This window comes from Daejeonella oryzae DSM 19973 (assembly GCF_000422945.1).
GTDB classification, from domain to species: Bacteria; Bacteroidota; Bacteroidia; order Sphingobacteriales; family Sphingobacteriaceae; genus Daejeonella; species Daejeonella oryzae.
On sequence record NZ_AUHA01000003.1, the window covers coordinates 634,388 to 692,058 of the forward strand.

53 protein-coding genes (2 of these 53 running past the window's edge) are annotated in these 57,671 nt (G+C 36.6%); 20 read left to right on the forward strand and 33 right to left on the reverse strand.

Features of this window, described 5'->3' with window-relative positions; genetic code table 11:
- Together G521_RS0110365 and G521_RS0110370 are read right to left on the reverse strand one after the other, a co-directional pair.
- A protein-coding gene (locus G521_RS0110365) for a response regulator transcription factor (protein WP_026898484.1) crosses the window boundary here: on the reverse strand, positions 1 to 116 show its beginning. It extends 574 nt beyond the left edge of the window; the window shows 116 of its 690 coding nt (coding positions 1-116); the start codon lies at positions 114 to 116; its stop codon lies beyond the left edge, outside the window.
- Between the two features lie 89 nt (positions 117 to 205).
- Entirely contained in the window at positions 206 to 1,303 is a 1,098-nt protein-coding gene (locus G521_RS0110370) for a TlpA disulfide reductase family protein (protein WP_026898485.1), read from the reverse strand.
- Positions 1,304 to 1,475: 172 nt separating this feature from the next.
- Here G521_RS0110370 and G521_RS16950 point away from each other — a divergent pair, with 172 nt between their 5' ends.
- Positions 1,476 to 2,033, forward strand: coding sequence for a hypothetical protein (locus G521_RS16950; protein WP_081675064.1), 558 nt, complete (start codon positions 1,476 to 1,478; stop codon positions 2,031 to 2,033).
- A gap of 72 nt (positions 2,034 to 2,105) precedes the next feature.
- Here G521_RS16950 and alaS read toward each other — a convergent pair whose 3' ends face one another.
- Complete coding sequence (gene alaS / locus G521_RS0110380) at positions 2,106 to 4,724, reverse strand: alanine--tRNA ligase (protein ID WP_026898486.1); 2,619 nt, start codon at positions 4,722 to 4,724, stop codon at positions 2,106 to 2,108.
- 211 nt (positions 4,725 to 4,935) lie between these two features.
- On the opposite strand from alaS, the gene G521_RS0110385 reads away from it, so the two are divergent.
- Entirely contained in the window at positions 4,936 to 5,271 is a 336-nt protein-coding gene (locus G521_RS0110385; protein WP_026898487.1) for a MerR family transcriptional regulator, read from the forward strand.
- A gap of 59 nt (positions 5,272 to 5,330) precedes the next feature.
- A complete protein-coding gene (locus G521_RS0110390) occupies positions 5,331 to 6,209 on the forward strand; it encodes a diacylglycerol/lipid kinase family protein (RefSeq protein WP_026898488.1) in 879 nt (292 codons plus the stop codon).
- Here G521_RS0110390 and G521_RS0110395 read toward each other — a convergent pair.
- The 12 genes from G521_RS0110395 to G521_RS0110450 form a co-directional block, all read right to left on the reverse strand.
- Positions 6,206 to 7,246, reverse strand: coding sequence for a metallophosphoesterase (locus G521_RS0110395; RefSeq protein ID WP_026898489.1), 1,041 nt, complete (start codon positions 7,244 to 7,246; stop codon positions 6,206 to 6,208). The two genes, G521_RS0110390 and G521_RS0110395, sit on opposite strands and share 4 nt — an antisense overlap.
- A gap of 52 nt (positions 7,247 to 7,298) precedes the next feature.
- Positions 7,299 to 8,072, reverse strand: a complete 774-nt coding sequence (locus G521_RS0110400) for an enoyl-CoA hydratase/isomerase family protein (RefSeq protein ID WP_026898490.1) — start codon at positions 8,070 to 8,072, stop codon at positions 7,299 to 7,301.
- A gap of 125 nt (positions 8,073 to 8,197) precedes the next feature.
- Complete coding sequence (locus tag G521_RS0110405) at positions 8,198 to 8,881, reverse strand: GDSL-type esterase/lipase family protein (RefSeq protein WP_026898491.1); 684 nt, start codon at positions 8,879 to 8,881, stop codon at positions 8,198 to 8,200.
- Between the two features lie 14 nt (positions 8,882 to 8,895).
- Positions 8,896 to 10,254 (reverse strand): glycerol-3-phosphate transporter, encoded by a 1,359-nt coding sequence (gene glpT / locus G521_RS0110410; protein ID WP_026898492.1) that lies wholly within the window; start codon positions 10,252 to 10,254, stop codon positions 8,896 to 8,898.
- A gap of 56 nt (positions 10,255 to 10,310) precedes the next feature.
- A complete protein-coding gene (locus tag G521_RS0110415; RefSeq protein ID WP_036678865.1) occupies positions 10,311 to 11,216 on the reverse strand; it encodes a glycerophosphodiester phosphodiesterase family protein in 906 nt (301 codons plus the stop codon).
- A 68-nt stretch (positions 11,217 to 11,284) separates the two neighbouring features.
- Complete coding sequence (locus tag G521_RS0110420; protein WP_026898494.1) at positions 11,285 to 12,703, reverse strand: calcineurin-like phosphoesterase C-terminal domain-containing protein; 1,419 nt, start codon at positions 12,701 to 12,703, stop codon at positions 11,285 to 11,287.
- Positions 12,704 to 12,769: 66 nt separating this feature from the next.
- Positions 12,770 to 14,056, reverse strand: coding sequence for a DUF5689 domain-containing protein (locus tag G521_RS0110425; protein WP_155975745.1), 1,287 nt, complete (start codon positions 14,054 to 14,056; stop codon positions 12,770 to 12,772).
- Between the two features lie 49 nt (positions 14,057 to 14,105).
- Entirely contained in the window at positions 14,106 to 15,596 is a 1,491-nt protein-coding gene (locus G521_RS0110430) for a SusD/RagB family nutrient-binding outer membrane lipoprotein (RefSeq protein ID WP_026898496.1), read from the reverse strand.
- Between the two features lie 21 nt (positions 15,597 to 15,617).
- The gene (locus G521_RS16955; RefSeq protein ID WP_051189663.1) at positions 15,618 to 18,950 is read right to left on the reverse strand and encodes a SusC/RagA family TonB-linked outer membrane protein; all 3,333 of its coding nucleotides are present in this window, start codon (positions 18,948 to 18,950) and stop codon (positions 15,618 to 15,620) included.
- Positions 18,951 to 19,088: 138 nt separating this feature from the next.
- Positions 19,089 to 19,820 (reverse strand): MIP/aquaporin family protein, encoded by a 732-nt coding sequence (locus tag G521_RS0110440; RefSeq protein WP_026898497.1) that lies wholly within the window; start codon positions 19,818 to 19,820, stop codon positions 19,089 to 19,091.
- Between the two features lie 34 nt (positions 19,821 to 19,854).
- Positions 19,855 to 21,351 carry a glycerol kinase GlpK gene (gene glpK, locus G521_RS0110445; protein ID WP_026898498.1) on the reverse strand — a complete coding sequence of 499 codons (1,497 nt, stop codon included), beginning with the start codon at positions 21,349 to 21,351 and terminating at the stop codon, positions 19,855 to 19,857.
- Positions 21,352 to 21,361: 10 nt separating this feature from the next.
- Entirely contained in the window at positions 21,362 to 22,987 is a 1,626-nt protein-coding gene (locus G521_RS0110450) for a glycerol-3-phosphate dehydrogenase/oxidase (protein ID WP_026898499.1), read from the reverse strand.
- Positions 22,988 to 23,158: 171 nt separating this feature from the next.
- Between G521_RS0110450 and G521_RS0110455 the strand changes: the two genes are divergently transcribed.
- Positions 23,159 to 23,923: a DeoR/GlpR family DNA-binding transcription regulator gene (locus G521_RS0110455; RefSeq protein WP_026898500.1), complete on the forward strand. Its 765-nt coding sequence runs from the start codon at positions 23,159 to 23,161 to the stop codon at positions 23,921 to 23,923.
- Positions 23,924 to 23,962: 39 nt separating this feature from the next.
- On the opposite strand, the gene G521_RS0110460 is transcribed toward G521_RS0110455, so the two are convergent.
- The 3 genes from G521_RS0110460 to G521_RS0110470 are packed head-to-tail and all read right to left on the reverse strand — an operon-like array spanning position 23,963 to position 28,902.
- Positions 23,963 to 26,053: a ComEC/Rec2 family competence protein gene (locus G521_RS0110460; protein ID WP_026898501.1), complete on the reverse strand. Its 2,091-nt coding sequence runs from the start codon at positions 26,051 to 26,053 to the stop codon at positions 23,963 to 23,965.
- Position 26,054: 1 nt separating this feature from the next.
- Entirely contained in the window at positions 26,055 to 28,061 is a 2,007-nt protein-coding gene (locus G521_RS0110465) for a helix-hairpin-helix domain-containing protein (protein WP_245580856.1), read from the reverse strand.
- 46 nt (positions 28,062 to 28,107) lie between these two features.
- Positions 28,108 to 28,902, reverse strand: coding sequence for a PorV/PorQ family protein (locus G521_RS0110470; protein WP_155975747.1), 795 nt, complete (start codon positions 28,900 to 28,902; stop codon positions 28,108 to 28,110).
- 175 nt (positions 28,903 to 29,077) lie between these two features.
- On the opposite strand from G521_RS0110470, the gene G521_RS0110475 reads away from it, so the two are divergent.
- A complete protein-coding gene (locus tag G521_RS0110475; protein WP_155975749.1) occupies positions 29,078 to 29,740 on the forward strand; it encodes a hypothetical protein in 663 nt (220 codons plus the stop codon).
- A gap of 108 nt (positions 29,741 to 29,848) precedes the next feature.
- On the forward strand, positions 29,849 to 31,711 hold the full coding sequence (locus G521_RS0110480; protein WP_026898505.1) for an LTA synthase family protein: 1,863 nt from the start codon (positions 29,849 to 29,851) through the stop codon (positions 31,709 to 31,711).
- 14 nt (positions 31,712 to 31,725) lie between these two features.
- On the opposite strand, the gene G521_RS0110485 is transcribed toward G521_RS0110480, so the two are convergent.
- Together G521_RS0110485 and G521_RS0110490 are read right to left on the reverse strand one after the other, a co-directional pair.
- Positions 31,726 to 32,184, reverse strand: a complete 459-nt coding sequence (locus G521_RS0110485) for an NUDIX domain-containing protein (protein WP_026898506.1) — start codon at positions 32,182 to 32,184, stop codon at positions 31,726 to 31,728.
- A complete protein-coding gene (locus G521_RS0110490) occupies positions 32,185 to 33,159 on the reverse strand; it encodes a cation diffusion facilitator family transporter (RefSeq protein ID WP_026898507.1) in 975 nt (324 codons plus the stop codon).
- Between the two features lie 137 nt (positions 33,160 to 33,296).
- On the opposite strand from G521_RS0110490, the gene G521_RS0110495 reads away from it, so the two are divergent.
- Positions 33,297 to 34,490, forward strand: coding sequence for a pyridoxal phosphate-dependent aminotransferase (locus G521_RS0110495; protein ID WP_026898508.1), 1,194 nt, complete (start codon positions 33,297 to 33,299; stop codon positions 34,488 to 34,490).
- 39 nt (positions 34,491 to 34,529) lie between these two features.
- Complete coding sequence (locus G521_RS0110500) at positions 34,530 to 35,510, forward strand: bifunctional heptose 7-phosphate kinase/heptose 1-phosphate adenyltransferase (RefSeq protein WP_026898509.1); 981 nt, start codon at positions 34,530 to 34,532, stop codon at positions 35,508 to 35,510.
- A 35-nt stretch (positions 35,511 to 35,545) separates the two neighbouring features.
- Here the strand turns inward: G521_RS0110500 and G521_RS0110505 are convergent, their stop codons facing one another.
- Positions 35,546 to 36,793, reverse strand: coding sequence for an ABC transporter permease (locus G521_RS0110505; RefSeq protein ID WP_026898510.1), 1,248 nt, complete (start codon positions 36,791 to 36,793; stop codon positions 35,546 to 35,548).
- Positions 36,794 to 36,957: 164 nt separating this feature from the next.
- On the opposite strand from G521_RS0110505, the gene queA reads away from it, so the two are divergent.
- Positions 36,958 to 38,007, forward strand: a complete 1,050-nt coding sequence (gene queA, locus G521_RS0110510; RefSeq protein ID WP_026898511.1) for a tRNA preQ1(34) S-adenosylmethionine ribosyltransferase-isomerase QueA — start codon at positions 36,958 to 36,960, stop codon at positions 38,005 to 38,007.
- A gap of 80 nt (positions 38,008 to 38,087) precedes the next feature.
- Positions 38,088 to 38,753 (forward strand): 2-C-methyl-D-erythritol 4-phosphate cytidylyltransferase, encoded by a 666-nt coding sequence (locus G521_RS0110515; RefSeq protein WP_026898512.1) that lies wholly within the window; start codon positions 38,088 to 38,090, stop codon positions 38,751 to 38,753.
- A 51-nt stretch (positions 38,754 to 38,804) separates the two neighbouring features.
- Here G521_RS0110515 and G521_RS18140 read toward each other — a convergent pair whose 3' ends face one another.
- The 5 genes from G521_RS18140 to G521_RS16965 form a co-directional block, all read right to left on the reverse strand.
- Positions 38,805 to 38,960, reverse strand: coding sequence for a lmo0937 family membrane protein (locus G521_RS18140; RefSeq protein ID WP_155975751.1), 156 nt, complete (start codon positions 38,958 to 38,960; stop codon positions 38,805 to 38,807).
- 151 nt (positions 38,961 to 39,111) lie between these two features.
- Entirely contained in the window at positions 39,112 to 39,333 is a 222-nt protein-coding gene (locus G521_RS0110525; protein ID WP_002996718.1) for a DUF2795 domain-containing protein, read from the reverse strand.
- A gap of 80 nt (positions 39,334 to 39,413) precedes the next feature.
- Positions 39,414 to 39,965, reverse strand: coding sequence for a cob(I)yrinic acid a,c-diamide adenosyltransferase (locus G521_RS0110530; RefSeq protein WP_026898513.1), 552 nt, complete (start codon positions 39,963 to 39,965; stop codon positions 39,414 to 39,416).
- Positions 39,966 to 40,107: 142 nt separating this feature from the next.
- A complete protein-coding gene (locus G521_RS16960) occupies positions 40,108 to 40,878 on the reverse strand; it encodes an ABC transporter ATP-binding protein (RefSeq protein ID WP_051189665.1) in 771 nt (256 codons plus the stop codon).
- 67 nt (positions 40,879 to 40,945) lie between these two features.
- Positions 40,946 to 41,746 (reverse strand): lysophospholipid acyltransferase family protein, encoded by an 801-nt coding sequence (locus G521_RS16965; protein ID WP_051189699.1) that lies wholly within the window; start codon positions 41,744 to 41,746, stop codon positions 40,946 to 40,948.
- A gap of 128 nt (positions 41,747 to 41,874) precedes the next feature.
- Here G521_RS16965 and trpS point away from each other — a divergent pair, with 128 nt between their 5' ends.
- The 4 genes from trpS (at position 41,875) to G521_RS0110570 (ending at position 45,127) form a co-directional block, all read left to right on the forward strand.
- Complete coding sequence (gene trpS, locus G521_RS0110550) at positions 41,875 to 42,870, forward strand: tryptophan--tRNA ligase (RefSeq protein WP_026898514.1); 996 nt, start codon at positions 41,875 to 41,877, stop codon at positions 42,868 to 42,870.
- A 61-nt stretch (positions 42,871 to 42,931) separates the two neighbouring features.
- Positions 42,932 to 43,546, forward strand: a complete 615-nt coding sequence (locus tag G521_RS0110555) for a deoxynucleoside kinase (RefSeq protein WP_026898515.1) — start codon at positions 42,932 to 42,934, stop codon at positions 43,544 to 43,546.
- A 211-nt stretch (positions 43,547 to 43,757) separates the two neighbouring features.
- The gene (kdsB, locus tag G521_RS0110565; protein ID WP_026898516.1) at positions 43,758 to 44,510 is read left to right on the forward strand and encodes a 3-deoxy-manno-octulosonate cytidylyltransferase; all 753 of its coding nucleotides are present in this window, start codon (positions 43,758 to 43,760) and stop codon (positions 44,508 to 44,510) included.
- A 65-nt stretch (positions 44,511 to 44,575) separates the two neighbouring features.
- Complete coding sequence (locus tag G521_RS0110570; RefSeq protein ID WP_026898517.1) at positions 44,576 to 45,127, forward strand: DUF4142 domain-containing protein; 552 nt, start codon at positions 44,576 to 44,578, stop codon at positions 45,125 to 45,127.
- A 21-nt stretch (positions 45,128 to 45,148) separates the two neighbouring features.
- On the opposite strand, the gene G521_RS0110575 is transcribed toward G521_RS0110570, so the two are convergent.
- The gene (locus G521_RS0110575) at positions 45,149 to 46,180 is read right to left on the reverse strand and encodes a hypothetical protein (protein WP_155975753.1); all 1,032 of its coding nucleotides are present in this window, start codon (positions 46,178 to 46,180) and stop codon (positions 45,149 to 45,151) included.
- Between the two features lie 262 nt (positions 46,181 to 46,442).
- Here G521_RS0110575 and G521_RS0110580 point away from each other — a divergent pair, with 262 nt between their 5' ends.
- Complete coding sequence (locus G521_RS0110580) at positions 46,443 to 47,429, forward strand: histidine phosphatase family protein (RefSeq protein WP_026898519.1); 987 nt, start codon at positions 46,443 to 46,445, stop codon at positions 47,427 to 47,429.
- Positions 47,430 to 47,501: 72 nt separating this feature from the next.
- On the opposite strand, the gene G521_RS0110585 is transcribed toward G521_RS0110580, so the two are convergent.
- Positions 47,502 to 47,819, reverse strand: a complete 318-nt coding sequence (locus G521_RS0110585; protein ID WP_026898520.1) for a hypothetical protein — start codon at positions 47,817 to 47,819, stop codon at positions 47,502 to 47,504.
- 203 nt (positions 47,820 to 48,022) lie between these two features.
- Here G521_RS0110585 and G521_RS16975 point away from each other — a divergent pair, with 203 nt between their 5' ends.
- Positions 48,023 to 49,096 (forward strand): oxygenase MpaB family protein, encoded by a 1,074-nt coding sequence (locus G521_RS16975; protein WP_051189667.1) that lies wholly within the window; start codon positions 48,023 to 48,025, stop codon positions 49,094 to 49,096.
- On the opposite strand, the gene G521_RS0110595 is transcribed toward G521_RS16975, so the two are convergent.
- Positions 49,093 to 50,481 (reverse strand): exonuclease domain-containing protein, encoded by a 1,389-nt coding sequence (locus G521_RS0110595; RefSeq protein WP_036678870.1) that lies wholly within the window; start codon positions 50,479 to 50,481, stop codon positions 49,093 to 49,095. The two genes, G521_RS16975 and G521_RS0110595, sit on opposite strands and share 4 nt — an antisense overlap.
- Positions 50,482 to 50,626: 145 nt before the next feature.
- Here G521_RS0110595 and G521_RS0110600 point away from each other — a divergent pair, with 145 nt between their 5' ends.
- Positions 50,627 to 51,247, forward strand: coding sequence for a hypothetical protein (locus G521_RS0110600; protein ID WP_036678871.1), 621 nt, complete (start codon positions 50,627 to 50,629; stop codon positions 51,245 to 51,247).
- Here the strand turns inward: G521_RS0110600 and G521_RS0110605 are convergent, their stop codons facing one another.
- A complete protein-coding gene (locus tag G521_RS0110605) occupies positions 51,248 to 51,457 on the reverse strand; it encodes a DUF3820 family protein (RefSeq protein WP_026898523.1) in 210 nt (69 codons plus the stop codon). It abuts the gene before it with no gap.
- A gap of 131 nt (positions 51,458 to 51,588) precedes the next feature.
- Complete coding sequence (locus tag G521_RS0110610; protein ID WP_026898524.1) at positions 51,589 to 51,936, reverse strand: hypothetical protein; 348 nt, start codon at positions 51,934 to 51,936, stop codon at positions 51,589 to 51,591.
- Positions 51,937 to 52,135: 199 nt separating this feature from the next.
- On the opposite strand from G521_RS0110610, the gene G521_RS0110615 reads away from it, so the two are divergent.
- Positions 52,136 to 52,831 (forward strand): class I SAM-dependent methyltransferase, encoded by a 696-nt coding sequence (locus tag G521_RS0110615; protein ID WP_026898525.1) that lies wholly within the window; start codon positions 52,136 to 52,138, stop codon positions 52,829 to 52,831.
- Positions 52,832 to 52,847: 16 nt separating this feature from the next.
- Here the strand turns inward: G521_RS0110615 and G521_RS0110620 are convergent, their stop codons facing one another.
- Both G521_RS0110620 and G521_RS0110625 read right to left on the reverse strand, forming a co-directional pair.
- Positions 52,848 to 53,717 carry an aldose 1-epimerase family protein gene (locus G521_RS0110620; protein WP_026898526.1) on the reverse strand — a complete coding sequence of 290 codons (870 nt, stop codon included), beginning with the start codon at positions 53,715 to 53,717 and terminating at the stop codon, positions 52,848 to 52,850.
- A gap of 134 nt (positions 53,718 to 53,851) precedes the next feature.
- A complete protein-coding gene (locus tag G521_RS0110625) occupies positions 53,852 to 55,066 on the reverse strand; it encodes a DEAD/DEAH box helicase (protein ID WP_026898527.1) in 1,215 nt (404 codons plus the stop codon).
- A gap of 716 nt (positions 55,067 to 55,782) precedes the next feature.
- Here G521_RS0110625 and G521_RS0110630 point away from each other — a divergent pair.
- Together G521_RS0110630 and yidC are read left to right on the forward strand one after the other, a co-directional pair.
- Positions 55,783 to 57,393, forward strand: a complete 1,611-nt coding sequence (locus tag G521_RS0110630) for a CTP synthase (protein ID WP_026898528.1) — start codon at positions 55,783 to 55,785, stop codon at positions 57,391 to 57,393.
- Positions 57,394 to 57,423: 30 nt separating this feature from the next.
- Positions 57,424 to 57,671, forward strand: partial view of a membrane protein insertase YidC gene (gene yidC, locus G521_RS16980; protein ID WP_051189668.1) — the beginning only. The gene runs 1,609 nt beyond the window's last position; the window shows 248 of its 1,857 coding nt (coding positions 1-248); the start codon lies at positions 57,424 to 57,426; its stop codon lies beyond the right edge, outside the window.

Sequence of the window (57,671 nt, forward strand, 5' to 3'; positions counted from 1 at the left end):
TGTCCATTGGTAGCAGTATAAACCTGATATCCTTCTTTATTCAGATTGTATTCAATCAGTTCAAGGATATCCGGCTCGTCATCAACTATCAGGATCTTATGCTTAGCAATACTCATAATTTTTATTTTAGCGCTAAAGTAGCCAGTTTGTTGTCAATGTATGTTAACTGTTTATTAAGATATTGTTAACATCTACTAATACACCATTAATTTAGGGTTTTCTTTAAAAAATTTTCAAGTTCTGCCCCTCTTAAATTCTTTGCAATAATTTTCCCCTGTGGATCTAATAAAAAAGAAGATGGAATGCTTTCCACCCTGTAAGCAATGGAAACTTTACCATCCCATTCTTTTAATTCAGATACATGAGTCCATGTTAACTTATCATCAGCAATTGCTTTTTCCCATGCACCTTTTCCTTTATCTAAAGAAACGCCCAGTACAGTAAAACCTTTATTTTTAAATGAATTATACTGTTTAACAATATTTGGATTTTCATCCCGGCAAGGTGCACACCAGGAAGCCCAGAAATCCAACAACACATATTTGCCTTTGAGATCTGAAAGTTTAATTATTTTACCTTCCGGAGTTGGCAATTCAAATTGAGGGGCTGGCTGACCTACTGAAACCGGTTTCAACGACATCATTTTATCAGTAAAAGATTGTACCGCTTTGTTTTTAGGAAACTTAGGCTTTACTTCCTCTGCATATTTAATTAACTGAGATTCATATCTGGATTGATCAATAGTTCCAACAGCATAAAATCCGGCTAAATTATCTTTGTTTTCTTCTCCAAACTGTAATGCCTTTTGACTGTAGGCATCCATATTTTGTTGAAATTGAGGCATTAATGATTTAAATATAGAATCCTTAGCGGCAGGATTTTTACTTATCTCCTGAGAATAGGTAGCCTGAATATCCTGATAAATTTTACCGTACTCATTACTTACCTGATTAAATTCACGAATTTTTTCGGAATCTTTTGAACCAGAAATGGAATATGTATTTTTCGAATCTGTAAAATCAGTTTCAAAATCTATCTCATCGCCATTTCTGGCGATAATGAGAAAGTTCTTATCGCCAATTACCATGGTATAAAAATTGGGTTCGGGAGAGATTCTTCTGAATTTAAATTCCTGATCTTCATTTAAAAAAGCAGAATCAATTAATTGATCCATTTCATAAAGCTCAACTTTTTTTATGGATCCGGCATTTTCAACTTTACCGTTAATGTTAAATTCATCATTGTTTTTGCACGATCCCAGTGCTGCTAAACATACTAATCCTACTAAAATTATTCTTTTCAAAATCTTCTCTTTCTAATAAATAAAATCCGGAATTAAATATAATCCGGACTATTAAAGACATTTTTTTCAAATATAAACATTTGAAGCATTATAGCAGGTTATGGAATGTGTACAACTAATTTTGATCATGGCATAGAATTGGATAAATATGTCTCAGATTAAATTATATAAGATGAAAAAGCTATTATTGGCGTTAACTGTTGCATTTGTTGCTTTTACAGCAAATTCTTCACAAGCTCAAATAAGTATAAATTTCAATGTTGGATCTCAGCCTTTATGGGGTCCGGTGGGTTATGATCGTGCAGATTATTACTATTTGCCCGACATACAAACATATTATAGTGTTCCTAAAAGACAATATGTTTACCTGAATGATGGCCGTTGGTTATTTTCCACTAATCTTCCTTCAAGATATAGCGGATATAATCTTTACAACGGATATAAAGTTGTAATGAACTCTCCAAGACCTTATTTATACTTTAATGATCACAAAGTAAAATATGCGAAATATAAAGGGTTAAAGGCAAAACAGAAAAGTATTAAATACAGCAATGACTCAAAATATTATATTGTTAAAGGGCATCCCAAACACGCGAAAAAATCTTACTCTTCCAACAATCAAGTACGCACAATAAAAACCTCTTCGGTTAAAAATGGTAATGTTAAAGCCCATTCAAACAGCAAGAAAAGTTCAGACGGACATGGAAAAGGTAAAGGCAAAAAGCACTAATTTTTTCAGAAAATAAAAAAGCCCCTTTCGGGGCTTTTTTATTTTTAAGTATTTTGTTCAGTTACTAAATTATCAGGACAAGATAAATGCCTTCGCTTTTTCAAGAGCTGAGTCTAAGCCAGCCGGATTTTTACCTCCTGCCGTAGCATAAAATGGCTGGCCACCGCCACCACCCTGAATTTCTTTTGCAAGCTCACGAATAATAACCCCCGCATTCAAATTACGATCCTTAATTAGATTTTCAGAAACCATTACTGTTAAATTCGGCTTTCCTTCGAATTCTGCGGCAAGTATTAAAAACAGATCAGGAACAATTTCTTTAATTCCGAAAGCTAAATTCTTAACAGCATCGGCATTTGGCAGCTCTATCCGTTTTGCAATAAAGTTAATACCGTTTATGTTTTCGGCTTGCTTGGCTAACTCATATTTTAAACCGGCAGATTTTTCAAGAATATTTTTCTCTGATTCTTTTCGCAAACGAGAATTCTCTTCCAGAAGATTTTCAATAGTTTTAACAAGATCAGCGGGAGTTTTTAAAATTTCCTTTAAATCGGAAAGAACTTTTTGCTGATTAACGATATATTCTTCGGCTTTAATTCCGGTTATTGCTTCAATACGGCGCACACCTGCGGCAACTGCACTTTCAGAAATAATTTTAAAATAACCGATCTGACCTGTGGCTTTAACATGCGTCCCGCCGCAAAGTTCTTTTGAAAAATGATCATCAAAAGTTATTACACGAACATAATCGCCATACTTTTCACCAAACAATGCAGTAACCCCAGATTGTAAAGCTTCTTCATACGGAACATTTCGCTGCTCTTTTAAACTGATATTCTGCCGAATCTTTTTGTTCACAATTGATTCAATTTCGGAGATTTCCTGAGCACTTAATTTTGAAAAATGCGAAAAATCAAACCGCAAATAATCACCGTTAACCAATGAACCTTTTTGATTGACATGTGATCCTAAAACCTGTTTCAAAGCCGCATGCATTAAATGCGTTGCCGAATGATTATTCTCTGTAGAAAGGCGTTTTTCTTCATCAACCAATGCCCAGAAAGATCCTTCAAGATCTGCAGGCAATAAATCCAGGTAATGAATAATTAATCCATTTTCTTTTTTGGTATCGGTAACTTCAAACTGAAACAGGCGTGAATGATCTTCCAGCCTTCCGGTATCGCCTATCTGTCCGCCACTTTCGGCATAGAACGGAGTACGATCCAAAACTACCTGAAACTGCTCTTTACCCCTGGCAATTATTTTTCTGTATTTTAATATTTTACACTCTGTTTCCAGTTCCTGATAACCTACAAATTCTACTTCTTCACCTGCATTTACAATTACCCAATCTCCGGTATCAATAGCAGTGGCCGCACGGGAACGTGTTTTTTGCTCTTGAAGTTCTTTATTGAATCCCTCCATATCAACTTCAAGTCCCTTCTCGCGGGCCATTAAATCAGTTAGGTCAATTGGAAACCCAAACGTATCGTAAAGCTCGAAAGCAAAACTTCCTTCAATTTTGCTTGCAGTATTAGCAAATTTTTCAAAACGCTGAATACCGGTAGATAAAGTTCTTAAGAATGAGGTTTCTTCTTCTAAAACCACTTTTTGAACAAATTCTTTCTGAAAGCTTAACTCGGGGAAAACACTTTCAAATTGCCCAGCCAAAACCGGCACAAGCTTATTTAAAAACGGATCTTTGAAATTCAGAAAGGTATAGGCATAACGAACGGCACGGCGCAAAATCCGGCGAATTACATAGCCTGCTTTGTTATTAGAAGGCAGCTGACCATCGGCGATACAGAAACTGATTGCCCTGATATGGTCGGCCATCACACGCATGGCGATATCCAGCTTTTCGTCTTCTCCATAAGTAACCTTAGCTTCTTTGGCTATAAACTGGATTAATGGCTGAAAAACATCGGTATCATAATTGGATGATTTTTGCTGCAGTACTCTCACTAATCTTTCCAAACCCATTCCCGTGTCAACATGTTGTGCGGGTAAAGGCTGTAAAGAACCATCTTTCAGCCGATTATATTGCATAAAAACATTATTCCAGATTTCAATAACCTGCGGATGATCATTGTTAACCAGGATTTTGCCATCTACCTCTTGCTTTTCGGCCGGAGTACGGCAATCCACATGTATTTCAGAACAGGGACCACAGGGGCCGGTTTCACCCATTTCCCAGAAATTATCTTTTTTATTTCCCAACAGAATCCGGTCTTCATCGATGAGCTCTTTCCACAAATTATATGCTTCCTGATCTTTCGGCAAGCCTTCTTTTTCGTCGCCTTCAAAAACGGTAACATACAATTGATCTTTCGGAATCCGGTACACTTCGGTTAACAGTTCCCAGCTCCATGTAATAGCTTCTTTTTTGAAATAATCGCCAAAACTCCAGTTACCAAGCATTTCGAACATGGTATGATGATAGGTATCAATGCCCACTTCTTCGAGGTCATTATGCTTCCCGGAAACCCGCAGACAGCGTTGCGTATCAGCCACACGTGGATATTTAACAGGTGCATCACCAAGAAACAACTCTTTAAACTGATTCATTCCTGCATTGGTGAACATTAAGGTTGGATCGTTTTTAACAACTATTGGTGCAGACGAAACAACCTGGTGCCCTTTACTTGCAAAAAAATCCAAAAATGCCTGCCTTATCTCTATCGTGGTCATCTGTAATTATAAATTTGAGCAAAGTTAATTTTTTGCCTGTAAAATCCGTACCCGGATTGAAATGGAAAAATGGAAATTTATTTAAATCCTTAGCAGGATTATTTTACTGCGATAATTAATTTTTTGTGCTGTATTCTGTAATTTGATAGCTTTACAAAACAATTTGTTGGCTAAAGTGCTTTAGCTTCAGCTTATCTAGTATATATACAAAATGCCTTACAAGGAACGCGAAATCAATAAACTTTACTACACTATGGGCGAAGTAACCCAGATGTTTGATGTAAATGCTTCGCAGATACGCTTTTACGAGAAAGAATTTGATATCCTTCAGCCTAAAAAAAATAAAAAAGGAAATCGACTTTTTACTCCTGAAGATGTTGAAAATTTAAAAATCATCTTTAACCTGGTTAAAGAAAAAGGATTTACTTTACATGGAGCCAAAGATTTTTTAAAGAACAATAAAGGCGAAGTAAAAGAAAACCAAAAAGTAATTGATTCTTTAGAACGTTTGAAACAGTTTCTGCTTGAAGTAAAAGAACAGCTTTAATAACTACATTATAATCAAGATTTAAATACCTGCAATCATTAAATAACTCCCGGAAACATATGAAGGTTTTTTTTGTAATTAACCCCGGATCCGGGACAGAAACCAATAAAATTCTTGATCCGCTGATCGAGGAGATTTCTCAAAAATTACACTTCGATTATGAGGTTTATTCAATTGAGGGTTCTGATGCCGACTCCGTGATTAAAAAGAAAATAGAAGAATTTAAACCAGATATTGTTGCCGCTGCTGGTGGGGATGGGACGGTTAATATGCTGGCCTGTATTCTCGCTTACACGGATATTACGCTTCTAATAATTCCAACGGGTTCTGCAAATGGAATGGCCCGCGAATTACAAATTGCAAATAATCCTGAACAGGCAATTCATTTATTGGAAACCGGAATTACAAAGCCCATAGATCTTATAAAAATTAATGGAAAAATTTGCATTCATCTGGGAGATGTAGGTTTAAATGCACGGATAGTTAAACGTTTTGAGCAGGAAAAGAAAAGAGGAATGATGTCTTACGCCAGGCATCTGATGGCCGAAATATTTCTACTGAAACACTATAAATTCCGCATTAAATACGAAAACAAGGAAATTACGAGGCGGGCCGTGTCGCTTACTTTTGCAAACGCCACAAAATACGGTACCGGAGCAGTAATAAATCCAAACGGCATTATCGACGACGGCAAGTTTGAACTCGTAATTATTAAGCCATTTCCGGATATTAAAATATTATCAATAGCCTGGAAAATGTTCAGGAACACTCTTTTGACTTCAGATTATGTAGAAATAATTTCTTGCAATGAAGCACATATAAAATCAAGCAGAAAAACTACTTTACAAATTGATGGAGAAATAATTAACAGAGTGAAAGAAATTAAGGTAGAAATGATGCATAACGCATTGAAAGTTTTAGTTCCGGCTCAAACTTAATTTAAAGGCTGCTCGTACACCATTTTCCCTTTATTATGACCAGGATCCAATATCCAGGCCGAAGAAACTACTGATCCGTCACTCTCAAACCTGATTTTAAAGAATCCTTTTGCTTTCATTCCAAAGCGCAGATTCTTACCGCCTTTTAAAACATATTTCAGTTTTGATCCGGCCCCGCTGATGATGAAATGATTATGATCTTTGCTAATGTGCTGCAAATTATGCTCATGCCCTGCAGCATAAATTAAACCCGGATATTCTTTGAAAACCTCTTTTAACTTTTTTCTTAAATGCCGGTATCTAGGATGTGCAATATCTTCCTTAGCGCCAAAATATTTTCTGTACAAGGGAAGCAATGACCCAATAAGCGGTAATGGAACATACGCTTTTCTATGGTAAATGGTCATCGGAAATAAATGATGACTGAATTTATAGCGACCGCCATGAATAGCATAACTGTAAACTGGCGCATGTCCGGCCACAATTATCTGTTTACCCTTATTCTTGTCGAGTACCTTTCTTAGGTGAATAAAAAAGTCCTCTTCAGAATTAACGCGGCAACCACACTCCTTTCCGATTGGCCGGTAGCCTGATTGAAGCCACCACTGGGTATTTATAAGAACAATGGTTATGTTATCATTTACATTGATTTCTGAAGGTCCCGGGCATCCGTTTGACGGAAACATTACCTGTGTTCCGAATAATTTATCAAGATATTTTTGCTGACGCAAAACATATTCATATCCATCCGCTCTGCCTTTATTCCAATCATGATTACCGGAGATAAACAATACTTTGCCGTGATAATCTTTTAATGCGTTTTTGTGGGCATTCAACGTATCCTCAGCTTCTTTCCTAAGTAAATGATCCTTTGCCGGTAATCCGCGGGGATAAATATTATCTCCTAAAAATACAATAGCCGACTCCTGATTTACATCACAATGAGCCTTCAACATTTCCAATACCTGATCTGGTTTATTGCGGGAAATACTTCCAGTATCACCAATTAAAAAAATCTCGTACGGCACATTATTCATTTTCAGGTAAGGAATAATTGGTTTATAAAATTATAAATGGCTCATTAGAGATTTACCATTCAAGCTTTTCTTTATTTAAAAAGGCAGAAATTCCTCGTTTGCAATCATCACTTGACCGTGCCTTTGCATTTAGATGAACAGCATTCTCCAGACTTTCCTCTAGACTTAAATTCTGAGCCATGTTAAGCAACTCTTTAGTTAGAGTTACCGATTGCGCTGAAACAGAAGAAATAAATCTTTGAGCATAATGTATTACCTCTCCGCGAATTTTATCAGCCTCGAAAATAAAATTAATGAGTCCATACTCTGCTGCTTTTTCAGCACTTATCAAATCACCGCTAAGCAATAATTCTTTAGTTCTGGCTTCACCTAACTTTCTTACCAAAAAGCAAGCCACCAATGCGGGTATAAAACCAATTTTCACTTCGGTATATCCAAATTTTGCCTCAGGAATACTAAATACCAGGTCGCATACAGACGCAAGGCCGCAGCCACCGGCAATTGCGTGGCCTTCTACCTGTGCAATAACTAATTTGGGGGAAGTATAAATGGTATAAAAAAGCTCTTTTAAACTACCAGAATCACTTACATTCTCTTCATAAGAATTGGATTGAAGTTGTTGTAAATATGCCAAGTCTGCACCGGCACTAAAAACCTCGCCGTTTGCTGATAACACAATCACTTTAACATTTTCATCAGTATTTGCTTTCAGAAAACACGCTGTTAAAAGTTTAACCAGCTCGGGATTTAATGCATTTCTTTTTTCGGGACGGTTTAAGGTTATGAAAGAAACCCTGTTTTTAAGTTCGTAATCAATTAAAGCCATTACTTAATTTGTTCAGATTATATTCAAATCTAAATCAAAAATTAAGCATAACTCTACATGAGCAGGTTTTATTTATGTTATTGGGAATTATTCTATTTCAAGGATGCTGATCTCAGGATTATAAACTACTTTAAATACTTTCCGCTTTCTAATAATTCCTTCCATCGGGCATAGCCCAATAAACTTAAATGTAAGCCGTCAACGGTATACTTTTTATCCATGCGCTTTTCAGCATCCAAAAATGCCGGATACAAGTCTATAAGAGTAATTTTTTCTATTGCAACCAGCTCTTTTAGGGCTTTGTTCAGCCATAAAATGTGCTCCTCTTTATTATAATGATTTTTGAATTTATCATACGTATTATTGGTGGGAAGCATGGTGTGGAAATAGATTTTTGTTCTTGGTGAACCCGATTTAATTCTGCTAACAATCTTCCTGTAATTCTCAAGAATAACCTCATCAGGAATATTCCTTGAAATATCGTTTACACCTATCAGGATAAAAACCTTAGAGGGTTTTCCTTCAATTACTTCGTCGAGACGCTCCAATACACCGAAGGTTATATCACCGGATATGCCCCTGTTCTTAATATTTTTTCGGTTTAATAATTCAGACCATTCTGTACCGGCGGTGATACTGTTTCCCAAAAAAATTATATCCTTACGGGAATTTGGGTAAGATTTAAACTCATTTACCTTATTCTGAAAATTAGACGGCCTGAAGGTGCTGTCCCATTTAGCGGTTTGGGAAAACCCCGGAACAGCCATAAAAATACAGGTGATGACTAACACAAATTTCAAATAATTCATTTTACAGATCATAATTAAGATTTCAAATCAGGTTCAGTTTGCTGACTGGCAAGATGTATTTTTTCTCTTTTCCAGGTTAATAAGGTAAAGAAGATGGAAAGTAAACAGGCTAATATTAGAACAACAAAGCCCCCATCCCATCCCCATAAATCAACAACATAGCCCATGGCGATATTGGCGAATAAAGCACCGCCCATATACCCGAACAAACCCGTTAAACCTGCGGCGGTTCCTGCAGCTTTTTTTGGAACCAGGTCGAGCGCCTGAACGCCAATTAACATTACAGGTCCATAAATTAAAAATCCAATAACAATTAAAGCAATATTATCAATTACAATATTACCCGGAGGATTTTTCCAGTAAACAACAACGGCCAGTAAAACCAATATCATGTATATAACAATAGCTGGTGCACGCCTTCCCTTAAATACTTTATCACTAATCCAGCCGCATAAAAGCGTACCCGGAATACCTGCATATTCATAAGCGAAATAAGCCCAGCCGGTTTCTTTAACTGAAAACCCTTTTGCTTCTTCCAGGTACACAGGTGCCCAGTCTAAAATTCCGTATCGTACCAGGTAAACAAATGCATTAGCAAATGCGATGTACCAGAGTATGCGGTTATTAAAAACGTAATCAAAGAAGATTTGCCGGGCACTCAGCTCTTTTTCATGCTCCTCTGAATAATTATTGGGATAATCGTTTTTATATTTTTCAATGGGAGGCAATCCGCATGATTGAGGCGTATCCCTGATAAATAAATAGGCAATGAAAGCAAAAATAAGGGCAACCATTCCCGGGAAATACAATTTACTTTCCCAGTCTCCAAATATGGCAATGGCTGCAATAGCAACGGGGCCGATCAAACCGCCTCCAACATTATGTGCAACATTCCATATTGACATTTTTGTTCCTCTCTCTTTGGTAGAAAACCAGTGAACCATAACCCTTCCACTTGGTGGCCAACCCATTCCCTGAAACCATCCGTTAACGAATAATAACACAAACATGATTAATATCGAGCTTGTAGCAATTGGCACCAAACCCATAAAAATCATGGTGAATGCGGATAATAATAAACCCGCTGTAAGAAAAGTTCGGGCATTACTTCGGTCAGAGACGTTGCCCATCAAAAATTTGCTTAATCCATAAGCAATGGAAACTCCCGATAAGGCTAAGCCTAATTCTCCCTTAGAATACCCTAAAGCAATCAGATCCGGCATAACCAGAGAGAAGTTTTTCCGAACCAGATAATAACCGGCATATCCCAAAAATATACCCAGAAAGACTTGTAATCTTAAACGTTTGTACTCGGGATCTATACGTTCTAAGGGCAGTTGTTTTGTATGAGGAGCAGGAGGAAAAAATTTCATTCAGGATTGGTTAGGGCTATGAAAATAAAAGGCAACAGCATTTCAAATAAAAAATTTTATTGGTTAAATAAATCCGGATAATCAGAAATAATCCCATCAACCCCAAATGACTTTAAGCGAGTAATTTGCTGCTTGGTGTTTACTGTCCAGGGTATTATTTTTATTCCTTTTTCATGAACCTGTTTAACCAAATCGGAAGTAACCAGTTTTGAATTGGGACTATAAATGGTTGGTGTAAATCCCAATTCCGTAAGATTATTTTTTAAGGAATTACTTTCTACCAAATAGGCGGTTTTTATATTGGGATATTTATCATGAAGTACACGCAATGTTCGCGGATCAAAAGATTGAATAATTACCCATGGAGTGATTTTCTTTTTTTCTAAAACATCCATTAACAGTTTTACAAATTGCTCAGGCTCCGGATGGAAACGCTTGTCACCCTCTGGTTTGGATTTGGTCTCAATATTATAAAACACCTGAGGCTTTCCATTGCTTACCAGATAATTTTGTACCGAATCAATCAGTTGAGTTAAAAGGGGAATATGAACTTTTAACTTTTGCTGTTTTGGAAATTTATCATAAAACTTTGAACCTACATCAAACTTTTTAATTGCATCATAATCCATTTGATAGAATGCAAATTTCTCAGCTTCAGCTTTGGATATTTCTTTACCATCCACACTAAGCGTAAACAATGAATTTATATGATCATCATGAGATAAAATAACCTGATTATCCCGCGATATATGAACATCCATTTCCAAAGTAGTAACTCCAAGTTGTATGGCTTTATACATTGCAGGAATAGTATTTTCCGGCATAAGTCCTCTTGCTCCGCGATGGCCTTCGGTATCAAAAGCGGGCAGAGCAGCCTGTTGAGCAGATTTTTGAATTTTACAGCTTCCTATCATCATGAATACGAATATAGCCGGTATAAATAATTGTTGCTTTAAAGTCATCTGCATTTTAATTGCTTATCTGTAAGTTTTGTATTCTATAGAGAATTGTAACCTTTTTATTTTTTATTTCAGGCATTTATTTTCTGTTCGTATTTGGTGCCAAAACGATCAGTTGCTACTACTTTCACCATTTTAATCTCGGGACTAAAATGAGCCATAAACAAATGGTCAGTTCTTGATGGCTCGGCAAAGGAACGCTTTAGCGGCAATTTATCACCTTTATATAATTTAACGGCCATCGGGTCAAATCCCATCACATTTTCGAGTACACCCATGGGCTTATCATCGGCCCACCATTCCACTTTCCATTCCGGGTCCCAGTTCCATACATTGACCAGCAATCTTTTCTGATGACTAAGCTCTTCTATATCCAGACTGATCTGGTAATTTTTATCCAATCCGGTAGCTTTGTAATACCATTTTAAATCGGTGCCTTCCACTTCATAAACTCCATATCCGCCCGGCGTTCCGTCTCCGCAAACAGGCCCGGTCCACCAAGCACCGCAAACTGTACCATGATTATGCTCATACACTCCGTTTTGAATAACATTCTTATTAAAGTGGGTATGTCCAGACATGATATGTACTTTCTTAAAAGGTTCGAGCAGTGCATATAAATCGGTATTATTATCTACTGAATTATGTACAGGTATATGAACTGAAATAATCAACAGATTATCTTTTGGAACCATTGACAAATCCTGCTTCAGCCAGTTAAGTTGCTGACGAGAAATATATCCATCGTAATTTCTGTCCTTGCCAAGATAACGCACATCATCCAAGACTACATAATGAACTTTACCGCGATTAAAGGAATAGTATGTAGGACCGTAATTTAAACTAAACGTTTGATCTGAAGATTCATCTCCCCCTTTATTATAGTCCATATCATGGTTTCCCAAGACCTGGAAAAAAGGGATTCCCATACCTGCAACTGCCTCATTATATCTTTTAAATAGAGAATGCTCATCCCAAACCAAATCCCCTACTCCTATTCCGTGAAATAGAGCTTCAGATCCACTTTCTTCAATTAACCGGCGAACATCCGGTACAGATTGGCTAAGCATTAATTGAACATCCCGCTCATTTTTAACCTGAGGATCAGCCCATATAATAAAATTATGCTTCGAATCATCCGCTTTTAGAGGCGTTAATTCGAAATTACAGATCTGTTTTTTTTCATCAGTGAGTGTATGATAATGTTTTGCAAGGCCGTTTTGTTGAGGGAAAGCGTATCCGGCAGGAACAGAAATAAAAACAAACCTTGCCAGCTCATGAAAAGGCATTTCATATTTTCCCCTTGAATTTGTTTTAACCACACTAAACCCGTCTGATACAACTACATTGCTGAGTCTTTTACCAAAAGACCTAACGGTTCCTTTTATTTTTTTTCCGGAAGTTCTGACAAAAGCAAATGTTTCATTAGCCGACAGCATAAAGCCGCCGGACAACAGAAACATATTTTGTATAAAAGCTCTTCTTTTCATCAGAATAGATTTGTGATTTGAGATAATTTGTTTGAGATAAAGTAATTGAGCAACGTATCTAAATTTCTAATTAGAATAAATTGCAAAATCTTCAATACTTAACCGCCCATTAAAAATTGTGGTATTATTAGTTGTACCCAAGCCTAATTTATTAACCCTGAAACGTACAGGTCCTGAAATATCCATTAAAAAAGTTGCTGTTTTTGATCCTTCAGGAGCATCAGATATGGTATCTCCAATTTTAGTCCAGGTAATTCCAGCGTCTGTTGAATATTCTAACTGCCAAGTACTTTTAGCATCTGTATAATAGGCTCCATAAGAAACAGTCACTTTTGAAGCCCCGTTTGGAACATCAAAATTCATTTGCACATACGCATCTACTGATAAATTTTGCTGTATTCTAACGGATTGCTTTCCCGCCGGATTAAATCTGTCTCTGCCGGAAGTAGTTCCCAGTATGGCCTGAAATAATTTCCAGCTTCCTGTTTTGCCTGTAATATTATTATCAATGGCAGCCATATTATAACTTGATTTAATTGCGGCATCCGGACTCTCAAAATCTTCTGGAAAATTTGCATACAGAGGACCGCTGGCATTTAATACATCAGCAATACTGCGCATTCTAACCTGCTTAACAATATTCTGAGCGGTGCTTCCGCTTCCGTACATGGGAATGCCGATAAAGGTTGCGTTGGCAGGAACTCTGTTATTTGCAAATGTGGCTGAAGCCTGTGTATGTAAATTAATTACTACTGAATCGGGTACACCGTCATTCAATCTTTTATCACCGCTGTATGTATCTCCGGATACAGGTGCCGGTGTAATGTCAGCTCCAACTATTCTAACCAAAGTGCTTTGGTAACTATCAAAATTCTGATTCAGTTCTCCTAAAGAAACCTGTTTCGCAATTACGGTTGCATTACTGCTGATCTTAACTATGTCAGCAATATTAACTCCTGTTATAGCTAATGTACCTTGGTTTTTAGTAAGCAAACCTGTACTCACATTTACAAGTACAGAATCACCAATCACGTATGGAATATTGGCTGTTTCACCAACATTTAACGTAATGCCTCTGGTACGACCGCGTTTTAATTGCTGCAAAACAATGGTGCCTTTTGGTAAATTTTGAGAGTTTGCATCCGAAATAACTATTCCGCTGATTTTGCTGGCTCCAGATAACATTTCTGTACTTAATGAAACATCAGAACCTTTATACAATCCCTGAACATCTTCTACAGCTATATACGGACTCAATACACCTTCTGAAGGATTTGGATCATCTTTCATACAAGCTGTAAAGACAAACATGCTTGTTAACACAGCTAAAAATGCTAAATATTTATTTTTCATAATTTCTTCTTTTTGATATGTTTTTAGAATCAATATTCACACGCAGGAATTAATTCTTTTGCCACCACATTTTTGTATTTAAATCATCTGAGCCCATTGCTGCAACGGCTGCATTATAGTTGGCTCCGTTTAAAGACTGCAGAAATATTGGGTAGTATAACCGTGAAGGCATTTCTCCGTTATTTCTCAAACCCTCACCTTTTGGCAAGGTCGGCTTACCTGTTCTGCGGTATTCAAACCATTGCTGAAAATCAGTAAAAAACATATCATAATATTTCTGAGTCATGATTTTTTCCATTTTTACGTCTTCAAGTTCGCTATCATTCCATGCGAGTTCAGGATTGATTAAATAATCTGCAGGAACCGCATACCCCCAAAGTGTAATCCCATTAATTACGCCTGAATCATAATATGTTTTCGGACTTCCGGATATATATCCTTTAAGCGCCGCTTCAGCAAGGATAAACTGTAATTCAGGATAGTTCATGATGTTGCCAAGTAAAGCTTCTGTTTTTAAGGCAACCGGATACGTTGATCTGGCTTCCGGAACTTTAGTTTGCTCATAACCGCTTGGAATTCCTTCATACACATTCTGAGATTTTGTAGCCCATCTTTCTATTCTTGGGTCTCCCCATTCTTTCAGGTTATTTACAAAAAATTGCCCTAAAGAAATTGAGCCATTCCAATCATAATCTCTCCATAAATAAAAGGGACTAAACAGAGGTGAAACCCCGGTAAATTTTACAATTGCAGATTCTGAATTATTGGTGAAAATTGGATAATTAGCGCTGTTTGTTTGCGCAATATCCCTGATTTTATCAGCCGGGGTCATTCCATTCGCAACTAATTCATTTTTGGCAGATACCCGCATCAGCAGTCTTAAATACAATGAATTGCCGAATTTTCTCCAGCTCGATGCATACGCGGTAGCCGAAGTTGCATTACCAAACAAAACATCGTTCTTAATCTGGTCTAATGTTAATGTTGTTGTAGGAGTTTTCAGCAAGTTGTTTGCAGAATCCAGTTTGGCGAAAATATCTGTGTAAATATCTTTTTGTGCGTCAAACTTTGGGGTGAGCAAACCTTCTCTACCGCGATTAGCTTCTGAATAAGGAATGTCGCCAAACGTATCGGTAAGTAATGAATAAACCCATGCCTGGCAAATCAAACCAATGGCCATATAGGTTTTGCTACCGGTTGCTTCACCGCTATTATAGATATCTTTAAAATTGGTTAATTTAAGATACCAGTTGTTCCATAAATAATCTGATTCGTTTGGACGGATGACATAACGATGTACTTCATCTCCGTCAATGCGGGTTACATGATCCTGCATCAGATCACCATTTAATCTGTGGCTGCGATTTAAATTAATTGCAAGCGTTTCATATACTGCCGGACCTATCAACTGATCTGGTGTGGCATTGGTACTATTATTAGGGTCGATATTTAATTCTCCCAATTCTTTCGTACACGATGAGATGCTGATCATCCCGGCAAGGGCTACTATAGAAAGAATATATATGTGGATCTTTTTCATGAAATTTTATAATTATGATGATTAAATACCTAAGCTTAAATTAAGTCCCATGCTTCTTGTAGCAGGAAACTGACCTATTTCAAACCCGCTGGTTATACTTCCGTTATTTAATGTACCAAACTCCGGATCGTAAGAAGGCCAGTTACTAATGATGAACAGATCGCGGCCATAAAGACCTAAGGTTGCTTTTTGAAGCTTTAATTTTTTAAGAATATTGGGTTTGAAGCTGTAATCAAAACGAACCTCACGAAGCTTAATATAATCTGTGCTAAACAAATTGGATTCTACATTATCCCTTTTATAGTGTTCAGAATAATATGTCCAAATATTTTCAGCAACCACATCGTTGGGGCGGTAAGAACCGTCAGCATTTTGAATAACACCATTTCCGATTATACCATTATAGCGGCCCGGCAAAGTCTTGGTTAATTTTCCGCCCTCTGCTGCCGCAGAATGCGTGAGTGAATATGCCTTTGCGCCAAACTGGCTGTCGAACAATACATTTAAACGCAATTGCTTGTACCTGAATTCAGTTCCTAAACTCCCTTTCCAATCGGGTGTGGTATTGCCTAAAAGTTGCTGATTCTGATCTAAAATAGGATAACCCTGTTCGTTATAAACAATTTGTCCGTTTGGTGAACGCAAGTATCCAAGGCCATAAATTGCCCCCATGGTACCGCCCGGACGAGCTTCAATAGATCCGCGTCCGCCAGGACCGGTTTGTAAAACCAGTGTTGAAATGCTGTCGGCAATAGTTTCTACCTGGTTTCTGTTAGCTGTAAATGTTCCGTAAATATCCCAGTTAAATCCTGATTTGCTTTTTACCGGAGTTCCTTTAGCTTCGATTTCTATACCTCTGTTTTTAACTAACCCTGAGTTCAGAATAATTGAAGACCAACCCGAAGACCTGTCAATCGGCGTACTAACAATTTGATCGGTTGTATTATTTTGGTATACCGCAATGTCAAAACTCAACCTGTCTTTGAACAATCTCAAATCAGCACCGAACTCTATACTGGTTGTCAGCTCTGATTGCAAATCAGGATTAGCAATGGCCGTCGGATTAGATAATCCGGATGGAAAGCTTGATTCAGGTCGGTATGTATAAGATGTGAAATACGTAAAAGTTCTGGAATTACCCACCTGCGCCCATGAACCTCTTAATTTAACGAAAGAAAATGCCTCCGGTAATTTAAAAGCATCAGAAAGAATAGCGCTTAAATTAACCGATGGATAAAAGAAACCAATTTTTTTATCTACACCCGGAGTTGCCAGCGTACTGCTCCAGTCGTTACGACCAGTTATATCCAGGAAAAGAAAATCATCGTAGCTAAATGAAGCTAATCCATAAAAGCTGTTTACACCAAAATCAGACCGGTATGGGTATGATAAGGGAACATCTTTGCTGTTAGCAAAAGAAAATACTCCAGGGTAATTTAATCGCTCAGCTCTTAATTCATCTTTAAGATATCTGTTACGCATGGTGCTTCCACCTACTGCTACATTTCCCTGAAATTTTTCTGACACTTTTTTACCGTAGCGGATCAGGAAATCACTGTTTAATTCCTGTGAAAAAATGTTTTGAGTGCGAAACATTCCTTCTTTAAACTTCTCGGTACTTTTTGGGCGTTGCTGTGAACGAGCTTCGTAGGAAAAGTCAACTGCAGTACGCATCATCACACTTAAATCCTTCGTAAAATTATAGGTTGCCTGCACATTACCCAACACCTGATTGCGGTTAGATCTGTTTAGCATTTCATTTGCAATGAGGTATGGATTATCAATTAAAGAACTAAATGGGCCAACCTGACTAATGCCTTCCTGACCGGGAACCCAATAATCTTTATACCAGTCTAAACTGGCGTTGGGAACCTGTGCATTGATAAAATACATGATTGTTTGATTGTTGTATCCGGTAGAGGGCAAATTATCACTGAATTTATTTGTATAATTTACTTTCGTGGATATCTGAAGCTTATCAGTCAGTTTATTGCTGATTGAAGCTGCAATTGAATTCCGGCTGTAACCTGTATTTGGTATGATCCAGGTGTTTTGAAGATTTGTGTAAGATACACGAGCATTGGTTTTTTCATTTCCACCATCCACAGTTACTGTATTGGTAAAAGTTTTTCCGGTTTCAAAAAAACCTGAACGGTTATCAGTATACGGAACCCAGGGAGTTCGTACAGTCGACCGGGTTAAGGTTAATGGATCATATTGAAAATATTGTTCATCCGCATTAAATCTTCTTCCCCAGGCAGAACTTGTACTGCGTGTACTTGCTCCGTCTACACCTGCATTGTAAGAGTAATAATTCTCTCCGGTAAGTCCCTGACCATATTCATACTGGTAATCGGGCATCCGCGAAACAGATTCCATAGCCGTATTGGAATTAATAGTAACTCCAATACCTTTTGCTTTAGGCCGGCCTGATTTGGTAGTAATCACAATGGCACCACCTGCGCCACGTGCGCCATAAAGTGCTGTAGCTCCGGGCCCTTTTAAAACAGTTACACTTTCAATATCATCCGGATTTATATCGCTTAATCCTGAACCAAAATCAGCGGGAGACTCTGTACCTAAATAAGCATTGCTTCCCGTGCCGGTGATTCGGCTTCCTCCTCCCATCACAATTCCATCCACAACAATTAATGCTTCATCTGTACCTGTTAAAGAACCTTCACCACGAAGAATTATTCTGTTGGATCCTGAAGGACCGCCACCTGATTTAAGCATATTTAAACCTGCAACTTTTCCCGATAAAGCATTTGTCCAGTTATTTGAAGGTGCTTCTGAAATATCTTCTCCTTTTATAGTCGACTGGGCATAACCCAGAGATTTTTCCTCCCGTTTTATTCCCAGGGCTGTTACTACTACTTCGTTAAGAGCTTTGGTATCATCTTTTAAAACAACATTAATAACATTATTTCCAGCATAAGGAATTTCAACAGTAAGGTATCCCAAACTTCGGAATTCTAATACGTCAGCTGTTGTAAATGCTCTTCCGGCTGAGATTGTATAACGACCTTCTGCATCTGTAAATGCACCTTTAGTAGTTCCTTTAACCGTTACTGTAACACCCGGAACTGTTTGCCCGGCGGCATCTCTTACAATTCCGCTTACCGGTGTTTGAGCCTTAACATTTCCATACAAAAGAAACATAGTAAATACCAGCGCAAGTGCTGGTTTACAAAAAGGCTTTTTGAAAATTACATTTAAACTGTTTGTTAAACTTTCCCAAATCCGGATGGTGCCGAATCTGCTTTTTATATCGGGCATATTGAAAAATGCGGAGTAATATCCGGATAGGTTTTTTTGGTTCCCTTCCCTGATAAAAATGTAGTTTTTGTTCATAATCTGGAAATTATATTAGGTTGTAGCTTTGGTTCAATTTTATTTAGTATCTGGCTTATTGTGATAAATCGATTACTTATATTTTTAAATCATTTTATTCATTTTCCGATAGATCTCGATTGTAATTCTTTGGTTTTATTAAATTCTTAGCCATAAATAAAGCAGCGCTGCCAATGCCGATCCAACTAAAGGACCTGCAACCGGAATCCACGAATAATTCCATTCGCTGCTTCCTTTTCCGTTTATCGGTAACAAGGCATGCATAATTCTCGGTCCCAGATCGCGGGCCGGATTAATGGCATATCCCGTGGTACCTCCCAATGAAAGTCCGATGGCCCAAACCAGAAATGCGACTGGTATTGCCCCAAGAGAACCTAAACCAATAGGCGTTTTGTCATTACCCATTTCGGCATTGGTGAAATAGAAAATCACAAAAATGAGCACGAACGTGCCCAAAACTTCACTGAAAAAATTAGAGGAATTATTTCTGATTGCAGGCGATGTAAAAAATGCCGCAGATTTTAAACCCTTATCGGGAGTTTTTAAAAAGTGATCTTTATAAACCAGCCATACAGCCACAGCACCGAGCATTGCTCCGGTAAATTGAGCCAGGATAAATAAAGGGACTTTTGCCCAACTAAATTTCTGTGCCATTGCCAGAGCAAGAGTTACAGCGGGATTTAAATGAGCTCCGCTAAAAGGTGCGGCAATTACTACTCCAACAAATACGGCCAGAGCCCATCCGGTAGTTATAACTATCCAGCCTCCGTTATTTCCTTTGGTACCGTTTAATACCACATTTGCAACAACTCCATTACCAAGAAGTATTATAAAGAATGTCCCGATCATTTCGGCGGCAAATTGGGTCATATAATATTAATTTAAGATTACGTTTTAATTAAATTTATGATTCAGTCCATGCAATAACGCCCTTTACAGCCTTATGCCAGCCCTTAATTAATTCATCCGTGTTGTAATTTGTATCCGGTTCAAAGCTTTTATTAATCTCCCATTGCTGCTGAATATCCTCTACACTTTTCCAGTATCCTATTCCCAGTCCAGCCAGGTAGGCAGCTCCAATAGCCGTTACCTCAACCATTTGTGGCCTTACGACCCGTGCTTTTAAAACATCAGCCTGAAACTGCATCAGAAGATCATTTGCTGTTGCTCCTCCATCCACCCGAAGTTCCTGAATAGATATCCCTGAATCTGCTTCCATCGCTTTTAGCACTTCCAGAGTTTGAAAAGCAATACTTTCCAAGGCAGCCCTGGCAATATGCGCATCGCTTGTTCCCCTTGTGATTCCGAAAATTGTACCCCTTGCATATTGATTCCAGTGTGGTGCGCCCAAACCCGCAAATGCCGGAACGAGGTAAACTCCCCCGCTATTTTCAACTTTAGCTGCAAGTTTTTCCACTTCGCTGGAGTTGGATATTATTTTGAGTTCGTCCCGCAGCCATTGTACTACGGCTCCGGCTATAAAAATGCTTCCTTCAAGAGCGTACTGAGTATGATCGCCAATTTTCCAGGCGATAGTGGTAATCAGATTATTTTTAGATAGAACTGGCTTGTCGCCGATATTCATCAGCATAAAACAGCCTGTACCATAGGTATTTTTAACCATGCCTGGTTGCGTGCAAAGCTGACCAAATAAAGCAGCCTGCTGATCTCCGGCTACCCCGCTTATCGGTATTTTTATTGCAAACAGATTAGCCGAAGTTTCTCCGAAAACTTCGCTGGATGATTTTACTTCAGGCAGCATACCAGCCGGAATAGAAAATAATTTTAAAAGTTCTTCATCCCATGCAAGTGTGTTGATATTAAATAACAGGGTTCGTGAAGCATTACTCACATCAGTAACATGCACTTTTCCAGAGGTCAGGTTCCATATCAGCCAGGAATCAATAGTTCCAAAAGCCAATTGGCCCGCTTCTGCTTTTTCTTTAGCTCCGGGTACATTATCTAAAATCCATTTTATTTTAGTTGCCGAAAAGTAAGCATCGATAACCAGCCCTGTTTTCTCACGAATCATTTGTTCCAGTCCCTGTGATTTTAGTTCATCACAAAAGGAAGCGGTTCTGCGATCCTGCCAAACAATAGCGTTGTATATTGGTTGCCCGGTTGCCCGATCCCAGACAACGGTTGTTTCCCGCTGATTGGTAATCCCGATAGAGGCTATATCTTTTGCATGTAAATTGGCTTTTAAAATAGCTTCTGCAGCTACTGAAACCTGACTTGACCAGATTTCTCTGGCATCATGCTCTACCCATCCCGACTGAGGATATATCTGTGTAAATTCTTTTTGGGCTACTGATACCAAACCGCCTTTGTGGTTAAATACAATTGCCCTTGAACTTGTAGTTCCCTGATCTAATGCCAGAATGAATTTCTCTTTACTCATTTTAATCTGATCAATTAATAACCGGTTCATCGAAAATCTTCTTATCTGCGGAATAAGGTTCCAGTAGATACTGGCTGGCTAATGTCTCAAAATTTGATATCTGAGATTTTTCCCATTCTAAATCTAATTTTAGCTCTTTAGCCATCAAGGCAGCTACTTTCGGAGCCATTTCTATGGCAGCCCGTGCGTCTAAAAACAGAACCCTTAGTCTTCTGGCAAGAACGTCTTCTATATTGCGGGCCATTTCGTTGCGAACAGCCCATATTACTTCTGCCTGAATGTAGGGCATGCGCTCATGAAGTTTATCTCCTAACTGAGGCTCCACATCAACTAATGCTGTAATATGAATTTTATCACTTCCATAAATTGAAAGTGGGTTTTCATCATTTTGATTCAGAAATCCATGGATTTTTAAATTGGAAGTGTTACAGTCAACAGGATTTAAACCGGCCACCTTAATAATTCTGTCGATGGTATCTTCTGCCATTTTTCGGTACGTGGTCCATTTCCCGCCGGTAATGGTTAGTAATCCGGATTCGGATACTATTATTTTATGGCTGCGTGAAATTTCTTTGGTGCTATCAGAATCGTTATCTGTGGCAGCCAAAGGCCGCAAGCCGGCGAATACACTTAACACATCTTTGCGGGAAGGAGCCGGAACCAGGTACTTGCTTACTGTTTCCAGAATAAATTCAATTTCCTCTTCCAGAGCGACAGGCTCGAGGCTATGATTCTGCAATGGCGTATCCGTAGTTCCAAGCAAAATATGATCATGCCATGGAACGGCAAATAATACTCTTCCATCTGGCGTTTTTGGAATCATCAATGCTTTTTGGCCATTAAGAAAAGATTTATTCAATACCAGATGTACACCCTGACTTGGTTTAACCAACGGCTTTCGGGCGGGAGTATCCATATCAAGAATTTCATCCACAAAAACCCCTGTAGCATTTATTACGGATTTTGAATTCAGTTTATATTCCCTGTTATTTTCAAGATCATACGCTGTAACCCCGATTATTTTTCCATTTGGTCCTTTAAGTAATCCCTTAACCTGAACATAATTTAAAAGAACCCCTCCTTTTTCTGCACAGGTCTGAGCCAGATTAACAGCCAGCCTTGCATCATCAAACTGCCCATCATAATATTCTATTCCGCCCTTTAATCCCTTGCCGTTTATACCCGGCAATAATTGCAGTACTTTTTCTTTACCCAGATAATTTGAAGTTCCAAAGCGGAATCTGGCAGCCATCCAGTCGTATAATTTTAATCCTACAAGATATTTTAATTCTGAAAACCAATCGTAGCAGGGAATTATAAAAGCTTGCTTTTTTACAATATGAGGGGCATTATTTAATAAACGACCACGCTCTTTCAGTGCTTCGTAAACTAATGAAATATCACCCTGAGCCAAATACCGAACTCCCCCATGCACCAGTTTGGTACTTCGGCTGGAGGTGCCTTTTGCAAAATCAGACTGCTCCAGTAACAAGGTTTTAAATCCTCTGGCTGCCGAATCGAGGGCGGCGCCTAAACCTGTTGCTCCACCACCTATAATAATTACATCCCAAATATTTTCCTGAGCAAGTTTTGCTAAAAATTGCTCACGATTAAAAAAATTGTTTTTATTCTTCATCCTCTTCGTTCCTACTTTCGTTTTCTCATAAAACGAAAGCATATACAATTATATAAAAACAAAAAGGAATAAAAGGAAAAATTTATAAATCTTAAAAAAAACTTTTCAACACATAAAAAAAATAAAAATTATCAAATTCTATAGTAAATTAGCTTCCCAAATCAAATCAAAATGCTAAACCTTGCAGAGAGACATCAAATTATATTGCAAAAAATTAATCAGGAAGGCTATATAAACGTTGTTGATTTATGCAAAGAATTACAAGTTTCTTCTGTAACTATTCGAAAGGACCTGAAATTACTGGAAGACAAAAATCTTCTGTTTAAAACTCATGGTGGAGCTACCTTAAAAAGTCCTTACACGGCCGACAGACCCGTTAATGTGAAAGAAAAGCTCCAATCATCCGAAAAAATGAAAATCGGAGAAGCAGCCGCAAGACTGATTGAACCGAATGATTCAATTATTATCGGTTCCGGAACATCTGTACTGGCATTGGCGAAAAGTATACATCCGGTACAAAGTCTCATGATAATTACGTCAGCATTGAACGTGGCACTTGAACTTATGAAGCATGCCGATATTGAAATTATTCAACTGGGCGGAATTTTAAGAAAAAGCTCCTCTTCGGTTATGGGACCCTATGCTGAAACTGTTCTGGGAGATTTTTTCTGCAGTAAGCTATTTTTGGGTGTAGACGGGATAGATTTAGAATTCGGACTCACCACTACCAATGTATTTGAAGCACATTTAAACCGGCAAATGATGGCAGCTTCTCAAAAAACCATCATCCTGGCAGATTCTACTAAATTCGGAAAGCGTGGGTTTGGAAAAATCTGCAAGCTGGAAGAGATTGATCATATTATTACAGATAAAGGAATTTCCAAACATATAGTTGATACTTTAGAAGGAATGGGTATCCTGATGACTATCATTTAAATTTAAAACATAAAAGCGACGCTTTCTTTTTGTTTCGTATTATAATTTAATTATGACAGCTGGATTTTTTTTCAAAATATGAGCTCTTATTTCTAAATCATGGGCCTCCTGCTTCCAACGGGTAATGTTATAATCATAATTAGTCGCGTCTATCAATAAGAGCTCGAATTCAATATTTTTTTGAATTTGCTGAAGATTAATTTTCGGATTGGCACTAATTAAAACTGCATTTACTTTCAATTTTCGGTTAAAATTCAACCGGTTATATTCCGGAGTCCAGCGCAGTAATTTATAGTTTCCAAACTGCAGGAAACCTGCTGAAGACATAAATCCTGAAAACTGAACCGGGTCATTGTAATTAACTAATTTCGCCGGATTTGCATTCCGGCTATCGATTGATGGCTCGACCGAAAAAAGCTTTGTTTTATCAGCTTGCTGAAAATCGCTGATCAATATGCTTTTACCTTCATAAAAATAGCCGATAGCAGAATTTTTTCTCAGGCTGTAAAAAATCAGTTCATGCCTGTTTTTATCTAAAAATACTTTATAAGAAGTACTCAGACAAAATACCAGCACAAGCGGCGCAATAAGCTTTAAGGCAAATCTATTTTTGAGGGAGATAAAGGCAATCAGGCTTGCAAGTATGAAGTAAATTAAAATATATTGGATTGAAGTGATCCAAAGTCCGTTTAAACTGGAAAAAGGTAAATGTTCTATATAAATAAGAATTTGGTTTACCTTCAAAATCATCCAGTTAATAATAATCCCCAAGGGGTTTAATATCCATATAAACGGGATAAATAAAAATAAAATTCCGACATACATAATCAGCGCTACCGGAATGGCGATGATTAAATTTCCGAGAAGAAAATACACTGGGAATTGGTGAAAATAATATATGCTGATTGGAAAAGTTGCCAACTGTGCGGCAATGGATAATGCGGAATAATTCCAAACAGAATTTACAAATTTGTTTTTGACATGAAAAGAATGATAGATTTTGGGATGCAGATATACCAGCCCGATTACAGCAAGATAGGATAATTGAAACCCCACATCCAATAGGTAAAATGGATTTAGCAGCAGAAGCAGGAAAGCTGAAATAGCCAAAAGATTATAAGTATTTTGATTTTTATTAAAAGCTTTTCCTGCAATTACAAAGGTTAGCATAGTTGCAGCACGGCAAACAGAGGGCGAAAAACCGGTTATTAATGAATAAAACCAAATAGCGAAAATCAAAATCAGGATTCTTAAATAATTAAAATTCTTGCTCAATGGCTTTAACAGAAAGTTTAAAAGCAAACAAACTATCCCTACATGCATCCCTGAAACCGATAACACATGCATAGTTCCGGTTTTTGAGAAGGCCTGAACAGTTTCTTTGCTCAGATCTGCCCGATAACCCAGTATTAATGTAGAAGCTACAGATGAGGCCTCCTTATCAGGGATATACTGCTGAAATTTTGCAACCAACGTTTTTCTGAGGGCTTTTGAAAAACTCAGAAAAACGTTGCCGTCATTTTTCCGGATAAGTGAAAGCTGATCCTGATTTATAAAAGTTTGATGGTAAATCTGATTATTTGAGAGGTACGCCTTAAAATTAAATTCGGAAGGATTAAAAGGAGGATCTATTTCATTAAATTTATTGTCAATTAGAAAAACATCACCATAATTAATTTGCAGTGGCTTATCAGTATTTGTTTTTAATGCAATCAGCAACTTTCCTGTTGAAGGAAATGCCGTATTAAAATTTATAACCTGTAGTACCGTTGCTTCAAAACGAAGTATATCGCCTGTAAGTTTTGGCTCTGATATGCTATTTACCACTAAAGCCTGACCTTTAATTTTACTGAAATGATCCGTATTTAGGATCTGTGTAGATTGAATGGTGATAATGAATCCGGCAAGAAAAAGAAAAATATGAATCAGTAAACCCGGGAGCCATCTTTTTTTGAATACATGCCACCTTTTATAATAAATATTCAGTATCACAATTCCTAAAGAAGTAATGGAAAGCAGTCCAGGTATAACATTATAAAAATGCTCAAACCCCTTTTGCAACGCGAAAACAATTCCCAGGATAAATGGAATTAATAAACGAACAAATGGTATTTCGCCTTTAAAAAACATATTAAAATTGATATCGAAACTGAAATTTCACTTCAGACCGGTTGGAACCATTTATTTCATCCAGCCCGGATCCAATTTTATCCAGATCCTTATAGTTTGTTAAACTATATTTAAACCACAGATCAACGCCACGCCTTAGTTGATAGCGGCTATTAAAATAAAATCGCACCCCGCTGTTTTGGTAGGCCATAATGGAATAACTGTATAAGACATCATTTTCATAAGCATAGATTCTGGAATTAAAGCCCTCGGTTTTAAAAAATGCTAAGCGAATGTTCCCGGATAATTTGGATTGCATGGGATCATAAATAATATCCTGATAAGCTAAATAACCTAAATCATTTATTTCACTCTTCTGATAATTTGAGACTTCAAACCTGTTTCTTAGTGAAATCCCTTGTATAATCTTGTAATTAATTTCTAATCTTCCGCTTTGTTTACACACTTGCTCTAAACCATTTACTTCATTAATCAGATGATCATTTTCATCTTTAAGTTCTCTTTTGATGCGGGCATAGATTTTAAATTTTTTATTTGGAGAATAGGTAACCTGACTAAAGATTTCATATCCTGAAGAAGGAGCATCAACTCCAAATTTCATCCAGGGAAATTTGAACAGGTCTGCATATGCGGCCAGCTCAAGTTTAGAATTGGGCTTAATCAATAAACCCGAATAAAATCCCTTTTCGTTAACCGCATTACTGGCTTCTGAAAAAGCTTGATTGTAAAACGAATGATAATCTTTTTGATAATTGCGGTGAAGAAGCACCACTGAAACCTGAGGAGAAATACTGGTAATTATGCCATTTACGTAAGCATAACCACTTCCTGCACTATGCGAAGCTTCTCCAAAAATGTATGCATTTTTAATATTGTAAGCATAATAAGTACCGAAATTACTTAATGATCTTTGTGAAAATTCAAATTTATTATACAGCAATCTGCCCGGTTCAAACTGATAATTATAGCGGTTGTGGTATGAAACAATACCAGCCCGAATATTTTTATGCTGATATTGGAGATTAGCACCTGCAATAAACTGCGTAAGGGCATTCTTATTTTCGTTTTCATTTTTTGTTCTGTGTAAACCGCTTAATCCCAAAGATGAAACCTGAGATGTTGAATTTAAGGAATCAGTTTCTGTTAGACTTGCATCCAGGTTTTTGTAAGAAACAAAGGGAGTTATTGAAAATCTTCTGATTGAAATTTTGGCTGCTGCACCTCTAAAAAACAATATTTCATTAACCGAGGTATAGGCTTTTAATCCAAAATCTGGTTTCGCAACGGAGGTTACCAATGCGCCTTTCCCAAAACTTAAACCCGACCACATGGTTAAACCCTGGCCAAATTGCAATGAAAAATCTCCCAGAACCAGCTTATTAATTCGGCCAATATTTTGAAATGAAAGGCTGCCTGAATAAAAATCAAATCCTTTACCGGAATTAGAAAAGAGCTGTTCTCCGGCATCCTTTTCTGCATTAAATGAAGCGGAAATATTTCTGCCATAATTATACCGGTAACGAAGCAAAAGCTTTTGAGGTGATCCAAGGTATCGGGAACCCGTGGAACTTTCGGGAATGAGATAACCCTTCTGTCTCTCCATCAATTGGGAAAATCGGAGCATTAAATCATGATTGCCTTCTGCAATTAAAAGTTTTGCTTCAAGTCCGTTAATTGAGTTTGGAGCACTCAGATACACAAAATTCAACAGCCTTTTAATGGTCAGGAGATCGAAATCATCTATACTCTGCAATTCAAGAAGATCTATAATCTTACCGTTCTCTGCCCTGTGATTTATAAAATTATTAATCTGAACTGGACTTAGAAAAAACAGCTCTTTCAATTGATCATCAGTTATTTTGTTAATTTCTACCGGGTATTTGTGGTAATAATTTAATCTTTCTGTTATTTCTGAGAAATCAAAATCTTCAGCAAGGCTTTCTGCCAGATCTTCGATAAGTAATTCTATAATTTGATTATTTTCTACCTGTGCAAACAATTTATCCATTGAAGTTAATAGCAATAAAAAACTCATAAAGAACAGCAGGAAACCCTTAAAATTCATAGCCTAAAGCTAATTGAGGAGAATATCCTGTAATAGGCTGAGAGGTAGCAGCTACATCCAGTTTAAATTTTCTATAATTTAATCCAAAGCCGCCATATTGCTTAAATGGATTGGCAGAAACTCCAGCACGAATTGCAAACCAATTTATCAAATTGTACTCCAGCCCCATTTTTAAATCCATTTCTGAATGAAGCAACTGCTCAATTGTTCCAGCTATAATTACTTTTGAACTTGATATATAAGAAACTCCTAATTGCATCTGAACAGGAATAGTGGCATTTATATTTTTGCCAAAATTTCCTTTACCAGGATTTGAAATATGGGCTCCGATGCGGATATTTTCCGACAAAAGATATTGAATCCCTGCTGCTGCAGAAAATGCGCTTGAGCTGCCGTAGCCTAAAATGCGAAGTTGGTGGTAATTGAAGTTTAATGCTGCAGAAAAATTAGGTCCAAAAGTGCGGGCATAGGTTATCCCGGTCTGTAAAGTATTGTAAGCTGAAAATCCATATTTCTGAAAACTGATCCCCAGGGCGCCTGCTTTAACCGGGTAAATAAGCAGTGCAGATTGAGTACTTAATTCCTGATCTGCAAAAGTTTTTTCATAAGCTATGGCAAAAGCAGCTTTTTTAGAATTGGCAATACCAGCCTGATTTTGTTGTAATGACCAAATATCCTGTAAAGAAACTCCGGTTAATGCCATTGATGTAAATCTTGGTCCCGGGCTTAACTGGGCCTGCACTTTTAAACTTATCAGGAAAATGAGACCAATTAAGAATTTCATCTCTATGAATTTAAAAAAAAGCATATCAAAAAATTCATACAATATTTTTCACACATAGTAACAAAACTCTCTTCTGTTCGTCTTTTAGATGTTAAATTTGATTAATAAAAACACACGCTGATCAATTGTTCAGCTTCAATACATCAACGAACACTCCTTAAAAAAAATTAAAAAGATGAAAAAACTATTTGTATGTATGGCACTGCTGCTTACCGGATCATTCGTGTTTGCTCAGAATAAAATTGCCGAAGGAACTATTACTTATACTGTAGAATGGACAGTGCCGGCACAAATGCAGGCTATGGCTGCAAATCTGCCTACAGAATTAAAGGTTTATTTTAAAGGTGATTCATCGAGTTTAAAATCAGAATCTGCTATGTTTTCAAGCACATCCATTCTAAATACTAAGAAGGAATATGAGCGTATGCTGCTGGATATTCCAATGATGGGAAAAAAGTTTTCGGTTATTTTTACACCGGATGATCAGGATAAAATGCTTGAAAAAATGCCTGATTTAACTTTGAAGGCCGGTACAGAAACCAAAACTGTGGCCGGATACAATGTTTTAAAGTATGACGTAAATGAGAAAAAAAGCAATCAAAATTCTGTAGCCTGGTTTACAAAAGATATTGAAGTTACTCCAAATTCTTTATCCCGTTTTTATGATAAAAGCTACGGTTTCCCGGTAGAATTCAGCACTTACATGAATGGAATGACGGTGAAAGCAGTTGTTAAAGAAATTAAAGCAGGCGCTGTTCCGGCCGGATCGTTCAGTGCTTCTAAGGATTACGAAGAGATAACTTTTGACCAGTTAATGCAAATGAGCGGCGGACGCTAAACTACATGATTTTATAGAGCATAAATTAGAGCACAGATTGTTAGTCTGTGCTTTTTTTTGCCTGATTCATTTATTCTTAACATTGCCTGATTTATTTATCTTGCAGCGATGTTTCAAAGCTTCTTTATTCTACTTCGCTTTTTTGCTTTCTGGCTAATTTTCTTCTTCATAGACCGGATCATTTTTCTTGCATATTTTCATGAAAAACTAAAAAAGGTTTCTTTCTCGGAGATAGCCCAAACAGCTTTATATGGTGTTCGGCTGGACGCCTCTATGGCTGCATATTTATCAGTAATTCCATTATTATTTTTTATAGCACTTTGGTTTTTCCCTAAATTATCCATCAGCAAATCATTTATTAAAGGTTTTGTTCTTTTTTTTATTACGATTTTCTCCATAATCAGCATTTCAAATTTTAATATTTACAGAGAATGGGGATCTAAAATCAATTATAAAGCATTAGATTTTGCATTTAATTCTACCTCAGAGGCTATCGCCTCCGGATCTTCATCGCCAATAGTTTCTTCTTTAGCCATCTTTGCAGGATTGCTTATTTTAAGCATCTATATCTCGCGAAAGCTTATAATTTATAATAGTCCCGATGCAACTATTCCATTCTGGAAAAAGGTGGCAGCAAGTAGTGTGTTTATTGCCATTACCATACTTTTTATCCGCGGAGGATTAGGCACTTCTCCCATTAACCAGAGTATGGCCTATTTCTCTGAAAAACCCATCTTAAATCATTCGGCAGTTAATACAGAATGGAATTTGATACACGACGTATTAAATAACCGGTATGTAAATTCTAATCCCTTCAAATATTACAGTAAGCAAGAAGCTAAAAATATAGTTGATTCCCTATATAAAATTCCTGAAGGAGCCCCTCCCCGGATTTTAAAAGTTCATAATCCAAATATTGTATTGATCATTCTGGAAAGCTATACAGCTGATGTAATTGAACGTTTGGGAGGAGAAAAAGGGATTGCCCCTAATTTTGAAAAGCTCATTGATAAGGGATTGTTTTTTAATCAGATTTACGCTTCAGGAGACCGAACTGATAAAGGCCTGGTAGCTATTTTAAGTGCATTTCCTGCCCAGGCTATCCAAAGTATTATCAAAACAAATGATAAGCAGGAGAAACTTCCAGCAATTCCGCAAGTTTTATCCGGAACTGGATATTCTACTTCTTTTTACTACGGCGGGCAAAGCGAATTTTTTAACATTAAATCCTATATATTAAGTCACGGATTTCATAAACTGATTGACAAAAATAATTTTGACCAATCAGATTTAAGTTCTTGGGGAGCTTATGATCATAAAGTTTTTGAAAAAAATGCAGCGGATCTCGATTTTCAAAAGCAGCCCTTCTTTTCTACAATCATGACCTTATCTAACCATGAACCATTTCAATTACCCGGTAAGCCGCATTATCCAGGTAAAAGTTCTGCAGATAAATTCAGAAGTACTTCATATTATACAGATTCAAGTTTGGGCTCGTATTTAGAAAGTGTAAAAAATAAAGACTGGTATAAAAATACACTGTTTATTATTATTGCTGATCACGGGCACCGCTTGCCGAAAGACGTATATGAAATTTATAATCCCGGGCGTTTTCGAATTCCTTTATTATTATTTGGAGAAGTTTTAAAAGATGAATTCAGTGGTCAGACGATTGACAAAGTTGGAAATCAAACCGATGTTGCCGCTACTTTGCTTTCACAATTAGATTTGCCGGTTGATAAATTCCGCTGGAGTCATGATCTTTTAAATCCGAAAACTCCTGAATTCAGTTTTTTTTGCTGGGATAATGGATTTGGTTTCGCAACAAAAAATCAGGTTATATCTGTCGACAATGTTTCAAAAAATATAATTTTCAAAAAATATCCAGGCAATCTGAAAGAAACAAACTCTTCTCAAAAATCAGGGAAGGCGTATATGCAGCAGGTTTTTCAGGATTATATAGATTATTAAATCGGATAAAACTTTTAAAGAGTCTGTTCTTTATCCCATTTAATTTTCAGTAATTCCACCACTTTCTGATCAGTAGGAAAAGTCACATCTGCTGGCTCAATATCTGCAAGATTTTTCCAGCGGAAGGATTGCAGGTTTTCTGAAATCCCATCAAAATCAAAAATTTTATCTTTAAAATCCAGGTTGAGAATTGCCGAATTTTTAACCAAATAGTAAACGCTTATGATCTGACTTTCATTAAATACAGATTGTATAAAAAAGTCGGTTGTATAAAAATGCTCTATTATTTCAACCTCTGCATTGCATTCTTCTATAAACTCTCTTTTTAGGCCCTCAATCAAACCTTCGCCAAATTCTAATCCTCCACCCGGAAATTTGCTAAACTGAAATCCCATTTCCTCCTCATCACTAATCAAAATTTGATTGTGTTCATTAATTAATAAACCGTACACCCGTACATTAAATGGATACATCTAGTTAAAATGTTTTTGGTTACGAATTACCTTATCAGGAACCCAGGCAATATCCAAACTTTTTGGCTCACTTCTTACCGGACAGTCAGCCATTCTGCAATAATGACAACATTCAGGCACGCACGGATCAGCATGAATAAAAAATTCAGTAGGAACCCGGGCGCTTTCATTAACCAGTTTATCAACTCTGGAAACTTCTTCGTGAACACGAGTAAGATCAAAATAATAGGGCAAAGTTAGATGGCAATCAATATGGAGTTCGGCGCCATATCGCTGTGTCCGAAGATTGTGAATATCAATCCAGGAATCATCCCTTTTATCGTCTAAAATGGTAATCACCTCATCTACCAGCTCAAAATCAGATTCATCCATTAATCCGCCAACGGATTTTCGAAGCAATTTATAGCCTGTGTAAATAATAAATAAGCCCAGGCAGGCAGAAAGTACGCTATCCAGATATGAAATTTTGGTATAATAAATTAGAATCAGGCCAACAACTAAACCCGCACTGGTATAGGCATCCGTTTGTAAATGTTTTCCGTCGGCAAATAAGGTTAACGAGTTATAAACTTTACTTTTTTCAACCAGATAATATCCTAAAATATAATTGATGATTCCGGTTACGGCAATGATAATTGCACCGCTTAGCAAAAATTGAATTTCATGCGGATAAAAGAGATTGTATACAGACTTAAAAGTAATCAGAATTCCGGCAAGAGCAATTAAACTTCCTTCAACAAAAACAGAAAAGAATTCAACTTTACCATGACCGTAGGGATGATTCAAATCACGGGGCTGGGCAGAAAGATAAATACTGTAAAATGCAAATGAGCTGGCCAGCACATTAACAATACTTTCTGCAGCATCGGTTAAAATTGCATTTGAAGAAGTTAAAAAATAGGCGGTAAATTTTGCAAGCATCAGAATGATGCCTGCTACAAGAGATATGAGTATTATTTTTTTTTGTGGCTGCACGTTTAAAGGTTGATCGCAAATTTATATAATACAGCGCAGCAATTATTCAATTAGTTTATTCATTTCAATACTTTAAAAAGTAAATTTTCCATTGGCTTTAGTCTCAGGTTTATATATTTGTTTTTTTCCAAATTGTTATGACTGTATTATCTGATAGAATAAACCAGCTTTCTGAATCACAAACCATACAAATGGCTAAAATGGGTCGCGAGCTGACTGCACAAGGTGTTGATGTGATCAACCTTAGTTTTGGAGAACCCGATTTCCACACTCCTGATCTCATAAAGGAAGCTGCTAAAAAAGCTCTTGACGAAAATTATACGTATTACACCCCGGTTCCGGGATATCCGGAATTAAGGAAAGCAATAGCCGCAAAACTTAAAAGAGAAAATAATCTCGATTATAATTTCGACCAGATCGTTGTAGGAACCGGTGCGAAGCAGGCTATCGCAAATGCGGTAATGTGTCTTGTAAATCCGGGAGATGAGGTAATTGTTCCTACTCCTTACTGGGTTTCCTATTCTGAAGTAATTAAGCTGGCTGAAGGCAAATCAGTATTTATTGACGCTACTGTGGAGGATGAATTTAAAATTAATCCGGAGCAACTTGAAGCAGCTATTACTCATAAAACCAAATTATTTTTATTCTCTTCGCCCTGCAATCCTACCGGAAGTGTTTACACCCGGGATGAGCTTGCAGCACTTGTAAAAGTTTTTGAAAAATACCCTGACATATATATCATTTCGGATGAAATATATGAACACATCAATTTCATAGAAAAGCATGAATCTATTGCTCAGTTTCCAAGTATTAAAGAGCGTGTTATAATTATAAATGGCTTTTCTAAAGCTTACGCGATGACGGGTTGGAGAATCGGTTATCTTGCTGCTAACCGGGAAATTGCACAGGCCTGTGATAAAATGCAGGGACAGATCACTTCAGGAACATGTTCCATTACCCAAAGAGCGGCCCTGGCTGCTTATGAAAATGGCCTCGAAAGTGTAATAGAAATGCGGGAAGCTTTTAAAAAGCGCCGCGATATTGTTTTTAAACTTTTGCAGGAAATTCCGGGTTTAAAAACTAATCTCCCACAGGGAGCATTTTATTTCTTTCCGGATGTTCGGTATTATCTTGGTAAAAGAAATCAGGATGAAATTATAGAAACCGCTTCTGATCTTTGCATTTATTTACTGAATAACGCTCATGTAGCTCTGGTAACCGGCGAGGCCTTTGGCGATCCAAACTCTATTCGTATTTCTTATGCCGCATCTGAAGAAAGACTGATTGAGGCCATGAAAAGAATTAAGCAAGCTTTAGCTGAGCTTACCTAATTGGGTATAAATTAAACGTTCCGAATTAGCTTCAATTAAATGAATAATCTTTTTAATAAGTTCAATGCATTAACTGTTCTGATCATTGGCGATGTGATGATGGACACCTATTTATGGGGAAAAGTAGAACGCATATCGCCCGAAGCTCCTGTGCCCATTGTTTCTGTTCATAAAAAAGAAAACCGTTTAGGCGGTGCTGCTAATGTGGCATTAAATATTCAGGCCCTGGGCGCTAAACCAATTATATGCTCGGTTATTGGTGATGATACCGAAGGAACAGAGTTTTTAAACTTATTGAAGAAGCAAACTTTAAGTCAGGAAGGAATAATCATTGAAAGCAATCGTCCAACTACTGTTAAAACCAGAATTATTGGACATAACCAGCAGATTGTTCGGGTAGATTCTGAAACTGATAAACAAATCATCAATGAATCTTTTAATTCATTAATGGAAACTATTCGAAAGATTATTTCTGAACAGCACATCGATGCAATTATTTTTGAAGATTATGATAAGGGTGTAATTTCCGAAGAACTAATCTGGGAAATTGTCACGCTTGCCAATCAAAAGAATATCATCACGGTAGTCGATCCCAAAAAACGAAATTTCTTATATTATCAAAATGTTACTTTGTTCAAACCAAACTTAAAAGAATTGAAGGATGGTTTGAAACAGGATATTGACCCCAGAAATCCACACGAAATAGAATCTGCAGTTGCTATTTTACAAGCAAAGCTGAATGCTAAAGTTTTGATGGTTACACTTTCAGAATTGGGCGTTTTCATCAGTTCAGAAAATGAGCAAAAATTAATACCTGCTCATATTCGTGATATAGCTGATGTATCTGGTGCCGGAGATACGGTAATTGCAACAACAGCTCTTTGCCTTGCTGCCGGTTTGGATGTATTTAAAACTGCAGCCCTGGCCAATTTAGCTGGCGGACTTGTATGTGAGCAGGTAGGCGTGGTTCCAATAAGCTTTGAACTTTTACTGAAAGAAGCTGAAAGCAGTATTATTTAAATTTTTTTTTTAAAATTATCTATCTGATCAGGTGGTTATTTACTTCTGATAGCCTCCACCGGGTCAAGCCTGGAAGCCATAAAAGCCGGAATAAACCCTGATATCAATCCGATTGCGGTAGATAAGATCAGGGTTAACAGTACTTTTCCTATATCAACCACAATTGTAAGATCAAAGAAAGTTTTGGATATAAAAGCCAATATGTAAACAATTCCCAATCCAATAACTCCTCCCATTAAGCAAAGCAGAACTGATTCGATTAAAAATTGAAGCATGATAAAATAATTCTTGGCTCCCAGCGATTTCTGAATCCCTATGATATTAGTCCGTTCCTTTACCGATACGAACATGATGTTTGCAATGCCAAATCCACCTACCAGGATAGAAAAACCACCTATAAATGCTCCTGCAAAATCAATTATACCGAACATCTGGTCTAACTGAGCGGTTAAAATCGTCGATTTATTGAGTGCAAAATCATCTTCATCCCTTGGATTTATCCGATGCAATGAACGCATTACACCCCGCAGTTCGCTTTCCAGTTCGGCTATAGTAACATTTTCTTTTCCCTTAACAGTAATCTGAGGCCCATACCTATCGTCTTCCACATCTATTACGTTGCGTGCAAAATTCATGGGCAGTAAAATTGTTTTATCTGCAGAAACTCCTAACAAATCGTCGCCCTCCTTAGCAAAAACGCCTATTACAGTCACTTTTCTTCCCAGTACATTTATAGATTTACCTATTGGATTTTCATTAGGGAATAAACCATCTGCTATTGAGTAGCCAATTAAAGTTACCGGGCTACCTCCTTTCGATTCTGATTCGGTAAAATACCGGCCTTCCTCAAAATCAAACATCCTTGTTTTATAATAATCATGGGATGCAGCTGCGAGCTGTGCCCCTTCCACGCTATTGCTTTTATATTTAACGATCCGGTTACCAATCCCTACTTCAAAAGCTACCCCTTCGGCCCCTTCAATACGGTCGGTTAATTTTTCAAAATCACGAATTTGTGGATTCGGTCTTCTCAGATATTTCCACCATGGATAATCGCCTCCAAATGCCCAGGGCCATTTTTGAACATAAATGGTATTGCTACCTAATTTTTCTACACTGCTCTGCAAATTGTTTCGCAGGGTATCCACGGCAGAAAAAACTCCGATTATGGTCATTATACCGATGGTGATCCCCAATAAGGAAAGTATTGTCCGGAGCTTATTTTGGCGCAAGGCACCAAAAGCAAAATTAAAGCTCTCCTTTACCAGTTTGAAAAATATCATATTACGTCTTAGACCAATAATTTCAAACTAAGTTACAGCCGAATTAATAGCAAATGAAAATTATTATATTAGTTTAAATCTAAACAGAATCTATGCGTCAAGCGTTAACGTATTACAAATTTTTTTAGTAAATTTGCGCCCTGAAAGCAGAAAAAAGCACAAATATGAAATTATCCCAGTTCACTTTTAATTTACCCGAATCTTTAATAGCTCATAATCCATCAGAAAACCGTGATGAGGCCCGTTTAATGGTTTTGGACAAAAAAACAGGAGCTATTGAGCACAAAATTTTCAAAGATATTTTAGGGTATTTTGAAGAGAAGGATGTCATGATCTTAAATAATACCAAAGTTTTTCCTGCCCGTTTATATGGTAATAAGGAAAAAACTGGTGCAACTATTGAAGTTTTTTTACTTCGTGAATTAAATAAAGAATTACGCTTATGGGATGTTTTAGTAGATCCAGCACGTAAAATTCGGGTTGGAAATAAATTATATTTCGGAGACGATGATCTTTTAGTTGCCGAAGTTGTAGATAACACTACTTCCCGAGGAAGAACAATACGTTTTTTATTCGACGGTACAGATGAAGAGTTTCGCAAAAACATTGAAATTTTAGGAGAAACTCCTCTTCCAAAATATATTAAGCGTAAAGCTACTGCAGAAGACAAAGAGCGCTATCAAACTATTTTCGCCAAAAATGAAGGTGCCGTTGCAGCTCCTACTGCTGGTATGCATTTCAGCAGAGAACTAATGAAACGCCTGGAATTAAAGGGTGTTGAATTTGCTGAAATTACACTGCACGTTGGCTTGGGAACATTTCGTTCTGTTGAAGTAGAGGATTTAACAAAGCATAAAATGGATTCTGAGCAGTTTATAATCAAGCAAAAAGATGCGGATATTGTAAATCATGCTTTGGAAGAAAAAAGAAGAATTTGTGCCGTGGGTACCACTTCAATGCGTGCTATTGAATCAGCTGTTTCTGCAGGTCATATTCTTAAAGCGGCAAATGATTGGACGAGTAAGTTCATTTTTCCTCCGTATGACTTCAGCATTGCCAATTCAATGATTACTAATTTTCATACACCACAATCAACCTTATTGATGATGGTTGCTGCCTTTGGAGGTTACGATAATGTTATGAATGCTTACGAAGTGGCTATAAAAGAAAAATATCGCTTTTTCAGCTATGGCGATGCCATGCTGATTATTTAATAGCTCAATATTATTTCGCATCGGGGTTCAAAAACAGACTTGATAGCCGATGCGAAATATATCTCTCGTAAATATTCACAATGAAGTATTACGCTATAATTGTAGGCGGAGGTTCCGGAAGCCGTATGCAATCTGATATTCCAAAGCAATTTCTCTTGCTCAATGGAAAGCCTTTAATTATGCATACCATTGAAGCGTTTTACAATTCAAGACTGCATCCGGAAATTATTCTGGTCTTAAATATCGATTTTCATAAATATTGGGAGGATCTGTGTGATCGTTTCAATTTTGAAACACCTCATACTATTGTAAAAGCGGGCAGACAGCGGTTTTTTTCCGTTAAAAACGGGTTAAAAATTGTTAAAGGAAATTCCATCGTTGCTATTCACGACGCCGTCAGACCAATAGTTAGCGATACATTTATAACATCTTGTTTTCAGGAAGCAGAAAAGACCGGGTCTGCAATTCCTGCTATTGTATCGCGGGACTCTGTAAGACAAAGATCAGGAGATTCGTCATTTGCATTAAACCGGGATGACATTTTGATGGTTCAAACACCACAGGTGTTTTCTAATAAAATCTTAAATAAAGCATACAAGCAGGTTTTCAGAATTGAATTTACTGATGACGCGTCGGTAGTTGAAAAATCAGGGACACCCGTTCATTTAGTGGAAGGGGATAGTAAAAATATTAAGATTACTTATCCTGAGGATCTGATTCTTGCTCAGGCTTATCTGAAAGGATAAAAAAAATCCGCATTACCAATTCTGATAATGCGGATTATTTATTTACGTGAATTATACGGTACCCCCACGAATTACTCTTAATAGAACTGCTATGATTGCAATTACTAAAAGAATGTGAATTAAGTTTCCACCAAAAGGAGAAACAAATGCACCGAAAATCCAAACAATGATTAAAATAACAGCGATTACATAAAGCAGGTTACCCATAATTTTAAGTTTTAAGTTTAAATGAGATATGATTTAATTTACCTGTTAAATACTAAAACCGTACCATTTGTTTAAAATTTGTAAAAAAAAATTTTCGGGCAATAAAAAATAATGTTAAAAATTAAAATAGCCCTGTAAAACAGGGCTATTATTAATATTCATCTTCATTAAAGAAGAAATCATCTTTTGTCGGATAATCCGGCCAAATCTCTTCGATATTTTCATAAGGCTCACCATCATCCTCAAGGGCCTGCAGGTTTTCAATTACTTCAACGGGAGCTCCGGAACGTATAGCGTAATCAATAAGCTCGTCTTTAGTAGCTGGCCATGGAGCGTCTTCTAAATGTGACGCTAATTCTAAAGTCCAATACATATTCTCAGAATTTTATAGTTAAATTTTGGCAAAAGTATAATAAATTAAATAAGATTATTAAAAATTTTTAAACATGTTTTTCAAACTCTCGGAATCCATTGATTTTCAGGCATCGAGGCATCAAAACATAGCTTTCTTGCTAAAACAAACAGGAAATCACTTAGGCGGTTTAGATAAATTGAAATTTTTTCATCTACAAAACTTTCTTCCGCTAAATGAACCGTTATACGCTCTGCCCTTCTGCAAACACATCTAGCAATATGGCAAAATGAAACTGAAGTACTTCCACCGGGTAAAATAAAATGTTTCAGATCGGGCAACTGCTCATTCATCCTGTCCATTTCAATTTCCAACAGCTCAATATCTTTTTCGTACAAGTCGGGAATTTTCATTTTTGATTTTTCAGGGTCCGAAGCAAGTGAAGATCCGATGGTGAATAATCTGTCCTGTATTTCTTTCAGGAGATCCCTGGTTTCATTTTTCAGATCGCCCTGGTCTCTGATCATACCTATGTATGAATTTAATTCATCCACAGTGCCATAACTTTCGATACGCAGATGATGTTTGGGCACACGTGTCCCGCCAATTAATGAAGTAAATCCCTTATCGCCTGTTTTAGTATAAATTTTCATTCATTAACTTAATTTAATAACGGGATGATTTTGATGTGATTATATCCAACCGTAAAGTATTAAAACTTCCGCTTTTACTGATAAAAAATAATGGAATTTTTTTGATCTCAATAAGCATTACAGTTATAAAATTTACCCTGATTTAAAGCTGTTGATTATTGGATAGGTTGGTTGCACCACCGGTTAGTTCCGGATGATCTGAATTTATAATTTTGATCTGTTCGTTCATGTAATCGTTTTCGATTAAACCATCCCGCATCCGGATGATCCGATGAGCGTGCTGAGCAATGTCTTCTTCATGAGTTACTATTATAATCGTATTCCCTTTTGCGTGGATATCTTCAAGTAAGCCCATTATTTCATCCGAAGTTTTTGAATCGAGGTTACCGGTGGGCTCATCTGCCAGAATAATAGAAGGATTGTTAATTAAGGCCCTTGCAATGGCTACTCTTTGTCTTTGTCCTCCTGAAAGTTCATTTGGCTTATGACCAACCCTGTTACCCAGACCAACACTTTCAAGAGTTTTTTGAGCTCTCTCCTCTCTTTCCTCGCGATTTACACCTGCATAAACCAGAGGTAAAGCCACATTATCTAATGAAGATGATCGTGGAAGTAAATTAAAAGTTTGAAAAATAAATCCAATTTCCTTGTTCCGAACTTCTGCAAGTTCGTTATCACTCATTTCACTAACCTGTATTCCGTTTAGAATATATTCACCTTTGGTGGGAGTATCAAGGCAGCCTAAGATATTCATTAAAGTAGATTTTCCTGATCCGGAAGGGCCCATTAAAGCTACATATTCTCCTTTTTCGATATTCAATGTTACAGATTTCAGAGCGTGGATGGTTTCAGCTCCGATTATATATTTACGGCCAATATCTTTGATTGTGATTAAAGATTGTTTCTCGCTCATGTTTTGTTTTTTAGACTCTAAAGAAGCCGGAGATGTTACAGATTTTTAAATTGATAATTTGACGATTTTACGTTTCCAGAAATTCGTCTGTTTTTAATTCATCAATGGCTTCCTTACCCCCATTATATAAACCTGCCTGATAACTTTTTAATTTTTGATTTATGATATCGAAAACCTGATCTTTTAATGTTTCAGCATCTAAAATAGTTAGATTATCTGTTTCAATAGGTTTATGAACAAATACTTCGCTGACACCGGGCCTGGTTCCAAATTTACTTCCATCATCCCAGCATATTTTCCAGTTATTACATATAGTGACCGGAATTATTGGAATTTTTTGTTCGATTGCTAATCTGAAAGGGCCGTTTTTAAATGGATATAATTCTGGTGGATAATCATTAGAGATTAATCCCTCAGGAAAAATTGCAACAGTTATTCCTTTTTGTAAATATTCCTCTGCCCGCTTAAAAGCCCTGTATGAAGAAAACTTACTGTTTCTGTTTAAAGGAATATCAATAGTTTTAAAATAAATTCCGGTAATAAAATTATCTAAAAGTTCATCTTTCCCCAAAAAAACAAAATTGCGTTTGCTAAGAAGAATAACAGTACTAATATCAAGATTCGAAGTATGGTTTGGACAAATTATGTACGGTTTATTCCAGTCAATCTCCTGCTCAAACTTAAACCGGTAAAATATTCCGGACAGAGAAGAAGTAAACAGGCTTAAAACATATCTCACCCTATTCATGCCATGAAATTTAACCGGAAGACGGGAATAATAATAAAGAAATGGATAAAGACTCGCAAAAACCAGTGCTACAATTATTTGATAATAATATAAATGAGCTTTCTTCAGGAGTCTTTTCATGGCTATAAAAATAGAAAAATATGCCAGCATCTCAAGCCGGATAAACTTTGTTTAAAGTTCAGACAGGCGTTATTTAAAGCGTCGGCCAATTAAAACCCTTTCAGAAAAAATACTTACTTTCGCCACCTATGGAAACTGTAGTGAGTGGTATCAGAAGCACTGGTAAATTACATTTAGGAAATTATTATGGAGCAGTAAAAAACTTTGTGCAAATGCAGCATGAATTTAATTGCTTTTTCTTTATTGCTGATTATCATTCACTTACAACACATCCTACTCCTTCGGATCTTCATGGAAATGTTAAACAGGTTTTAATAGAATATCTTGCTGCCGGAATTGATCCGGAAAAGGCTACCATTTATGTTCAGTCTGATGTACCTGAAATAGCTGAGCTGTATTTATATCTCAATATGAATGCTTATATGGGAGAATTGGAACGCAGTGCTTCATTTAAAGATAAAGTAAGATCACACCCTGATAATGTAAATGCAGGTTTATTAACCTACCCGGTTTTAATGGCTGCTGATATTTTAATTCATAAAGCAACGAAAGTTCCGGTTGGGAAAGATCAGGAGCAGCATCTGGAAATGGCCAGAACTTTTGCTAACCGGTTTAACAGATTGTACTCTAACGAGTATTTTCCAGAACCATATGCCTTTAATTTCAGCAATAATCTGGTAAAAATTCCCGGATTGGATGGAAAAGGTAAAATGGGAAAATCAGAAGGCGAAGCGAATGCGGTTTATCTTTCTGATTCACCGGAAGTAATTCGCAAAAAGGTTATGCGGGCGGTAACAGATGCCGGCCCAACGGTAGAAAATCAGGAAAAACCAGAAGCAGTTAAAAATCTTTTCGATCTGATGAATGTTGTTTCATCAGCCGATACGCTACAGCATTTCGATCAGCTTTATAATTCCTGCCAAATCAGATATGGTGATATGAAAAAACAGCTGAGTGAAGATATGATTATTGCTACCGAACCAATGCGCCAGCGAATTAATGACATTGCAGGCGATAGTTCGTATTTACGCCAGGTAGCTCGTCACGGAGCTTTAAAAGCACGCGAAAGTGCTTCTAAAACCATTAAAGAAGTTAGGGAAATTATAGGCTTTAGAAATTTCTAAATCTTCAACAGACTCTCAAAATTATCTAATCAAATATCATCATCATTATATAACTTAATTCATGCACATTGCTATCGTTGGAAATATTGGAGCCGGAAAAACAACATTAACCGAATTGCTGGCCAAACATTTGGGTTATGAACCTCAGTTTGAGGCCGTGGATAATAATCCTTACCTGGAAGATTTTTACGGAGATATGAAAAGGTGGAGCTTTAATCTGCAGATTTATTTTTTAAACAGCCGTTTTCAGCAAATCATGGAAATCCAGAATAATAACAAGAACATAATTCAGGACAGAACCATTTATGAAGATGCGTATATTTTTGCCGAGAACCTGCATGATATGGGCTTAATGACATCCCGCGACTATGAAAATTATCGTGCAATTTTCGACAATATTACCTCATTTATCAAACCTCCGGATCTGTTAATTTATTTAAAAGCATCGGTTCCAACCTTGGTAAATAATATTCAACGAAGGGGTCGCGAGTATGAAGCAGGAATCAGGATTGATTACTTATCCAAACTAAACGAAAAATACAAAAACTGGATGGATCATTACACAGCCGGGAAATTATTGGTTTTAGATAAAGATAATTTAGATTTTGCCAACAATCCCGAAGATCTGGGTTTTGTAATTCAAAGTATAGACAGAGAGATACACGGATTATTTTAAATTATCTAAAGCATCAACTTATATGAATAATAATAATCCCATGCATTGGAAATTGGGAATATTTTATTACAATAAAAATGATTATCGATTTTTAGTTCCGAAGCAAATTGAGAGCCTGGGCTATACAATTAATTTTGCTCATAAAAATGCTGTTATTGGGTTTTGCCTGATTTTAATAGTGATACTCTATAGCATATACTTTTTTTAAAAGATGAAAATTCTAGGAATTATTCCCGCACGATTTGCATCTACCCGTTTACCGGGCAAACCTCTGCTTGATATTGGAGGTAAGTCTATGATTAAACGGGTTTACGAACAGGCTTGCAAATCAAAATTTTTAACAGATGTAATTGTTGCCACAGACGATTACCGAATTGCAGATCATGTTAAACTATTTGGCGGTAAAGCGGAGCTAACATCAGTTTCTCATCAAAGCGGAACTGACAGATGTGCAGAAGTATCAAATAATTATCCGGAGTATGATATTATTATAAATATTCAGGGCGATGAGCCTTTTATTGATCCCGGACAAATTGATCTCTTATGTAACTCATTTAATGATGCGAGTGTTTCTTTGGCTACGCTCATTAAATTGATAAATAATCCAGAAGAGCTTTTTGATCCCAATATTCCTAAGGTTATTGTAAATAAACTGGGGCAGGCTATTTATTTCAGCCGTGCAGCCCTTCCCTATTACCGTGGATCAGAACCTTCTAACTGGCTTAACATACATCCATACTTTAAACACATTGGAATTTATGGTTACAGAAATTTTGCCTTAAAATTGATAACGGAATTACCGGTATCTTCACTTGAAAAAGCAGAATCTCTGGAACAATTAAGATGGTTAGAAAACGGTTTAACTATTTATGTTTCAGAAACTAATTTCGAAAGCCTTTCTATTGATACCCCTCTGGATCTTGAAAAAGCAATCAAACAAATTGAATCCAACACTGGCATTTAGCTTTTTACCTGATTTTTAAAACAGTTAAGGAGCAGGCCTGTTTATTGAGAAACAAGATTCAATACATGCAAAAGTTACTTAACATTCTTTGCATCATCCTATTTATAAGCATAAATTTTTCCTGTAACGTAGATGAAAATGATGCCGATAATAAGCCATTAACTAATCTCAATGAGGATAAACTGGATGATGATGCGAAGAATTTTCTTAAATCAGCGGCTCAAATTTTAATTTTTGAAATTGAATTAGGCAAATTGGGCACAACCAAAAGTATTAACCCAAAGATAAAATCCTTTGCCTCTGATATGGTGGCTGAAAATACACGAACGTATAATGAGCTTAAAAAAATATCTGCTGAAAACCGTTTGTTATTGCCCATAGATCCGGATAAAGATCAAGCAAAAAAGTTAAAAGATCTGAGTGAACTGAACAGAAAGTCCTTCGAAGTTGCCTATCTCAAACATTCTTTAAAAAATCATTCCCTGGCAATTAACCTTTATCAAAAAGCTGTTGAAAATAGAAACAAATCAATTAACTCATTTGCAATCAACAAAACACAAAATCTTAAAAAATCTTTATTAACAGCCAATAAAACTTATAAAAGCTTGCAAAACTAATTTTTATGGGCAATTATATTTTTACTGCATGGCTGTAAAACCTGCCAATTCCTTATCAATTCGCTCGTTCCAAATCTTTTGCATGGCCGGGTTAGATCCATTTTGTGTTTCTGAATCATAGAGTTTCTGCATTTTATCCAGCTCCCGAAGTGATTCGATATATTCAAAAGAAATGATTCCTTCGTAGTTTGCTACGGTTATTTGTTCCTTCAAGAGCTTACTTTTAAATCTTTCAGATATTATTTTCACGATATCAAAATGCCTTTGCTCGTGGTTAAGTGTATAACTATTCCGTGCAAAATCTTTCACCCATGAAAAACTGCGAACTAAATAAACTTTGAGATTTATATTAAGTTCTACAATACTATTCACCAGCTCATTTTTACTGTCAACTGCAAAAAAAGAGAAAATAGTAGCAGCATAATTACCTCCGGTTACAGGCTTGCTTTTAAAATCCAACCATGTGAGAGGATTTTTAGAATTATAAAATAAAGTATCTACAGCTTCATTATTAATATAATTTTTGAAATTGAACTTTACGCCTATTGCCAAATTTTCATCACTTTTTGACTGCGAATTAATCCAGGTGTTAAAGTAAATAAGCGATTGAGAAATAGCTTTGGCGAGTGCGTTAGTGGCTGCAAAATTATCGTTTAAGGAACGGGTATATGAAACCTTAGCCTTGTATTCTATCAGTTTGATGTATTCTCCATCTCTGTTAAATTCAAAAGAAAAATGAATATCTAAATCTCCGGCAGCAGCGTTTTTTCCCTGACTTATTTCCGCTATGTTGTATTTGTAAACCCGTATCGATACCGGTCTTAAAGACATATTTTGATTAATACTTTTTTCAACATATTTCATCAAGGAGGTTTTAAAACCATTTTTTAAATCAAATATTACATGCTGGTTTGGATTGCCCTGAAATAATAATTTAGCAACTCCTGACTGATTAAGACGCTCATCGATGATTTTTTCAATATAAAACTCTGTTGGAGTAATACTTTTTTTTGGCATCGGCAACTCAATAACCTGAGCCTGAGAATTATTCATCCCAAACAGTAAAAAACTGCTTATTAATACTGCATAAATTCTGTAATATTTAATTTTTATCCAATCTGTAAAATGCCTCATTAATTGAAAAAACAGAAATCCAAAATACTTATTTACTGTTGTATAACTTAAACATATGCTAATCACTGTCATATTATTTGTAATACAATAAAACGTTAGAATAAGAACGAATAACATTCGTTATTCAAATTAAGTCTAAAAACTAACCTATTAGTTATTTATTCTATTCCATAACAGTGCAATGAAAAATTTTAAGTTTGTATTCCTCATATATATATCCGTTGTCTTTTTTGCATGTAAAAAAGATAAAGAAACAAAATCCCCGGTTCTTCCTGCCATTACTTCTTCAGAGTATAAAAATGATCTGTTATTTATAAACCGGGCAGATTTTCAAATACTTACCAGCGAGCCCGCGGAATTTAGTTCAGATGATACATTGATCGATATCTCTATTGATGGTTTAATTAAAAGGATTACTTCTGCTGAAGTTGTCCCTATAAATATAACCTGGAAAAATTCTGGTAATAAACTTACGATCTATGCAGTTGGGGCAACTGATGATAGTTTTGATGCACCTTATGCCAGGTTTCACGGTGCCTTAGCTACAGATAGTTATTCGGCTTTACAGGCAGGTTGGGAAACACTTAGAAAACTTCCGTTTTCTCAGGAGACATATGTTATAGTCTTGAGACATGCTGATGCTGATCTCGGAAGAGATTATTCTATCAGTCCAACAGATCAGGGGCCGCCTGAATGGTGGAAATCATGTGATCCGGATTTAGCCAGGCAGTTAAATCAAACAGGAATCATACGATCCACAGAACTGGGCAATATATTCAGAGATTTAGATTATTCATTTGCACGGGTTATTAGCAGTGAATTTTGCCGTTCTGTAAAAACAGCGGAACTCATCAACGCCGGTCCGACTATTCAGATTGATGGGCGATTGAATCACCCATCATATAATAAGTCGGGATTAGGTGCCTTTGTGGGAATGAAAGAGCTTGTGCAAGAATTTCCGGTAGACAATAAAATGTCTTTAATTGTCACTCATCATCCTGTTAATGAGATAAGAACAGCGATTGCTCCGGGATTTCCTCAGGTTAGTCCTTTCAGCTGGACTGGTGGTTATATTATCAAAGTCGATCCTGATAAATCAATTAGCTATCAGGGAGCAGTTTCATTTGGAATGTTTAAATACTGGAGAAATTTAAAACTCAAAAGATAATACCGCTGAAAAATTGGTCATAAAAAAAGCTTATTCTGGACAGAATAAGCTTTTCAATTTAAGCAGGTTAAATTATAAAATCAGAATCAATAATAAGATAATGATAATGATAGCTCCAACAGAAAGATAAACCCCACCTGAAGTAGCTGCTGCTTCTTTTTTCATTTGAACCAATTCTTTACGAAGATCTTTACGTTCCTGACGTGATAAGTTAGACTTATCCATCTCTTTGATCTCTAAAACTCTTTGCTCAATGTTTTGCAAACGAACAATTTGTTGTTCAGTTAAAGGAGCTTTATCCTTTTTTGAACTTGTTTCATTCGCCATTACTGCCGGAGAAACCACAGTAAACATTATGGCCATAGCCAATAAGTAAATTTTCTTTTTCATGCGTTTTAAGTTTAGATTGTTTAACAAGAAATAATAAGATCAGTTTGAAAGAAAATTTAATCTTACAACAATTATATAACAAATATCAGTCCATAAGATGTGTCAGCATGATCTCATATTTGTTGAAACACAACTAATTTATAATTCTTTGGCTTCCGGAGGGTTAAATTGCACTAGGGATAATTAAGGCTATCATTTTAAATATGAGTATTTTTAATAATCAATTTCTTGACAAGTGTCGCAGTACATCAGACAACCCTGCTGACCAGTTTATACAACAAAACTTTGAAACTCTAATCAATAAAACTAAGCTTAAGCAAAATCTGGACGATTTACATGATAATGCTCATTTTTTAAAATTTCAGGACAGTTACCCCAATTCTGCGTTACTAAAAGATTTTTCAGACATGCCTTCCTGGGCAAACCAAAAAAAAATGAACATGGGATCTGCTTTTTTCGTTCGTTTTGCAGAACCCATCATGAATTTGCTCGGACTCTTGTCCTTGCCTTATTGTTACGCTGCTGCCGATGGTGCCAGGGTTCTTTCAATGTCTGAGAGGATAAAAACAAATCCCAAAAACCGATTTTCTGAAACTGCTGCTTTTGTGTGGGACGTAATGGCTCCCAATGCGTTCGAATCTACAGGAAAAGGATTGTCGGGTATCTTAAAAGTGCGGCTGATACATGCAAGCATCCGGTTTTATATTAACCAAACAAATTCATGGAATCAAGAATGGGGACTTCCATTAAATCAGGAAGATATGGCCGGCACCAATCTTTCGTTCTCATTAATTACACTTCGTGGTTTAAGAAAAATGGGCTTTGTGATCAGCTACGAAGAGCAGGACGCATACATTCATCTTTGGAATGTAATTGGCTATTTTTTAGGTTTAAATGAACAACTATTACCCAAAAACGGATTAGATGCCAATGCATTGGAAAATAGCATCCGCCAAAGGCAGTTTAAATATTCAGAACATGGAAGCCAGCTTAGCAACCAACTAATTGATTTTATGATTAGTAACGCGGATAAAAAAGTTTCCAGAAAAGACCTATCGGGATTAATGAGGTATTTATTAACTGATGAAGTAGCCGATTTAATTGGTATTGAAGCTATCAATAATCAAACTTTTAATCCGCTGGCTATAAAATTTTTCAGCAGTTTGCAGCACCTCATGAGTTCAACAAAATCTTATCAGTATCAGCAAAGCAAGTTTCAGCAAAAAATACAGGATGTGAAAAATCCTTTTGGCCTTCCCATGGCTTTAAGAAGTTAAATTGTAAACATTAATTTCTTTTCCGGGAATTTTCCCGCATACGTTTGGATAAGGTTTCTGATATAATCATTTGCAGGATAGCTTGTGATTTGATCTTTTAATACCGAAATATCATCAGTTGAAACTTGCCGGTCTAAATATCCCATTCCATAAAAAATTCCATTTTCCATTAGAATACAGCTTTTTTCACCTTCAACCCTTCCTTCATCCACTATTGCAAAAGTTGGCAATGCTGCTTTAAGCCGGTGAATAGCATTTGTAACTCTCTGATTATATTCAATATGATTTTCCTCTCCCTGACAAGCTCCAAGGCAGGATTTATTTTCCATTCCTGTGCATGGATTTGTATTCCTTTGAATGAAGCATAATTTAGGACAAAGATCAAATTCCCTGATCAAAACTTTAATAAGTTCATATCCCTCTAAAACGTAATTAAACGTGTATAAGGGTGAAGAAAATTTAAGGCGCTTATCAACCGCGAGTCTTAAATATCCATTTTGATCTTCAAAAGCATATAATCCGTAAGCATGTTCAAATCGTTTTTGTGAACGGTTATATTCTGGCCAATGTTTTTTGATCTCAATAGATTCTAGAATAAAAGCCATTAACTCCGTTCCGCATTCGTTAAAAGTAATCGAATAAATATTTTTCAAAAATTCCTGTTTTTGCCTCCCGGGATTATTGTTTGCAAAATGACTAACTACGCGTTTGCGTAAATTTTTAGCCTTACCCACATATATAACCTTACTTTTTTGATTATGAAAATAATATACTCCCGGAGTACCAGGAAGCTTTTCTATCATGTCCAGAGATAGGTTTGGCGGTAAGCTTTTGTCTTTTGATCCGGCTTTTAAAGAATTGTTAATATTATCTTCTGCATCATTCTGCAGCAGCATAGAAAACAATATGGCGGTTGCTTCTGCATCGCCTCCTGCCCTGTGCCGTCCATGATTTTCAATTCCCAGGTGATTGCAAAATCGGCCCAAACTATAAGACGGAAGTCCGGGCATGATTTTGCGCCCCAGCCTAACGGTGCATAACTTTTTGCATTGCAGATCAAAACCGCAATTTCCCAGGTGATACTTTAGAAAAGAATAATCGAAATTTACATTATGAGCTACAAAAATTTTATTCTGAAGTAAGCTGAAAATCCGTGAAGCAACATCCTTAAAAGAAGGAGCTTCGGCTACCATCTCGTTACTTATCCCGGTTAAAGCCCGGATATAAATCGGAATATTCATTTCCGGATTTACAAGGGTTTCAAATCTTTCCATTACCTCATAGCCGTTATGTATCAGAATAGCAATTTCTGTTATCCCATTGGCGGATGCGTGGCCTCCGGTTGTCTCAATATCGACTATTGCATAAATTCTGTCCTGATTCATTTCAAATATTTTCCAATACTTGCAAAGCTAATATTTTTAGCATCAATATTTAAATGAAGTATAAATTTACTTACTAAATACAGGTTTCAAAAACATTTTGAAGCTGCTATTCCTTTATTTCAGAACAATCATATGTATAGAGATAATGTCAAAAGATAATTCAATTCCTACCCAAAAAATCGGAGCCGAATCTGATACAAGCAGCGAAGTAATATTAAATTCGACAGAGGCGGCTATAGAACATTTTAAAACTGTTAAACAAAGACTATTAGATGTTTCTAAGTGGCATTCGATTAGCGGAAAGTTCTCTGCCGATTTTACCTTAACTGATAATGAAGGAAATCCGGTTAACCGCCTGGCACAGGAAGGAGATTTTTTTAAAATTAAAATCCCTGCTCCTAAAAATGAAACGGGAGATGGCTATGACTGGGTACAAATTCAAGGTATTGAAGATTTAAATCCTTCGGAGCATATTCAATCAGTTTCTATTAAGGTAAAGCCAGCCGCTAATCCTCAAAACTTAAAAGAAGAAACTGCACATTTTTTTAAAGATGAGGCAAGCAGTACATTTTTAGTGAAACGCGATCATCAAACAATTGCTGCCGAAGTTCACGGTAGAAATGAAGTTCCCAATACCGATGCTGATTTTAAGGATTCTATCCGAAATTTATTCGTAGCACTTGGAGCTATGCTGGGATTTTCTAAAACCCAGTGGAAAGCCATTGTAGAGGGTTTAATAGAAGTTGATGATTCAAAGAAAGCCTGATTATTTTTTTAATGGCTTTAACAGGTATTCCAGTCCGTTCAATTTTATTTCATAAATAGTATGCAAAAGCATTCCTAAATTCCCTGCCGGGAAACCCTTTGAATGATACCAAACAAGATAATGCTCCGGAATATTACAAATAAAAACACCTTTATATTTACCGTAAGGCATTTTCGTTTTTACAAGCTGATTTAATATTTCCGGATTCAAACTTTAAATTTTTTATAAAGATATTATTAATGATGAATGAAAAATCCGGTTAAAAAAAAAATAGCCCGATAAATCCGGCTAAGCATCTTATTCCCTTTGCTATAAAATTCCGCAAATATTAAAATCTAAATCTATTTATTCACATTAAGTCCAATTGCTTTTGCAATTAAAACCATTTTATCAAGCCAGGTTTTTAATAGAAATTCTTTTCCTATCGGATAACTGATTGTTATGGTAAATTCCCGCATTGGTGTTAATTCGGAATCGGGCAAAAAATTAAACTGAAAACCAGTAGCGAAGTATTTTTCAAAGTCGTGTTCTAAAGCAACAGAAACAGCTTTTATATTACCTGAGGTCCAGTCCTTTTGTTCATATAAATTTAATAGAATTACCTCGTTAACCCCGAGCTTAAGAGCCAGGTTATCGGCAGATAAGCCTGCAGAATATGCTACATTTTTTACAATCTTACCGAAATGCATTTTTCCTCTTTATTTAATTGCTACTGTTTAACTACATTCTAATTCGTAAAAAAAGGAATAAGGTTACAAGGATTTAAAATAAACCAATAATTAAAAAATAAGATCGTCCTAGAACTGGATTAAACATCCCAAACTGTTTCAGCTGAGATTTAAAACTTCAGATTTTTAAATACTTTATATTTGCTGATAAAGTTTAAAAATGAGTGTAAAAGATATTTTCGGAAAATCGTTATCAGATTATTTTTTGAATCACACTCCGGTAAAATTATATCTGCATAATTCTTATGGTTCTCCCGAAGAAATGCCTGTTGATATTTTTTTCAGAGATAAAAATGAAATGCCCGACCTTGAACATTATGCTTTAGCTGAGTGTAAAGGAAAAGTACTTGATATTGGTGCCGGGGTTGGAAGCCATGCTTTAATTCTGCAGGAGAATGGTATAGAGGTAACTGCTTTAGAAATTTCTGAGATGGCTTGCAAAATCATGAAATTGCGGGGAGTTAAGCGAATACTCAATCAGAGTATTTATTCTTTTAAGACTGAGAAATTTGACACCTTACTTATGCTTATGAACGGAATCGGGTTAACCGGAACAATTGCCGGCTTAAAAGATTTTCTCCATTCAGCTAAACAATTGTTAAATCCTGCCGGGCAATTACTTTTTGATTCGTCTGATATTTCTTATTTGTATCTGGATGATGAAATCCCCAAAAACCACTATTTTGGTGAAATTTCATATCAATATGAATATATGAACCAAAAAGGGCCCTGGTTTAACTGGCTTTATATTGATTATCCGCTGCTTAATGAAATAGCATCGAAGGAAGGTTGGAATACTGAATTAATTTATGAAGATGATCAGGATCAGTATCTGGTACGCTTAACCCTCAAATAACTTAAACAAAAATGTCTTATAAAACGCCGATTCGATAATCTGCCTCAAATACCTGACCTGCAGCTAATACCTGTATAGCTTCCTTATTTTTCAACTCTTCACTTTTCCCCTCGGTATCCGCACAGCCTAACCAGGGTTCCAGGCAAATAAAAGGAACATCATCTTTTGCCCATATTCCTAAATAATTAAACTGAGGGAATTTTAGATATATACTTTTAGAATGGTTAAGGCTTTTTAAACACAGTTCTCTGGAAAGCAGATTTTTAAAAACAAGCGCATCGTTTTTAAATAATTCCCTACTGAGGAGTAATGTATTGGATTCGTTCCGAATGATCTCTGTCATGCCATTAAAAAAGCCATTTACAGAAAGTAAATGCTTTTCCAGAACTTCATCTCTTTCAAACTCCAGGTAATAATCTTCCAGTGAATCATTTTTATCAAAAGGAATTCTGAAGGCGGGGTGTGCTCCTACAGAAAAATAAATGGTCTTATTATCGCGGTTAATTACTTTATATGTGATTTTTAATTCATTATCCAAAAGGTCATAAATTACCTGAAAGGTAAATTTATAGGGATAATTCACATGCGTTTCAACAGAATCATTTAATTCAAAAACAGCATGTGTATCTGTACAATCAATAACTTTAAATGTAGAATTACGGGCAAATCCATGTCTTTCCATTTTGAAAGGCATACCGTCAACAACTATCTGATTGTTCAAACATCCCCCTACTACGGGAAAAAGATTAGGAGAATACCAGCCCCACACTGATGGATCGGCCTGCCATAGATGTTCAATACCTGTAGTGTTATTGTAAAAGGACGTTAGCTCAGCTCCCTGATTGCGAACAGAAACTTTTAAAAATTCATTTTCCAGGTGAATCATAAAATTTTAATAAATAATGAAAAGTAATTCAATCCAAATAACTATTTATAATCCAGACTATCAGACGACTTCAAAACTAAAATTCAGAAGAATTTTAAGAAAGTAAATTATTTCCGTTCTTACTAAGCTAGCAATTAAATAACCTTCTTTTTGTTATTAGTCAAGGGTTTTTTACGTTTAAAAGTGCCTTTTCTTTTTACTTCGGGCTGATAAGCGGGACCTTCACCAAGTTCCTCAGGCAAAGGAACTCTTTCTATTTCACGGCCAATCAGATTCTCGATATAAGAGAATTTACGCTGGTCTTTTTCATTTACAAAAGTAATTGCAGTACCGGTAGTTTCAGCTCTGGCTGTCCGTCCAATTCTATGAATGTAATCCTCCGGATCTGGCGGAACATCAAAATTTATAACAAGACTTATTCCTTCCACATCAATACCGCGGCTCAATACATCAGTACCTATAATAACGGGCAAAGTGCGGGCTTTAAAAGCCCTTAAAATAGTTTCACGTTGTTCCTGTTCAAGGTCAGAGTGAAACGCTTCGGCTTTAATGCCTTCTCTCTTCAGTGTGCGGTTAAGATCTTTAACAGTTTCCTTGCGGGAAGCAAAAATCAAAACGCTTCCATAATTTCCATTTTTTAAGATACCGGAAATTAAACGAATCTTTTGATTATCAAAAGTCATGTACACCTGCTGTAAAATACCAACGGCGGGTTGAGAGATGGCCAGACTTATCTGCTCGGGATTTTTTAAGATTGTATTGGCAAGTGTGCGAATTTTTGGAGGCATAGTTGCCGAAAAAAGCATGGTTTGCCTTTTAGCAGGTATATAACTGATAATCCGAAGAATATCTTCATAAAATCCCATATCCAGCATTCTATCTGCTTCGTCTAAAACCAGATATTCTACATGACTTAATTTTATAACCCCCGAGGAAAGCTGAGCAATCAAGCGGCCGGGTGTAGCAATAATGATATCAACACCGTCCATCATGGCTCTCCTTTGCTGCTCGTAAACCATGCCGTCGCCGCCACCGTAAACTGCTATTGAACTAATTCCTGCAAAATAGGCCAGTCCTTCAACCTGTTGATCTATTTGCTGGGCAAGTTCACGGGTTGGGGCCAGAATAAGTGCTTTTGTATGTTTTTTATCTGTGGTGCTGATGTGCTGCAAAACTGGAAGCAGGTAAGAGGCCGTTTTTCCGGTACCTGTTTGTGCGCAGGCTATCAGATCTTTATTATCCAGAATTAATGGAATGGCTTGCTCCTGTATGGGTGTGGGTTTTAAATAACCCATGCTTTGTACGCCTTCAAAAAGTTGAGGGTCGAAATTAAAATCGTTAAATGTCAATGGTGCGTTGTAATAGTAAAAAATAATTCCTCAAAAGTAGTCAAAATGCCCGGTATTTTATTTTACAGGAAATTGCCAATCATATATCCTATACTTTCAACTAACCGACAAACATCTAAAAATAATAATTACCTCAGAAACTCAAAAATATTTCCGCTAAATCATTCATTTTAAACTAAAAATGACACTCAAACATTTAGCCATTAAAATGTTACACAGCACCTATAAGTTATGGTAAATATTGGCATTTGCTTTGAAAGCACAGTGTTACTCTACTCTACCACTATGACAAAACTTTTCAACTATTCATTACTCAGGAATTATAAATTACCGGCAAGAAAAGGATTATTTAAGTATCTGGATCTTCTATTTGTTGTAGTATTTTTTCTACTATTAATAACTCAGGTATTGCGATAATTCATTGCCTTAATTTTAAAAGTTTAGCATTCGTTTTGAGTCTATATTTATAGGCAGGTTGCGAATGCTATTTTAATGTGTAGTTTTTTAAGGGCCCCTTTTGGGGCTTTTAAAATTTATATTCCTTTCAATTTCAATTTCATCTTTTCCACAAATCTTTATTTTCTCAACAAGAAGGCTCTTTCCGGAAAAATTTCCTACTTTTGAATCCCGAACAAACGATGTTTTTTACTGATCAAATCAGGGCTTTATAATCCTGAAAAAAAGTAAAAAATTCTAATAGAAATCCTTCAAATATCATGACTAAATACATTTTTGTTACGGGCGGCGTTACCTCGTCGTTAGGAAAAGGTATTATTTCCGCTTCCCTTGCTAAATTACTTCAGGCCCGCGGTTACTCCGTAACTATTCAAAAATTTGACCCTTACATTAACATCGATCCGGGTACTTTAAATCCTTATGAACATGGTGAATGTTATGTAACTGAAGATGGTGCCGAAACAGATCTGGATCTTGGCCATTACGAACGATTTTTAAATGTTCCTACATCGCAGGCCAACAATATAACCACCGGCCGTATTTATCAGAATGTAATTAATAAAGAGCGTGAGGGCGCTTACTTAGGAAAAACCGTTCAGGTTGTTCCGCATATTACAGATGAGATTAAACGCAATATGCAAATATTGGGAGAAGGTAGTGAATTTGATATTGTAATTACCGAATTGGGGGGGACCGTAGGCGATATTGAATCATTGCCGTATATCGAAGCTGTTCGTCAGTTACGCTGGGAACTTGGTTCCGGAAATTCATTGGTTATCCATTTAACCCTTATTCCTTTTCTGGCCGCTGCCGGCGAATTGAAAACAAAGCCTACTCAGCACTCTGTTAAAATGTTGCTTGAATATGGTATTCAGCCCGATATTTTAGTTTGCCGTACAGAGCATCATCTTTCACAGGAAATCCGCAAAAAAATAGCATTGTTCTGCAACGTAAACATCAATGCGGTTATTGAATCTATAGATGCCTCTACCATTTATGATGTGCCTTTGTTAATGCTAAAGGAGCAGTTGGATAAAATTGTATTAACCAAACTTAAACTTCCGCTTAAAAGCGATCCGCTTCTGGATAAATGGAAAAGTTTTTTGGGCAGATTAAAAAATCCTACATCAGAAGTGAAAATCGGATTGGTTGGAAAATATGTTGAACTGCCCGATGCCTATAAATCTATAACTGAATCTTTTATTCATGCAGGTGCAAAAAATGAATGCAAGGTTATAGTTAAATGTATTCAATCTGAAAGTATTACATCAGATAATGTGGCTGAAAAATTTAAGGGACTTAACGGAGTTTTGGTTGCCCCCGGATTTGGAAGCCGCGGAATAGAAGGCAAGATCGAAGCAATTCAGTACGTACGCGAAAACGACATTCCATTTTTTGGAATCTGTCTGGGAATGCAGTGTGCGGTAGTTGAATTTGCCCGTAATGTACTCGGATTAGAAGATGCTCAAAGTACAGAAATGGACGAAAATGCAAAGAATCCGGTTATATCTATGATGGAAGATCAGAAGAAAATTAAAAATAAGGGCGGAACTATGCGCTTGGGAGCTTATAGCTGCGATTTAAAAAAGGGAAGTAAAGCGGCCGCCATTTATGGAAAAAGTCATATTTCAGAACGGCATCGTCACCGTTACGAATTCAACAACAGCTATTTAGAGCAATTTGAAAATGCCGGCATGATGGCATCAGGCATCAATCCTGAGAACAACTTGGTGGAAATTATTGAACTTAAAAACCATGCGTTTTTTGTTGCTGGCCAATTCCATCCGGAATTAAAATCAACAGTTGATAATCCGCATCCACTTTTTGTTAACTTTGTCGCCGCTTCTTTAACCCACTCAAAAAAGAAGTAATTGCATTTAAAGCAATACGATTTATAAAAAATGGATAGAAATACGTTTACAGGCCTCTTCCTGATCCTGATTATTCTGGTAGGATCAACCTACTTTTTACAACCCTCAAAGCAGGAAATAAGCAGGGAAAAATTAGTTCAGGATTCAATAAACAATGCCGGAAGCACCAAAAAACCGGTTAAAACTTTAGCAGCTGATACTGCTGTTGTTGCGAAAACAATAACTGTTGACTCTGCATTATTAGCCGGGCCTTTCGGATCCGCCAGAACTGGAAACAA

Excerpts from the sequence above, each read along its gene's own strand:
- G521_RS0110615 (WP_026898525.1), top strand. The coding sequence starts at position 52,136 with ATGAGTGTAAAAGATATTTTCGGAAAATCGTTATCAGATTATTTTTTG.
- G521_RS0110580 (WP_026898519.1), top strand. The coding sequence starts at position 46,443 with ATGAAAAATTTTAAGTTTGTATTCCTCATATATATATCCGTTGTCTTT.
- trpS (WP_026898514.1), top strand. The coding sequence starts at position 41,875 with ATGGAAACTGTAGTGAGTGGTATCAGAAGCACTGGTAAATTACATTTA.
- G521_RS0110430 (WP_026898496.1), bottom strand. The coding sequence starts at position 15,596 with ATGAAAAAGATCCACATATATATTCTTTCTATAGTAGCCCTTGCCGGG.
- G521_RS0110440 (WP_026898497.1), bottom strand. The coding sequence starts at position 19,820 with ATGACCCAATTTGCCGCCGAAATGATCGGGACATTCTTTATAATACTT.
- G521_RS0110610 (WP_026898524.1), bottom strand. The coding sequence starts at position 51,936 with ATGCATTTCGGTAAGATTGTAAAAAATGTAGCATATTCTGCAGGCTTA.
- G521_RS0110620 (WP_026898526.1), bottom strand. The coding sequence starts at position 53,717 with ATGATTCACCTGGAAAATGAATTTTTAAAAGTTTCTGTTCGCAATCAG.
- G521_RS0110530 (WP_026898513.1), bottom strand. The coding sequence starts at position 39,965 with ATGAAAATTTATACTAAAACAGGCGATAAGGGATTTACTTCATTAATT.
- G521_RS0110570 (WP_026898517.1), top strand. The coding sequence starts at position 44,576 with ATGCAAAAGTTACTTAACATTCTTTGCATCATCCTATTTATAAGCATA.
- G521_RS0110455 (WP_026898500.1), top strand. The coding sequence starts at position 23,159 with ATGCTAAACCTTGCAGAGAGACATCAAATTATATTGCAAAAAATTAAT.
- G521_RS0110450 (WP_026898499.1), bottom strand. The coding sequence starts at position 22,987 with ATGAAGAATAAAAACAATTTTTTTAATCGTGAGCAATTTTTAGCAAAA.
- G521_RS16950 (WP_081675064.1), top strand. The coding sequence starts at position 1,476 with ATGAAAAAGCTATTATTGGCGTTAACTGTTGCATTTGTTGCTTTTACA.
- G521_RS0110505 (WP_026898510.1), bottom strand. The coding sequence starts at position 36,793 with ATGATATTTTTCAAACTGGTAAAGGAGAGCTTTAATTTTGCTTTTGGT.
- G521_RS16975 (WP_051189667.1), top strand. The coding sequence starts at position 48,023 with ATGAGTATTTTTAATAATCAATTTCTTGACAAGTGTCGCAGTACATCA.
- G521_RS0110470 (WP_155975747.1), bottom strand. The coding sequence starts at position 28,902 with ATGAAATTCTTAATTGGTCTCATTTTCCTGATAAGTTTAAAAGTGCAG.
- G521_RS0110600 (WP_036678871.1), top strand. The coding sequence starts at position 50,627 with ATGTCAAAAGATAATTCAATTCCTACCCAAAAAATCGGAGCCGAATCT.
- G521_RS0110630 (WP_026898528.1), top strand. The coding sequence starts at position 55,783 with ATGACTAAATACATTTTTGTTACGGGCGGCGTTACCTCGTCGTTAGGA.
- glpT (WP_026898492.1), bottom strand. The coding sequence starts at position 10,254 with ATGAAATTTTTTCCTCCTGCTCCTCATACAAAACAACTGCCCTTAGAA.
- kdsB (WP_026898516.1), top strand. The coding sequence starts at position 43,758 with ATGAAAATTCTAGGAATTATTCCCGCACGATTTGCATCTACCCGTTTA.
- glpK (WP_026898498.1), bottom strand. The coding sequence starts at position 21,351 with ATGAGTAAAGAGAAATTCATTCTGGCATTAGATCAGGGAACTACAAGT.
- G521_RS16955 (WP_051189663.1), bottom strand. The coding sequence starts at position 18,950 with ATGAACAAAAACTACATTTTTATCAGGGAAGGGAACCAAAAAAACCTA.
- G521_RS0110385 (WP_026898487.1), top strand. The coding sequence starts at position 4,936 with ATGCCTTACAAGGAACGCGAAATCAATAAACTTTACTACACTATGGGC.
- G521_RS0110495 (WP_026898508.1), top strand. The coding sequence starts at position 33,297 with ATGACTGTATTATCTGATAGAATAAACCAGCTTTCTGAATCACAAACC.
- G521_RS0110460 (WP_026898501.1), bottom strand. The coding sequence starts at position 26,053 with ATGTTTTTTAAAGGCGAAATACCATTTGTTCGTTTATTAATTCCATTT.
- G521_RS0110485 (WP_026898506.1), bottom strand. The coding sequence starts at position 32,184 with ATGTATCCATTTAATGTACGGGTGTACGGTTTATTAATTAATGAACAC.
- G521_RS0110465 (WP_245580856.1), bottom strand. The coding sequence starts at position 28,061 with ATGGATAAATTGTTTGCACAGGTAGAAAATAATCAAATTATAGAATTA.
- G521_RS0110595 (WP_036678870.1), bottom strand. The coding sequence starts at position 50,481 with ATGAATCAGGACAGAATTTATGCAATAGTCGATATTGAGACAACCGGA.
- G521_RS0110400 (WP_026898490.1), bottom strand. The coding sequence starts at position 8,072 with ATGGCTTTAATTGATTACGAACTTAAAAACAGGGTTTCTTTCATAACC.
- G521_RS0110585 (WP_026898520.1), bottom strand. The coding sequence starts at position 47,819 with ATGAAAAAGAAAATTTACTTATTGGCTATGGCCATAATGTTTACTGTG.
- G521_RS0110395 (WP_026898489.1), bottom strand. The coding sequence starts at position 7,246 with ATGAATAATGTGCCGTACGAGATTTTTTTAATTGGTGATACTGGAAGT.
- G521_RS18140 (WP_155975751.1), bottom strand. The coding sequence starts at position 38,960 with ATGGGTAACCTGCTTTATGTAATCGCTGTTATTTTAATCATTGTTTGG.
- G521_RS16965 (WP_051189699.1), bottom strand. The coding sequence starts at position 41,746 with ATGAAAAGACTCCTGAAGAAAGCTCATTTATATTATTATCAAATAATT.
- G521_RS0110480 (WP_026898505.1), top strand. The coding sequence starts at position 29,849 with ATGTTTCAAAGCTTCTTTATTCTACTTCGCTTTTTTGCTTTCTGGCTA.
- G521_RS0110575 (WP_155975753.1), bottom strand. The coding sequence starts at position 46,180 with ATGAATAATTCTCAGGCTCAGGTTATTGAGTTGCCGATGCCAAAAAAA.
- queA (WP_026898511.1), top strand. The coding sequence starts at position 36,958 with ATGAAATTATCCCAGTTCACTTTTAATTTACCCGAATCTTTAATAGCT.
- G521_RS0110515 (WP_026898512.1), top strand. The coding sequence starts at position 38,088 with ATGAAGTATTACGCTATAATTGTAGGCGGAGGTTCCGGAAGCCGTATG.
- G521_RS0110390 (WP_026898488.1), top strand. The coding sequence starts at position 5,331 with ATGAAGGTTTTTTTTGTAATTAACCCCGGATCCGGGACAGAAACCAAT.
- G521_RS0110425 (WP_155975745.1), bottom strand. The coding sequence starts at position 14,056 with ATGAAAAATAAATATTTAGCATTTTTAGCTGTGTTAACAAGCATGTTT.
- alaS (WP_026898486.1), bottom strand. The coding sequence starts at position 4,724 with ATGACCACGATAGAGATAAGGCAGGCATTTTTGGATTTTTTTGCAAGT.
- G521_RS0110555 (WP_026898515.1), top strand. The coding sequence starts at position 42,932 with ATGCACATTGCTATCGTTGGAAATATTGGAGCCGGAAAAACAACATTA.
- G521_RS0110420 (WP_026898494.1), bottom strand. The coding sequence starts at position 12,703 with ATGAAAAGAAGAGCTTTTATACAAAATATGTTTCTGTTGTCCGGCGGC.
- G521_RS0110415 (WP_036678865.1), bottom strand. The coding sequence starts at position 11,216 with ATGACTTTAAAGCAACAATTATTTATACCGGCTATATTCGTATTCATG.
- G521_RS0110405 (WP_026898491.1), bottom strand. The coding sequence starts at position 8,881 with ATGAATTATTTGAAATTTGTGTTAGTCATCACCTGTATTTTTATGGCT.
- G521_RS0110500 (WP_026898509.1), top strand. The coding sequence starts at position 34,530 with ATGAATAATCTTTTTAATAAGTTCAATGCATTAACTGTTCTGATCATT.
- G521_RS16960 (WP_051189665.1), bottom strand. The coding sequence starts at position 40,878 with ATGAGCGAGAAACAATCTTTAATCACAATCAAAGATATTGGCCGTAAA.
- G521_RS0110475 (WP_155975749.1), top strand. The coding sequence starts at position 29,078 with ATGAAAAAACTATTTGTATGTATGGCACTGCTGCTTACCGGATCATTC.
- G521_RS0110525 (WP_002996718.1), bottom strand. The coding sequence starts at position 39,333 with ATGTATTGGACTTTAGAATTAGCGTCACATTTAGAAGACGCTCCATGG.